General features: G+C 46.5%; 36 protein-coding genes and 8 pseudogenes (1 of these 44 running past the window's edge). 27 read left to right on the forward strand and 17 right to left on the reverse strand.

What is annotated here, in order from left to right; all coding sequences use genetic code 11:
• Window positions 1-234: 234 nt before the first annotated feature.
• Both DW830_RS07195 and DW830_RS07200 read right to left on the reverse strand, forming a co-directional pair.
• A complete protein-coding gene (locus DW830_RS07195) occupies window positions 235-1,227 on the reverse strand; it encodes a GNAT family N-acetyltransferase (protein WP_089544077.1) in 993 nt (330 codons plus the stop codon).
• Between the two features lie 81 nt (window positions 1,228-1,308).
• Window positions 1,309-2,136, reverse strand: a complete 828-nt coding sequence (locus tag DW830_RS07200; protein WP_119249407.1) for a glycerol acyltransferase — start codon at window positions 2,134-2,136, stop codon at window positions 1,309-1,311.
• Between the two features lie 373 nt (window positions 2,137-2,509).
• Here DW830_RS07200 and rsmH point away from each other — a divergent pair, with 373 nt between their 5' ends.
• The 12 genes and pseudogenes from rsmH to ftsZ all read left to right on the forward strand — a co-directional run bounded on the left by rsmH (window position 2,510) and on the right by ftsZ (window position 17,947).
• Complete coding sequence (gene rsmH, locus DW830_RS07205) at window positions 2,510-3,424, forward strand: 16S rRNA (cytosine(1402)-N(4))-methyltransferase RsmH (protein WP_089544079.1); 915 nt, start codon at window positions 2,510-2,512, stop codon at window positions 3,422-3,424.
• A gap of 47 nt (window positions 3,425-3,471) precedes the next feature.
• Entirely contained in the window at window positions 3,472-3,999 is a 528-nt protein-coding gene (locus DW830_RS07210; RefSeq protein WP_233544420.1) for an FtsL-like putative cell division protein, read from the forward strand.
• Window positions 3,996-6,152 (forward strand): penicillin-binding protein, encoded by a 2,157-nt coding sequence (locus DW830_RS07215; protein ID WP_119249408.1) that lies wholly within the window; start codon window positions 3,996-3,998, stop codon window positions 6,150-6,152. Before DW830_RS07210 ends, DW830_RS07215 begins: the two co-directional genes overlap by 4 nt.
• A gap of 37 nt (window positions 6,153-6,189) precedes the next feature.
• Window positions 6,190-7,650: a UDP-N-acetylmuramoyl-L-alanyl-D-glutamate--2,6-diaminopimelate ligase gene (locus DW830_RS07220; RefSeq protein ID WP_119249409.1), complete on the forward strand. Its 1,461-nt coding sequence runs from the start codon at window positions 6,190-6,192 to the stop codon at window positions 7,648-7,650.
• Between the two features lie 33 nt (window positions 7,651-7,683).
• Window positions 7,684-8,951: pseudogene (gene mraY / locus DW830_RS07225) on the forward strand (phospho-N-acetylmuramoyl-pentapeptide-transferase).
• A gap of 41 nt (window positions 8,952-8,992) precedes the next feature.
• Complete coding sequence (gene murD / locus DW830_RS07230; protein WP_119249410.1) at window positions 8,993-10,330, forward strand: UDP-N-acetylmuramoyl-L-alanine--D-glutamate ligase; 1,338 nt, start codon at window positions 8,993-8,995, stop codon at window positions 10,328-10,330.
• 57 nt (window positions 10,331-10,387) lie between these two features.
• Window positions 10,388-11,665 (forward strand): FtsW/RodA/SpoVE family cell cycle protein, encoded by a 1,278-nt coding sequence (locus tag DW830_RS07235; protein WP_119249411.1) that lies wholly within the window; start codon window positions 10,388-10,390, stop codon window positions 11,663-11,665.
• 103 nt (window positions 11,666-11,768) lie between these two features.
• Window positions 11,769-12,874: pseudogene (murG, locus tag DW830_RS07240) on the forward strand (undecaprenyldiphospho-muramoylpentapeptide beta-N-acetylglucosaminyltransferase).
• Window positions 12,874-14,250 (forward strand): UDP-N-acetylmuramate--L-alanine ligase, encoded by a 1,377-nt coding sequence (gene murC, locus DW830_RS07245; protein WP_119249412.1) that lies wholly within the window; start codon window positions 12,874-12,876, stop codon window positions 14,248-14,250. The pseudogene murG and the gene murC overlap by 1 nt, the downstream one beginning before the upstream one ends.
• 44 nt (window positions 14,251-14,294) lie before the next feature.
• Window positions 14,295-15,089: a cell division protein FtsQ gene (locus DW830_RS07250; RefSeq protein ID WP_119249413.1), complete on the forward strand. Its 795-nt coding sequence runs from the start codon at window positions 14,295-14,297 to the stop codon at window positions 15,087-15,089.
• A 39-nt stretch (window positions 15,090-15,128) separates the two neighbouring features.
• Window positions 15,129-16,583 carry a cell division protein FtsA gene (gene ftsA / locus DW830_RS07255; protein ID WP_119249414.1) on the forward strand — a complete coding sequence of 485 codons (1,455 nt, stop codon included), beginning with the start codon at window positions 15,129-15,131 and terminating at the stop codon, window positions 16,581-16,583.
• A gap of 27 nt (window positions 16,584-16,610) precedes the next feature.
• Window positions 16,611-17,947: pseudogene (ftsZ, locus tag DW830_RS07260) on the forward strand (cell division protein FtsZ).
• An 87-nt stretch (window positions 17,948-18,034) separates the two neighbouring features.
• Here the strand turns inward: ftsZ and recO are convergent.
• The gene (recO, locus tag DW830_RS07265) at window positions 18,035-18,760 is read right to left on the reverse strand and encodes a DNA repair protein RecO (RefSeq protein WP_119249442.1); all 726 of its coding nucleotides are present in this window, start codon (window positions 18,758-18,760) and stop codon (window positions 18,035-18,037) included.
• A gap of 232 nt (window positions 18,761-18,992) precedes the next feature.
• On the opposite strand from recO, the gene rpsT reads away from it, so the two are divergent.
• The 4 genes and pseudogenes from rpsT to DW830_RS07285 all read left to right on the forward strand — a co-directional run bounded on the left by rpsT (window position 18,993) and on the right by DW830_RS07285 (window position 24,933).
• Window positions 18,993-19,247: a 30S ribosomal protein S20 gene (gene rpsT / locus DW830_RS07270; protein ID WP_089544091.1), complete on the forward strand. Its 255-nt coding sequence runs from the start codon at window positions 18,993-18,995 to the stop codon at window positions 19,245-19,247.
• A 200-nt stretch (window positions 19,248-19,447) separates the two neighbouring features.
• Window positions 19,448-21,417: pseudogene (gyrB, locus tag DW830_RS07275) on the forward strand (DNA topoisomerase (ATP-hydrolyzing) subunit B).
• Window positions 21,418-21,533: 116 nt separating this feature from the next.
• Window positions 21,534-23,909 (forward strand): glycosyl hydrolase family 95 catalytic domain-containing protein, encoded by a 2,376-nt coding sequence (locus tag DW830_RS07280; RefSeq protein ID WP_119249415.1) that lies wholly within the window; start codon window positions 21,534-21,536, stop codon window positions 23,907-23,909.
• A gap of 100 nt (window positions 23,910-24,009) precedes the next feature.
• Window positions 24,010-24,933 (forward strand): hypothetical protein, encoded by a 924-nt coding sequence (locus DW830_RS07285; RefSeq protein WP_119249416.1) that lies wholly within the window; start codon window positions 24,010-24,012, stop codon window positions 24,931-24,933.
• Window position 24,934: 1 nt separating this feature from the next.
• On the opposite strand, the pseudogene DW830_RS07290 reads toward DW830_RS07285, so the two are convergent.
• The 3 genes and pseudogenes from DW830_RS07290 to gpmI all read right to left on the reverse strand — a co-directional run bounded on the left by DW830_RS07290 (window position 24,935) and on the right by gpmI (window position 27,930).
• Window positions 24,935-25,599 (reverse strand): annotated as a pseudogene (locus tag DW830_RS07290) (DUF3109 family protein).
• 91 nt (window positions 25,600-25,690) lie between these two features.
• A pseudogene (locus DW830_RS07295) lies at window positions 25,691-26,355 on the reverse strand (uracil-DNA glycosylase).
• A gap of 57 nt (window positions 26,356-26,412) precedes the next feature.
• A complete protein-coding gene (gene gpmI / locus DW830_RS07300; protein WP_118079656.1) occupies window positions 26,413-27,930 on the reverse strand; it encodes a 2,3-bisphosphoglycerate-independent phosphoglycerate mutase in 1,518 nt (505 codons plus the stop codon).
• Between the two features lie 225 nt (window positions 27,931-28,155).
• Here gpmI and DW830_RS07305 point away from each other — a divergent pair, with 225 nt between their 5' ends.
• From DW830_RS07305 to DW830_RS16900, 8 genes and pseudogenes are all read left to right on the forward strand, one after another.
• Entirely contained in the window at window positions 28,156-28,494 is a 339-nt protein-coding gene (locus DW830_RS07305) for a helix-turn-helix domain-containing protein (RefSeq protein WP_119249417.1), read from the forward strand.
• Window positions 28,491-29,639 (forward strand): type II toxin-antitoxin system HipA family toxin, encoded by a 1,149-nt coding sequence (locus tag DW830_RS07310; protein WP_119249418.1) that lies wholly within the window; start codon window positions 28,491-28,493, stop codon window positions 29,637-29,639. The genes DW830_RS07305 and DW830_RS07310 overlap by 4 nt, the downstream gene beginning before the upstream one ends.
• Before the next feature lie 14 nt (window positions 29,640-29,653).
• Complete coding sequence (locus DW830_RS07315; RefSeq protein ID WP_119249419.1) at window positions 29,654-31,282, forward strand: hypothetical protein; 1,629 nt, start codon at window positions 29,654-29,656, stop codon at window positions 31,280-31,282.
• A gap of 191 nt (window positions 31,283-31,473) precedes the next feature.
• Window positions 31,474-32,309, forward strand: a pseudogene (locus DW830_RS07320) (GLPGLI family protein).
• A gap of 58 nt (window positions 32,310-32,367) precedes the next feature.
• Window positions 32,368-33,489: a tetratricopeptide repeat protein gene (locus tag DW830_RS07330; RefSeq protein ID WP_119249422.1), complete on the forward strand. Its 1,122-nt coding sequence runs from the start codon at window positions 32,368-32,370 to the stop codon at window positions 33,487-33,489.
• Window positions 33,490-33,503: 14 nt separating this feature from the next.
• Window positions 33,504-34,910, forward strand: coding sequence for a hypothetical protein (locus DW830_RS07335; protein ID WP_119249423.1), 1,407 nt, complete (start codon window positions 33,504-33,506; stop codon window positions 34,908-34,910).
• Window positions 34,892-35,959 (forward strand): hypothetical protein, encoded by a 1,068-nt coding sequence (locus DW830_RS07340; protein WP_119249424.1) that lies wholly within the window; start codon window positions 34,892-34,894, stop codon window positions 35,957-35,959. The genes DW830_RS07335 and DW830_RS07340 overlap by 19 nt, the downstream gene beginning before the upstream one ends.
• On the forward strand, window positions 35,956-36,078 hold the full coding sequence (locus tag DW830_RS16900) for a hypothetical protein (protein WP_255415617.1): 123 nt from the start codon (window positions 35,956-35,958) through the stop codon (window positions 36,076-36,078). The genes DW830_RS07340 and DW830_RS16900 overlap by 4 nt, the downstream gene beginning before the upstream one ends.
• A 297-nt stretch (window positions 36,079-36,375) precedes the next feature.
• Here the strand turns inward: DW830_RS16900 and DW830_RS07345 are convergent, their stop codons facing one another.
• From DW830_RS07345 to DW830_RS07385, 9 genes and pseudogenes are all read right to left on the reverse strand, one after another.
• On the reverse strand, window positions 36,376-38,727 hold the full coding sequence (locus DW830_RS07345) for a beta-glucosidase (protein WP_119249443.1): 2,352 nt from the start codon (window positions 38,725-38,727) through the stop codon (window positions 36,376-36,378).
• A 296-nt stretch (window positions 38,728-39,023) separates the two neighbouring features.
• Window positions 39,024-39,794: a tRNA (guanosine(46)-N7)-methyltransferase TrmB gene (trmB, locus tag DW830_RS07350; protein WP_022121261.1), complete on the reverse strand. Its 771-nt coding sequence runs from the start codon at window positions 39,792-39,794 to the stop codon at window positions 39,024-39,026.
• A gap of 107 nt (window positions 39,795-39,901) precedes the next feature.
• Window positions 39,902-40,612 carry an ABC transporter ATP-binding protein gene (locus tag DW830_RS07355; RefSeq protein ID WP_119249425.1) on the reverse strand — a complete coding sequence of 237 codons (711 nt, stop codon included), beginning with the start codon at window positions 40,610-40,612 and terminating at the stop codon, window positions 39,902-39,904.
• 36 nt (window positions 40,613-40,648) lie between these two features.
• On the reverse strand, window positions 40,649-40,774 hold the full coding sequence (locus DW830_RS16905) for a hypothetical protein (protein ID WP_255415618.1): 126 nt from the start codon (window positions 40,772-40,774) through the stop codon (window positions 40,649-40,651).
• Window positions 40,756-42,048 carry a DUF5687 family protein gene (locus DW830_RS07360; RefSeq protein ID WP_147487233.1) on the reverse strand — a complete coding sequence of 431 codons (1,293 nt, stop codon included), beginning with the start codon at window positions 42,046-42,048 and terminating at the stop codon, window positions 40,756-40,758. The genes DW830_RS16905 and DW830_RS07360 overlap by 19 nt, the downstream gene beginning before the upstream one ends.
• A gap of 233 nt (window positions 42,049-42,281) precedes the next feature.
• Window positions 42,282-43,237: pseudogene (locus DW830_RS07370) on the reverse strand (glycoside hydrolase family 43 protein).
• 8 nt (window positions 43,238-43,245) lie between these two features.
• On the reverse strand, window positions 43,246-44,370 hold the full coding sequence (locus DW830_RS07375) for an endo-1,4-beta-xylanase (protein ID WP_119249429.1): 1,125 nt from the start codon (window positions 44,368-44,370) through the stop codon (window positions 43,246-43,248).
• A gap of 191 nt (window positions 44,371-44,561) precedes the next feature.
• Window positions 44,562-45,995: an MFS transporter gene (locus DW830_RS07380; protein ID WP_119249430.1), complete on the reverse strand. Its 1,434-nt coding sequence runs from the start codon at window positions 45,993-45,995 to the stop codon at window positions 44,562-44,564.
• Window positions 45,996-46,050: 55 nt separating this feature from the next.
• Entirely contained in the window at window positions 46,051-47,253 is a 1,203-nt protein-coding gene (locus DW830_RS07385; protein ID WP_199656082.1) for an SGNH/GDSL hydrolase family protein, read from the reverse strand.
• A 247-nt stretch (window positions 47,254-47,500) separates the two neighbouring features.
• Between DW830_RS07385 and DW830_RS07390 the strand changes: the two genes are divergently transcribed.
• The 3 genes from DW830_RS07390 (at window position 47,501) to DW830_RS07400 (ending at window position 55,104) form a co-directional block, all read left to right on the forward strand.
• A complete protein-coding gene (locus DW830_RS07390) occupies window positions 47,501-51,418 on the forward strand; it encodes a two-component regulator propeller domain-containing protein (RefSeq protein WP_119249431.1) in 3,918 nt (1,305 codons plus the stop codon).
• 83 nt (window positions 51,419-51,501) lie between these two features.
• Window positions 51,502-53,508: an alpha-glucuronidase gene (locus DW830_RS07395; RefSeq protein WP_119249432.1), complete on the forward strand. Its 2,007-nt coding sequence runs from the start codon at window positions 51,502-51,504 to the stop codon at window positions 53,506-53,508.
• Between the two features lie 141 nt (window positions 53,509-53,649).
• Window positions 53,650-55,104 (forward strand): AAA family ATPase, encoded by a 1,455-nt coding sequence (locus DW830_RS07400; RefSeq protein WP_119249433.1) that lies wholly within the window; start codon window positions 53,650-53,652, stop codon window positions 55,102-55,104.
• A 555-nt stretch (window positions 55,105-55,659) separates the two neighbouring features.
• Here DW830_RS07400 and DW830_RS07410 read toward each other — a convergent pair.
• Window positions 55,660-57,318: a C10 family peptidase gene (locus tag DW830_RS07410; protein WP_119249435.1), complete on the reverse strand. Its 1,659-nt coding sequence runs from the start codon at window positions 57,316-57,318 to the stop codon at window positions 55,660-55,662.
• Between the two features lie 62 nt (window positions 57,319-57,380).
• A protein-coding gene (locus DW830_RS07415) for a hypothetical protein (protein ID WP_119249436.1) crosses the window boundary here: on the reverse strand, window positions 57,381-57,671 show its final stretch. It continues 519 nt past the right edge of the window; the window shows 291 of its 810 coding nt (coding positions 520-810); the start codon falls outside the window, past its right edge; its stop codon occupies window positions 57,381-57,383.

The following is a 57,671-nucleotide window of genomic DNA, read 5'->3' on the forward strand; positions in this document are numbered from 1 at the left end:
CCTTCTCAAAACGTTCGTTTGCTGTCATAATTTGTTTGATTTTAAAATGATGGTGCAAAGGTACGAATAAATGAGAAGTCTACAATGGTATAAACGCGGAGCCGCTTACAAATAATATGGGTGAAGAGTGATGAAGAGAGGTGAAGAGTCAGTTCAACTCTTCACCCGCCTAATCATCTAATTTACAGTACCTTATACCATCCCGGTGAAGAGTGAAGAGTAAATTAGAAAATACTATTCTTTTTCCTTGTAGAAAATCTTGTTGGCACCGCTTGTAATCTTCAGCGCCTCAGGATGCTCCTCAATAAAGCTATTGATGTGGCGGATACGCTTCTCCTCCAGGATTTCATCCACGGCAATGAGAATGCCCGTCTCCTCTACATCGCCGAAGCCATAATTGATGGCTGTACCAAAGAGCTTCATGGTAGGACTGAGGTTCATGTAGGCATTCACCAGAGGAGGAATATTGAAACCGAGCTGGCGAATCTCATGATTCAGAATGCGATAGTCGGCACGGAAATCATCTTCCGTGAAGATAGCTGCCATCTCGCTCTCAGGAGTTTCCAACTTCAATGGCTTCATCGGAATCACCAGGTTCTCCTTGTCATCAAAATGCTTCTTGAGGAAGTAGAGAATCATATCGCGGCCACGACGGATGTAAGAAGGATACATCGTCATCTTGCCGAAGAAATACTTTACATCCGGGTAGAGCACGGTGAGGGCGCCCAATCCATCCCATAGATTGTCGAGAGCAAAGATACTCTTGGTATTCTTGCGCACATTCTGATACTCGAGAGAGACGAACGAACGGCCCAGCTCCACAGTATATGGCATGTATTCCTTCAGGAACTTGTCTGAAAAGTGGAACATGTGACTGGTAGCAAGCTTAGGCTGCCCCTTTTCATCAAGTTCCCAATCCTTGCCCAGGAGATAACGGTAGCCACCGATAATCTCGTTAGCATCTGGATTCCAGACAATAAGCTGCTTGTAGCAGTTGTCACCGAAGTCGAATTCGTCAAGGTCCATCGATTTACCCGTTCCACCACCTGCTTCGCGGAAAGCGATTTCACGAAGGCGACCAATTTCCTTCAATACATTTGGCGAATCATTAGCCGTAACGATATAGATTTCGTTATGACTCTTGTTGGTCATACGAAGCTGCTTCTCGGGAGTCAACTCGCTCTTCAGCAGTTCGCGGTCAATCGGTTGGATGATTTCTTCTTCCATAATTCTCTATATAATATCGATAATTATCTTGTTCTATTTCTCTTACTTTTTCTATGATTGCTCACTGTAAAAGGGTTCTCACTAGAGTTCGTAAACCCTGTCCTTCACATACTGTGCCCACTCTGTAGCCGACTTGCTGTGATCGAAAGTCTGCCAGGGAATCGGCTTGCCGATGGCGATGCGGAAATGCTTGCCCACATTCCTGTACATCTCATCCACGAGGAACATCATGGCAAGGTTGAAAGGCAGATGCTTGTCGCTGAACCTGGCGATGCGATAGAACCTTTCGGAGTTCTGACCACCGAAATGGATAGGCACCACATCACGCTGATATTCCACACTCTTGGAGATGAAAGTCTTCTTCCAAGGCAAATCGCGGATGCTGCCATCAGGCTGCTTGCGGCTGTTCAATCCCGCAGGGAACATCAGCATGTGGTTGTCACTCTGGAATCCAGCCTCTACCATGCGAGGGAAGTCACGACTCTGTCTGCCGGTCTTATTGATACCGATGCTCACCGGCTTCAAGCCCGGGAGATTGAGCAGCAGATCGTTTACCAGATAGCGGAACTTACCATTATAATGCGTTCCGATGATGGAGCCGAGGCACACGCCGTCCTGTCCACCCAGCGGATGATTAGACACGAAAGTATAGAGCTTGCCATCATTCTTATCCGGCAAATTCTCCAAGCCTACGATTTCTACATCCATCTTCAGATAGCGCACGCATTCTGTAAGCCACTCCGTACCGGAGAGGTTTCGGCTTTCCCACAAGAACTTGTTCACTTCGTCTTCGTGTATAATCTTTTTTAGCCAAGACACGAGGAATCCGGGAACAAATTTAGCTTTGCTCCCCATCTTGTTCTTCAGTATCTTTTCTATGTCTATCGTTTTCTCTATTGAACCACTCATTTTTAGTAAACCTAATAAGTACGTGCAAAGTTAGTTTTTCTTTTTTAAATATGAGTCATTTTTCCCGAAAAATTATCAATAAAGCTAAAAAATAGTGCATTTTTCCACCTTTTCGGGAGAAATTAAGACAAAAAACATCGTTTTTCGCGAATTACTAGATACCAGCGAATAAAGAGCGTAAAATGAAAAAAATCATTTTTTTGCGCCCGTTTCATAAAATTTGTGGGGAAACATGGAGCTATGTGAGGATTTTTATGTACCTTTGGAGCCGAATTCCTATTAAATAGGTACATACGCGCTGTATATAAGTACATGCACGTGAAAGAAACAAGTTAAAAATAAGTAACTTACAAAAGAAAAAGAATCAAGAAGAATGATTAAGACAGCAGAAACATATCACGTACCCGTGCTCCTCAAAGAGAGCGTTGACGGACTCAACATCCAGCCAGGCGGCATCTATGTAGATGTTACCTTCGGCGGTGGAGGGCATTCCAGGGAAATCATCTCCCGCCTGAGCGAGGGAGCACATCTCTACAGCTTCGACCAGGACGCTGATGCCGAGCGCAACGTGGTGGCAAATCCCAACTTCACCTTCGTATGCTCCAACTTCAGATACCTGAAGAACTGGATGAGATACTATGGCGTAGAGGGACTGGACGGACTACTCGCCGACCTCGGTGTATCGAGTCATCATTTCGACGATGAGACCCGCGGATTCTCCTTCCGCTTTGATTCTCCTCTCGACATGCGCATGAACAAGAGAGCCGGGAAGACTGCTGCCGACATCGTGAACGAATACGAGGAAGAGGCACTTGCCGACATCTTCTATCTCTACGGCGAACTGAAGAATTCCCGCCGTATCGCTTCTGCCCTGGTCAAGGCAAGAGCCGCAAGCCCTATCAAGACCACCAAGGACTTCATGGCTGCCGTGGAACCCCTCTTCAAGCGAGAGCGGGAGAAGAAGGAGATGGCCAAGCTCTTCCAGGCACTGCGCATAGAGGTGAATCATGAGATGGATGCCCTGAAAGAGATGCTCCGCTCTGCCACCGAACTGCTCAAGCCGGGAGGAAGACTCTCGGTGATTACCTATCACTCACTGGAAGACCGCATCGTGAAGAATATGATGAAGGCGGGCAATCCAGAGGGCAAGGTAGAGCAGGACTTCTTCGGAAGAATCGAGACTCCTTTCAAGCTCGTCAACAACAAGGTAATCATACCAGACGCCGATGAGCAGGAGAGAAACCCGAGAAGCCGCAGCGCCAAGTTGAGAATCGCAGAAAAGAAATAGAGTAAATGAGATTATCATGTAACTGCAATCATGTAATGCAATAGAAAATGAAACAAGATAAAGAAAAACCAGAAACAAGCAGCCCGGCTGAAGAGGAGAAGGCACAGGTTTCTGAGCCGGCAAAGACTCAGGAGAAAGCACCGGCTTCTGAAAAGGAGAAGGCGCAGCCGGAAGCTCCCAAACCGGCTCCGCAGGCTTCGCTCAAGGAAGTGATTGCCAAGCAGGCCATTGAGGAGGAAGAATCGGGATCTGCCAGCTTCACACTGCGCAAAATTCTGGGTGGTGACATCCTCACCGCACAAATCATCAGAAAGCAGATATGGCTGTTCATGCTCATCGTGTTTTTCATCATTATCTACATATCCAACCGATACAGCATCCAGAAGGACCTCATCGAATTGGATCAACTGCAAAAAGAGCTGCAAGACACGAAATACAAAGCACTGTCAACCAGCAGTCAGATAACAGAGAAGAGTCGTGAAAGCAATGTGCTCGACATGCTGAAGCACAGCAAGGACAGCACCCTGCACATCGCCACACAACCTCCTTACATCATAAACGTACCAGAAGAATGAGCAAGTTTGAGCATAAGAAAATAATGCCGCGCTACAGTGCCATCGCCATTATCATGACCCTGATTGCCACCGCCATCGTAGGAAAAGCACTCTACATCATGACGGCTAAGCACGACTACTGGATGAAGGTTGCCGAGCGACAGAAGAGAGACTCCGTGACCGTGAAGCCTAACCGAGGCAACATCCTGAGCTGCGCAGGGCAGCTGATGGCGAGTTCACTGCCTGAATTCAAGGTATTCATGGACTTCAAGGCGCTGACCGCAGCCGGCAACGACTCGCTTTGGGATGCCAAGCAGGATTCCATCTGCCAGGGTCTCCACAAGATATTCCCAGAGAAAACAGCAGAGGAATTCAAGCGTCATCTCATAGAGGGACGCGGCAAGAAGAGCCGCCACTGGGCGGTATATGGAAGCCGTATCGACTATAACACCTTTACCGAGGTGAAGGCACTGCCAGTCTTCCGCCTCACTCCCTACAAGAGCGGATTCCACTGGGAGGAATACAATGCCCGCACCCGTACCTACGGTTCGCTGGCAGGAAGAACCATCGGAGCCATGTTTGGTGCCAAGGATACCGCCAGATTCGGACTGGAGCTGAGCTATGACTCCATCCTGCGCGGAACCAACGGTATCGTGCATCGCCGCAAGGTGCGCAACAAGTTCCTCGACATCACCGACACCCCTCCTATCGACGGTGCCGACATCGTTACCACCATCGATGTGAGTATGCAGGATCTTGCCGAGCGCTCACTCATTGAAGAGTTGAAGGAAATCAATGCCAACGTGGGTGTAGCCATCGTGATGGATGTGCCTACCGGCGACATCAAGGCCATCGTAAACATGGAAAAATGCTTCGATGGCGAATACAGAGAGATTCATAACCATGCCGTGAGCGACCTTCTGGAGCCTGGCTCGGTATTCAAGCCAGCCTCGCTGCTCGTAGCGCTCGATGATGGCGTGGTAGATACTACCTATCACGTGGAAACGGGATGTGGTGTCTGGCAGATGTACGGACGAGACATGAAGGACCATAACTGGCGAAAGGGCGGATATGGAATGCTGACCTTCGCAAAGACACTGTGGTACAGTTCAAACATCGGTGTGAGCCGAATCATCGACGACCACTACCGCAACTGTCCGGAGAAATTCGTACAGGGGATCTATCGCACCGGTCTGCACGACGACCTGAAGATTCCGCTGGTGGGAGCTACTCCTGCCCGAATCCGAATGCCACACAGAAACAGCCACGGACAGTATGACAACTGGGCAAAGACCAGCTTGCCATGGATGAGTATCGGATACGAGACGCAGATACCACCAATCTCTACCCTCACCTTCTACAACACCATCGCCAACAACGGTAAGATGATGCGTCCTAGATTCGTGAGCAAGGTGGTGAAGAACGGAGAAACCATCATGGAGTTCCCGCCAGAGGTGATGCGCCCACAGATAGCCAAGCCGCAATCCATCAAGAAGATGCAGACCATCCTGGAACAGGTGGTTAGCCTGGGACTGGGCAAAAAAGCCGGTTCGCCTAACTTCAAGGTTGCCGGAAAGACCGGTACGGCTCAGGTTTCCAAGGGAGCCGGCGGTTACAAGAGCGGCATTACCAACTATCTGGTGAGCTTCGCCGGCTACTTCCCTGCCGACAATCCGCGCTACAGCTGTATCGTCTGCATTCAGAAATCAGGTTTGCCAGCTTCCGGCGGAAGCATGAGTGGTAAGGTATTCCACGATATTGCCGAAGGCATCATGGCACAGAGTCTGAAACTCGACGTGAAGGACGCCAAGGATTCAGCCTCCATCTTCGTTCCGGACGTGAAGAACGGAAACGTGCTGGCTGCCGACTACGTACTCACCCACCTGGGCATCAAGACCAACACCAACTGGAGTGGAAGCTACGTCAACGGTAATCCTATCTGGGGCAAGGCAGAACGCATAGGAAGCAGAAGCATCAAGCTCATCAAGGAGAAGCAATACGGCAAAGGCACCGTGCCGGATATTACAGGCATGGGAGCCAGAGACGCTATCTTCTGCATGGAAAGCAGAGGAATCAGAACCAGGATTCATGGCAGAGGCAAGGTAATCAAGCAGAGTCTCATGCCGGGAACACCGGTCAAGAAGGGTTCCATCTGTATCATCGAATTGAACTAATATATATAATAAGGTGTAAATACATAAAAATATAAATATGAAGTTACAAGAATTACTCAAAAACATCGAGCCGATTCAGATTATCGGCGATGCTGATGTAGAGGTTTCGGGCGTAAACATCGACTCCCGAAAGATTAAGGAAGGTCACTTGTTCGTTGCTATCAAGGGCACTCAGGTTGACGGCCACCAGTTTATTCCAAAGGCATTGACCCTGGGCGCAAAGTCGGTTTTGTGCGAGGATATGCCTGAGGAGAAAATCGAAGGCGTAACTTACATTCAGGTAGCATCTACCGAAGATGCTGTAGGTAAAGTGGCTACACTCTTCTATGGCGACCCATCCAAGAAGCTGAAGTTGGTTGGCGTGACTGGCACCAATGGCAAGACCACCATCGCCACCTTATTATATAATATGTTCCGCAAGTTCGGACATAAGTGCGGTCTGCTCTCCACCGTCTGCAATTACATTGAGGGCGAGGCGATTCCTGCCGACCACACTACCCCAGACCCTATCGAGCTGAACATGCTGCTGGGCAAGATGGTAGAGGCAGGATGCGAATACGCCTTCATGGAGTGCTCTTCTCACGCCATTGCCCAGAAGCGTATCGGCGGTTTGGAGTTCGCCGGCGGACTGTTCACCAATCTCACCCGCGACCATCTCGACTATCACAAGACATTCGAGAACTACCGCAACGCCAAGAAGGCATTCTTCGACGGTCTGCCTAAGACAGCCTTTGCCATCACCAATGCCGACGACAAGAACGGCATGATCATGGTACAGAACACCAAGGCTACCGTGAAGACCTACTCTAGCCGCTCTATGGCAGACTTCAAGGCTAGAATCCTGGAGTGTCACTTCGGCGGCATGTATCTGGAGATAGATGGCAGAGAGGTAGGCGTACAGTTTATCGGAAAATTCAATGTAAGCAATCTGCTTGCCGTATATGGTGCAGCCGTCATGCTCGGCAAGAAGCCTGAGGATGTACTCGTAGTGATGAGTACCCTTCACAGCGTAAACGGGCGACTGGAGCCAGTCCAGTCGCCAGAAGGCTATACAGCCATCGTTGACTATGCACATACACCAGATGCATTGGAGAACGTACTGAATGCCATCCACGAGGTTCTCGACGGCAAGGGCGGCGAAGTGATTACCGTCTGCGGTGCCGGTGGAAACCGAGACAAGGGCAAGCGCCCGTTGATGGCACAAGAGGCAGTCAAGCAGAGCGATAAGGTTATCATCACCAGCGACAATCCTCGCTTCGAAGAGCCACAGGACATCATCAACGACATGCTGGCTGGTCTCAACGCCCAGCAGATGAAGAAGGTGATCAGCATCGTTGACCGCAAGGAAGCAATCCGCACAGCCTGCATGCTGGCCAAGAAGGGCGATGTAATCCTCGTTGCCGGAAAGGGACATGAAGACTACCAGGAGATCAAGGGCGTGAAGCATCACTTCGACGACAAGGAAGTGCTTCGCGAAATCTTCGGTATCAACAAGTAGTATTATCATCTAATAGAAAAAAGAAGAAGAAAAATGTTATACTATCTTTTTAGATTTCTGGAGCAGTGGGGTATCTCAGGTTCCCACATGTGGGGTTACATCTCATTCCGTGCCCTGCTCGCACTGATTTTATCACTCGTCATCTCTGCATGGTTTGGCGAGAAGTTCATCAAGTACCTCAAGAGCAAGCAGATTACCGAGACCCAGCGCGATGCCAGCATCGACCCATTCGGCGTAAAGAAAATCGGTGTCCCATCCATGGGTGGCGTCATCATCATCCTGGCCATCCTCGTACCTGTATTGCTGCTCGGCAGATTGCGCAACATCTATCTGATTCTGATGATCATCACTACCGTATGGCTCGGTTTCCTCGGAGGAATGGATGACTTCATCAAGATTTTCAAGCGCGACAAAGAGGGACTGAAGGGCAAATATAAAATCATAGGACAGGTTGGTATCGGCCTCATCGTAGGTCTGGTGCTCTGGCTTCTCCAGACGTGAAGATGAACGAGAACCTCGCCATCGAACGCCAGGGACAGGAGACAGTGGTAAAGCATCGTGCAGAGGCGCGAAAGTCGCTGAAAACCACCATACCTTTCATCAAGGGGCATAATCTCGACTACTCCAGCATCACCAGTTTCTGTGGTGAGCACAAGGTAGCTGCAGGCTGGATTCTCTTTGTAATCATGACCATCTTCGTGGTTACCGCCGTTTCCAACGGTGCCAATCTCAACGATGGAATGGATGGAATGTGTGCCGGAAACTCCGCCATCATAGGTGTGGCATTAGGCATCCTTGCGTATGTGTCATCGCACATCGAGTTTGCCGCCTACCTCAACATCATGTACATTCCTGGCTCCGAGGAGCTGGTGGTATTCTTCTGTGCCTTTATCGGAGCCCTCATCGGCTTTCTCTGGTACAACGCCTACCCTGCACAGGTGTTCATGGGCGATACCGGTTCGCTCACCATCGGCGGTATCATCGCCGTGGGCGCCATCATCATCCACAAGGAGCTGATGCTGCCTATCCTCTGCGGAATCTTCTTCGTAGAGAGCCTCAGCGTGATGATGCAGGTATATTATTACAAGCTGGGTAAGCGCAGAGGCATCAAGCAGCGCATCTTCAAGCGCACGCCTATCCACGACAACTTCCGTACACAGGACAGCCAGCTGGATCCAGACTGCAAGTATCTGTGGAAGAAGCCTCGCAACTGCTACCACGAATCAAAGATTACCATCCGTTTCTGGATCGTGACCATCATCCTGGCAGCACTCACCATCATCACATTGAAGATAAGATAAAACAAAGGCTCTTATCAGCCTGACAAGATAAAGATACAACAATGAGCAAAATTGTAATTTTAGGAGCTGGCGAAAGTGGCGCAGGTGCTGCCGTGCTGGCGAAAAAAGAGGGATTCGAGGTATTTGTCTCTGACATGTCTAAGATCAAGGACAACTACAAGAAGCTGATGGACGACCACGGCATTGAGTGGGAAGAGGGACATCATACCGAAGAGAAAATCTTAGACGCTGATGAAGTCATCAAGAGCCCGGGCATTCCTAAGGAAGCCCCTATGGTTCAGAAACTGATGGCAAAGGGTACTCCTATCATCAGCGAAATAGAATTTGCCGGCAGATATACAGATGCCAAGATGATCTGCATCACAGGTAGCAATGGCAAGACCACAACTACTTCGCTGATCTATCACATCATCAAGTCGGCTGGATACGATGTAGGACTGGCCGGCAATATCGGCAAGAGTCTGGCGCTGCAGGTGGCAGAAACTCCTCACAAGTACTACGTCATCGAGCTGAGCAGTTTCCAGCTTGACAACATGTACGAATTCCGTGCCAACGTGGCAATCCTGCTCAACATCACCCCCGACCATCTGGACCGCTATGAGTTTAAGATGCAGAACTATACCAATGCTAAGATGCGCATCACACAGAACCAGACTGAGGAAGACAGCTTCATCTTCTGGAACGATGATCCTATCGTGAAGAAGGAACTGGAGAAGTATGACCTCAAGTCACACCTCTGCCCATTCTCAGAATTCAACGAGGAAGGATGCGTGGGCTACATCGAGGACGGCAAGTACAAGCTCAACTTCCCATCAACCTTCGAGATGCCACAGGCAGACATGAGCCTGCGCGGCAAGCACAACATCTACAATAGCCTGGCAGCAGGACTCGCCTGCAACATCGTCGGCATCGACCACGAGACCCTGCACAAGGGCCTCAGCGACTTCCCTGGCGTAGAGCACCGACTGGAGAAGGTGGGTAAATTCAAGGGAGTTTACTACGTAAACGACTCAAAGGCTACCAATGTGGATGCTTGCTGGTACGCTCTGGAGAGCATGACAACCCCTACCATCCTCATCATCGGTGGTAAGGACAAGGGCAACGATTACAACCAGATCAAGGACCTGGTAAAGGAGAAGTGTGCAGGTATCGTATATCTCGGAGCCGACAACCAGAAGCTGCACGACAACTTCGACGCCCTGGACATTCCTGTTCGCGACACTCACAGCATGAAAGACTGCGTGGCTGCCTGCCAGGAGCTGGCCAAGCCAGGCGACACCGTATTGCTGAGCCCATGCTGCGCCAGCTTCGACCTCTTCAAGAACATGGAGGATCGCGGCGAGCAGTTCAAGGCACTGGCAAGAGCCATCGGTGAATAACTTTTCATTTGGCAAGAACTTAAGTGATAATAATTTTAGAGATAGGACAGTTAAGAAATGAACAATAAGACCATAGGCAACATATTCAAGGGAGACAAGGTCATCTGGATGGTCTTCTTCTTTCTCTGTATGATAAGCATCATAGAGGTGTATTCCGCCTCTAGCTCCTTGTCGTACAAGAGTGGTAACTATATGGCGCCGGTAATACGCCATATAGGCCTCCTTTTTCTAGGCTTAGGCACCATGATATGTATGCTCAAGGTTAAGTGCAAGTACTTCAAGATCGTCACTCCTTTTGTGATATTTCCATCTCTGGGCTTACTTATCTGGGTTTTGATAGCGGGACAATCCACCAATGGCGCATCCCGCTGGGTTAACCTGGTGGGCATCCAGTTTCAGCCTTCGGAAATAGCCAAGGGAGCGGTGGTGCTGGTAGTGGCACAGATTCTCAGTGCGATGCAGACGCTGAATGGTGCAGAACGGAGAGCCTTCAAGTATGTCTTGACGGCCTGCTGCCCGTTTATCTTTCTCATCGGACTTGAGAACTTATCCACTGCCATGCTTCTGTGCATCACCATCTTATGCATGATGATCATCGGAAGAGTACCTATGAGCCAGATAGGCAAACTCGTGGGCAGCGTCTTGATATTTATCTGCGTTGTCTTCGCCGGCGTCATGATCGTGGGTGAAGACAAGGAAAACGGAGGAAACAAGCCGGAAAATACGCTCACAGAGAACATCAACGAGAAGGAAGAAGCACCAGGTATGGCAGAGAAGATGTTCCACCGAGCAGATACCTGGAAAGCACGTATCGACAAGTTTATCAATTCCAAGCCAGTGGCTCCGGAAGACGTGGACCTGGATAAGGATGCGCAGGTGGCCCATGCCAACATCGCCATCGCCTCATCGAATATCGTGGGAAAGGGACCGGGAAACTCCGTAGAACGAGATTTCCTATCCCAGGCTTTCTCCGACTTCATCTACGCCATCATCATCGAGGAAATGGGACTGTGGGGTGCCTTCTTTGTGGCATTCCTCTACATCATTCTGCTCTTCAGAGCCGGACGAATCGCCAACCGGTGTGAGAACACATTCCCAGCATTCCTGTGCATGGGACTTGCCATCATGCTGGTTATCCAGGCACTGTTCAACATGGCTGTAGCTGTAGGCTTGGCACCGGTTACTGGTCAGCCACTTCCGCTCATCAGCCGAGGTGGAACCTCAACCATCATCAACTGTCTCTACCTGGGCATCATCTTAAGCATCAGTAGAACCGCAAAAAAGAAAGATTTGCCTCAAAACGAAGCAAATTTTGACAAATTTGCTGCTGCATAACAAAAGAGTATCATAAATAAGGTAAAAAATGCCATTAAATGGATTTTTTTGCTTACCTTTGCGTGAAAATTGTTGACCCTCGGGTCGTAAACAAGAATGGATTATGAATAATGAACTGAGAATTATCATAAGTGGAGGCGGTACAGGCGGTCATATATTCCCTGCCGTATCCATCGCAAACGCCATCAAGGCAAAGCGCCCTGATGCCAAAATATTGTTTGTTGGAGCACTCGGCAGAATGGAAATGCAGCGTGTTCCTGCAGCGGGTTATGAAATCAAAGGATTGCCTATCTGCGGTTTCGACAGAAAGCATCTGCTCAAGAACATCGCTGTTCTCTTCAAGATCTGGAAGAGCCAGCACATGGCCAAGAGCATCATCAAGAATTTCAAGCCAATGGCTGCTGTAGGTGTGGGCGGATACGCCAGCGGTCCTACACTCAACGTTTGCGCTAGCAAAGGTATTCCATGCCTCATCCAGGAACAGAACTCATACGCAGGTGTGACCAACAAGCTCCTGGCAAAGAAGGCTGAAAAGATATGCGTGGCTTACGAAGGAATGGAACGTTTCTTCCCAGCCGACAAAATCATCATGACGGGAAACCCAGTACGACAGAACGTATTGGAGACTACCCTCACCAAGGAAGAGGCACGAAAGCAGTTCGGTCTCGACCCTGACAAGAAAACCATCCTGCTCGTGGGCGGAAGCTCGGTGCAAGAACCATCAACGAGAGCGTGCTTCAGCACCTCGACCTCGTGAAGGAAAGCGGCGTGCAGTTTATCTGGCAGACAGGTAAGTACTACAACGCAGCCATCATGGAGCAACTCAAGGGCAAGGAACTGCCAAAGCTCAAGGTTACCGACTTCATCAGCGACATGGGCGCAGCCTACAAGGCTGCCGACCTCGTGATCAGCCGTGCCGGAGCCAGCAGTATCAGTGAGTTCTGCCTCATCGGAAAGCCTGTCATCCTCGTCCCAAGCCCTAACGTGGCAGAAGACCATCAGACCAAGAATGCCATGGCACTGGTAAACAAGGATGCAGCCATCTACGTGAAAGATGCTGATGCGCCAAACGAATTGCTCCAGAAAGCCATCAACACTGTCAAGAACGAGGATAAGCTCAACTCACTCTGTGAGAACATCAAGAAATTAGGATTAAAAAACTCAGCCGACGTCATCGCCGACGAAGTAATCAAATTAGCAACAAGATAATGGAAATTAAGGATATTAAAGCAGTTTATTTTGTAGGTGCAGGCGGCATCGGTATGAGCGCCATCGCCAGATACTTCCTCAGCAAGAAGTTGGTTGTAGCCGGATACGACAAGACTCCTTCCAATCTCACTCACGAGTTGGAGAAAGAAGGAATGCTCATCCACTACGAAGAGAATGTAGATCTCATCCCTGAGGCTTGCAAGGATGCCAAGAACACGCTGGTTGTCTATACACCAGCCATCCCTGCTGAGCACAAGGAGCTGGTTTACTTCCGCGAGAATGGATTCACCATCGAGAAGCGTGCACAGGTTCTGGGTACCCTGACCCGCACCCACAAGGGACTGTGCGTGGCAGGTACACACGGCAAGACTTCTACTTCTACCATGTGTGCCCACATTATGCACCAGAGCCATCTCGACTGCAATGCCTTCCTCGGAGGAATCTCCAAGAACTATGGCACCAACTACATTCTCTCAGACAAGAGCGACTTCGTAGTCATCGAAGCAGATGAGTTTGACCGCAGTTTCCACTGGTTGCGCCCATGGATGAGCGTCATTACATCTACAGATCCTGATCACCTCGACATCTACGGTACCAAGGAGGCTTATCTCGAAAGCTTCCGTCACTATACAGAATTGATCCAGCCGGGCGGTGCGCTCATCATCCACAAAGACCTGGAGATGAAGCAGCACGTTCAGGACGGTGTCAAGATATACGAATACAGCCAGGAGGAAGGCGACTTCCACGCTGAGAACATCAAGATAGAGAATGGCGGAATCACATTCGACTTCATCTCTCCTATCGAAAACGTTACAGGCGTAGAACTCGGACAGCCAGTGCCAATCAACATCACAAATGGTGTGGCAGCAATGGCAATGGCGCAGCTGAATGGTTGTACCGCCGATGAGCTTCGCAACGGAATGAAGACATACGGAGGCGTGGATCGCCGCTTCGACTTCAAGATCAAGAACGACAAGCTCGTATTCCTTTCCGACTACGCTCATCACCCAAAAGAGATTTACCAGAGTGCAAAGAGTATTCGTGAGCTTTACAAAGATCGCAAGATTACAGCCATCTTCCAGCCTCACCTCTACACCCGCACCCGTGACTTCTACAAGGACTTTGCCAACAGCCTGAGCCTCCTCGATGAAGTCATCCTCTGCGATATCTATCCTGCTCGCGAGCAGCCTATCCCAGGAGTTACCTCCAAGCTCATCTACGACAACCTGAAACCAGGCGTAGAGAAGAGCATGATTCACAAGGAAGACGTACTCGACCTGGTGAAGAACCGTGACTTCGACGTACTCGTCATTTTGGGAGCTGGCGATCTGGACAACTACGTTCCAGAGATCACAAAGATTCTAGAATCAAAATAAGCCCCCGGAGATAGGGGCTTATGCAAACAAGAAGAAAGTAATCAATGCATATCAATTGGCAGAAAACCCTACTCATCACCCTGGATGTTGCACTGGCAACCTATCTGGGATTCGCTTTCACCAAGTTTAACAAACCTGATGAAAAGGGAATGCTATGCACCAAGGTGAATATCAACATTGAGGATGAGATGACCAACGGCTTTCTGAATGCAAAGGAAATCAAGAAGAGACTGGAGATAAAAAAGCTCTATCCCCTGGAGAAACCGCTGAACGGCGTGAACGCCAGGAAGATAGAGGAAACCTTAAAGACCAGTCCCTTCGTGAAGACCGCAGAATGCTACAAGACGCAAGACGGACTGGTGGATATCTACCTCACCCAGCGTATGCCAATTGTGAGAATCAAGAGCATCAACAACGAGGACTACTATATAGATGATCATTATCAGGTAATGCCCAATACCAACTATACGAGCGATATCATCATCGCCACAGGCAACATCAACAAATGGTTTGCCCAGAAATACATATCGCTGGTAAGCAAGACCCTGATGAAGAACAATCTTTGGAGAAATCAGATAGAGCAGATCAACGTACTGCCCGACAGGGGCATTGAACTGGTGCCACGAGTAGGAAACCACATTATATATATAGGTAACCTGCCGGAAAGCAATATTATCAGCAAAAGAGAGCAAGATGTAGAAGACTTCATCAACAGGAAGATGGACCGTCTGGAAAAGTTCTACAAATATGGTCTCTCTCAAGCTGGCTGGAACAAATACTCATACATCAACATCGAGTTTGACAACCAGATTATTTGCACAAAGCATCATAACAGCTAATTTTATAATTGAAACAGAAAAAGATAATATATAAAGACTATGCCAAAGGAATTTATTGTAGCTATCGAGCTTGGCTCATCTAAGATGACAGGTATAGCTGGTCAGAAGAATTTAGACGGCAGCATCACCGTGCTGGCTACCGTCGAGGAAAACTCGTCTTCTTGTATCAGAAAGGGTGTTATCTATAACATCGACAAAACATGCCAGTGCCTCACTAGCATCATCAAGAAGTTGAAGAACTTCCTCAAACAAGATATTACCCAGGTTTATGTGGGTGTAGGAGGCAGATCTATCAGAAGCCTCAAGAACGTCATCGTGAAAGATCTGCCAGGCGCATCTATCATCTCGCAGGATATGATTAATGAGCTGATGGACATCAACCGCAACATGACTTATCCAGATCAAGAAATTCTTGACGCTGCAACACAGGAATACAAGATAGACAACCAGTACCAGATTGACCCTGTAGGCATACAGTGCAGCCATCTGGAGGGTATCTTCCTGAATATCCTTTGGCGCAAGAACTTCTATAACAATATCAATACCTGCTTCGAGAATGCAAATATCTCGATTGCAGAGATGTATCTCGCACCATTGGCTATGGCAGACAGTGTACTGACCGACTCTGAGAAGAGAGCCGGATGTATGCTCGTTGACTTGGGTGCTGATACCACTACCGTATCCGTTTACTACAAGGGTATCCTGCGCCATCTCTCTGTCATCCCATTGGGTGGAAACAACATCACCAAGGACTTGACTTGCCTCCAGCTCGAGGAAGCTGATGCTGAAAAAATGAAGCTGAAATATGCAAAGGCTTACACCGATATCAGCAATATCGACCCAACACTCAACTACTCAGTTGACAAGGACAGAACCATAGAGAGCAAGAAGTTTATCGAGATTGTAGAGGCTCGCATAGAGGAAATCGTAGAAAATGCCTGGTTCCAAGTACCTGTAGAATTCTCTGACAAGCTGATGGGAGGTATCATCCTCACCGGTGGTGGAAGCAATATGCCAGAAATCGAAAAGGTATTCAAGACCCATACCCATATCGACAAGGTACGCATTGCGAAGTTTGTTACCCAGACTGTCAACTCAAAGGATCCTAAGATCACCAATCATACAGGTATGATGAATACCGTATTGGGACTCCTGGCTAAGGGAGACATGAACTGCGCAGGCAGCGAATTCAACAACGATCTCTTCGACAACCTCGACAACCGTCCTACAACAGGAACAGGTACAGAGACCCACAAGACTCCTCGCAACCCGAACGAGACTGTAGGCACCGGCGTGGTATTGACTGCAGCAGAAAAGCAGAAGGCAGAAGAAGAGGCTCGCCGCAAGAGAGAACAGGAAGAGGAAGAGGCAAGACTCCTGGCAGAAAAGGAAGCCGAGGAAGAAGCAAAACGCAGAAAAGAGAACAGCCTCGTTCACAAGTTTATGAGAGGATTCAAGAAATTTGTGAAGGATACCATCTCTGAGGAAGAATAATATAATCATATTTTAGAATAGACTATTATGCTAGATAACACAAATACTCCACATATTCTGGACTTTGGAGAGCCAGAAAAGGAAAACAGCATCATCAAGGTGATTGGTGTAGGTGGTGGCGGTGGTAACGCTGTCAACCACATGTACCGTGAAGGCATCCACGACGTAAGCTTCGTATTGTGTAACACTGATAATCAGGCACTCAACGATTCTCCTGTACCAGTACATCTGCAGTTGGGTAAGGAAGGTCTGGGAGCCGGCAACAAGCCTGCCAAGGCTCGCCAGGCTGCCGAGGAAACCCTGGAAGAGATCAAGCATATGCTGAACGACGGCACCAAGATGGCTTTCATCACTGCCGGAATGGGTGGTGGTACAGGAACCGGTGCTGCGCCTGTCATCGCAAGAGTGAGCAAGGAACTCGGAATCCTTACCGTTGGTATCGTAACCATTCCTTTCCGCTTCGAAGGTCCTAAGAAGATTGACCAGGCACTGGATGGTGTAGAAGAAATGTCTAAGCACGTAGATGCCCTGCTGGTTATCAATAACGAGCGTCTCCGCCAGATTTATCCAGACCTCGCAGTACTCGATGCCTTCGGAAAGGCAGACGACACCTTGAGCGTTGCAGCAAAGAGTATCGCTGAGATCATCACCGTTCACGGACTCATCAACCTCGACTTCAACGACGTGAAGACCGTATTAAAGGATGGTGCGTTGCCATCATGAGTACAGGCTACGGTGAGGGTGAAGGTCGTGTCAAGAAGGCGATTGAGGATGCATTGAACTCACCATTGCTCAACGACAACGATGTATTCAACTCCAAGAAGATCTTGCTGAGCATTGCTTTCGCCAGCGAGAAGAAGGACAATCCTGGTTTGACCATGGATGAGATGAACGATGTAAACGACTTCATGGAGAAGTTCGGAGACGACTTCGAGTTGAAGTGGGGACTCGCCATCGACCCAGAGTTGGGCAGCCGTGTCAAGGTTACCGTATTGGCAACAGGTTTCGGTCTCGAAGACGTAGAGGGAATGAACCGCCATATGAAGAAGCATACTGAAGAGGAAGCTCGCCGTATCGCAGAAGAGGAAGAGACAAGAGCTGAGCGTCAGAACAGACGCGAGCGCTACTATGGCTCAGACGGCAACTCTACCCAGTATAAGCGTCATCCACACATCTTCCTGTTCCGTCCAGAGGATCTCGACAATGAGGATGTAATCCTTCAGGTAGAGAATACACCAACCTTCAAGCGTACCCGTCAGACTCTCGAAGACATCCGCAATCTGGCTTCTGGCAATTCAGAAACAGAAGAGTCTAAGAAGAAAGACGATAACGACACAGTACAGGGAGTCATCAGCTTCGCCTAAACTAGCAGGCAAAGCTGTAGTTCAAAAGGAGACCATTCATCTGGAGAACAAATCCAGAAGAAAACCGTTCATCTAGAGAACCGTTCCTTAAGCGAACAACTCCTGTAGAACAGAAAAGCTTTTCAGTTCCGGGAATCCCGGAACATGAATCCTATAATATTGCAATATCACCTCTACACAGCGGTTTCGATCCAATCGGGACATTGTGTAGAGGTGCATTGTTTCATAGCTCAGGCGAAGCAGCCCCAACATACGCAAAGAATCCTCTTTATTTAAATAATGTACGTGTGTAGGCACGAAGGATACAAAGCGGCCTTCCTCCAAATCGAAGAAATCGCCATGCACACCACTCTCAAGGTTAGGCGAAAATCCGAGAAAGAAGGTTAGCCGCACCATAAAGACTATATGGAAATTGGCATAACTACCCTGTGCCTGGTCGAGCCACGTCACACTCTCCACGATGAAGGAAAACAATGGAACATTCACCTGCTCGTTCCTGGTGGCCTGCCCCAAAAGCTCTGCCAGAAACATAGACATCGCTAACTTGTAAGGCGAAAAAGGAAGATCTCCAAAAGGCAAAGCAATGGATACATCCTTCAACCGTTGCAGATTCGCCTTCGGACGATGATCGAACTCCAGGTTGAGAATCATCAGGGGCTGAAACAGCTGACGCTTCATCTTCGCCTTAGAAGACTTAGGAATTTTGACCATAAAAGAGACTCTGCCCAACTTTTCGGTGAAGAAATCCACGATAAGTTGTGCATCCCCATACTTAATGGTTTGCAGTACGATAGCTCTAGTTTTTACTTCCATTTTGTCTATAATTATAAAAAACAGGGCAAAATTACAAAAAAACAAGCATTTAGCGAAAATTTTCACGGAAAAATTTGCAAGATTCAAATAAAAGTAGTAACTTTGCACCCGCAAATAAGCAATGGTCCCTTCGTCTATCGGTTAGGACGAGAGATTTTCATTCTCTAAAGAGCAGTTCGACTCTGCTAGGGACTACAAACATTAATAAAGAATATAAAAATAAAACATAGAGATGGCAAATCACAAATCATCAGTAAAGAGAATCCGTCAGGACAAGAAGAAGGCTTTGCATAACAAGTACTATGCAAAGACTATGCGCAATGCCGTTCGCAAGTTGCGCAATATGACTGACAAGGAGGAGGCTGCAAAGCTCTATCCTACAGTACAGAAGCTTTTGGACAAGTTGGCTAAGATCAACGTTATTCACGAGAACAAGGCTGCAAACTTGAAGTCTGGTCTTACACAGCACATCGCTAAGTTGGCCTAACTTCCAAGTTAAAGCAAAAGAGATAAATAAGGCTGCTATCCTTCATAAAGGGGTTGCAGCCTTACTCTTTTTATACCCCTTCGACCTTCAACACATCACCACCTTACTTTTTTCTCCTTTTTCGCTAATTTTCACAAAGAAAACTAGCTGTTTCTCAGCTTTTTTTTGTATCTTTGCACGGAAATAAGACAATTCTAAAAATGGCAGAAAATCAAAACACCGCAAATAATTACTCAGCGAGCAACATCCAGGTTCTTGAAGGCTTGGAAGCTGTTCGCAAACGTCCGGCAATGTACATTGGAGACATTTCCGAAAAGGGTCTTCACCACTTGGTAAACGAGACCGTTGATAACTCTATCGACGAGGCGATGGCTGGTTACTGTACCGACATCGAGGTTACCATCAATGAGGACAACTCTATCACTGTAGAAGACAATGGCCGTGGTATTCCTGTGGATATGCACGAGAAGCTTCATAAATCAGCCCTCGAAGTCGTAATGACCGTGCTCCATGCCGGTGGTAAGTTTGACAAGGGTTCCTACAAGGTATCTGGTGGTTTGCACGGTGTGGGTGTAAGTTGTGTAAACGCACTTTCTACCCATATGTTGTCACAGGTGTTCCGTGGCGGCAAAATCTACCAGCAGGAATATGAGAAGGGTAAGCCTCTCTATCCTGTCAAGGTGGTAGGCGAGACCAACAAGCGCGGTACACGCCAGCAGTTCTGGCCAGACCCAACCATCTTCACCCACACAGTCTATAAGTGGGACATCATCGCTAACCGTATGCGCGAGTTGGCATTCCTCAACGCAGGTATCAAGATTACCTTGAAAGATCTGCGCCCAGACGAGGAAGGCAAGACCAAGGAGCAGGTATTCCATGCCAAGGACGGCTTGAAGGAATTCGTCCGCTACGTGGATCGCCATCGCACTCACCTCTTCGACGACGTTATCTATCTGAAGACAGAGAAGCAGGGTATTCCTATTGAGATTGCCGTGATGTACAACACAGACTATTCAGAAAATATCCACTCATACGTCAACAACATCAACACCATCGAGGGTGGTACTCACCTGACAGGTTTCCGTATGGCGTTGACCCGTACCCTGAGGCTTATGCTGAAGCCGACCCAACCATCTCTAAGCAGATAGAGAAGGCAAAGGTAGAGATTGCACCAGAAGACTTCCGTGAGGGTCTCACAGCCGTTATCTCTATCAAGGTAGCCGAGCCTCAGTTTGAGGGACAGACCAAGACCAAGCTGGGCAACAGCGAGGTTCAGGGTGCCGTTCAGCAGGCAGTAAACGAAGCTTTGGCTGATTACCTGGAGGAGCATCCTGATGAAGCTAAGCGTATCTGCGAGAAAGTGGTATTGGCTGCAACTGCACGTATCGCTGCCCGCAAGGCACGTGAAAGCGTACAGCGCAAGAACTTCATGACAGGTGGCGGTCTGCCTGGTAAGCTTGCAGACTGTTCGATGAAGGATCCTAAGGAATGCGAGATCTTCCTTGTCGAGGGTGATTCCGCTGGTGGCTCAGCCAAGCAGGGTCGCGACCGTTTCCGTCAGGCTATCCTCCCATTACGCGGTAAGATTCTGAACGTAGAAAAGGTTCAGTGGCATAAGGTATTCGAGGCAGAGTCTGTCATGAACATCATCCAGAGTATCGGAGTTCGCTTCGGTGTAGATGGTGAAGACAGCAAGGAGGCTAACACTGACAAGCTGCGTTACGACAAGATTATCATCATGACCGATGCCGACGTCGATGGTTCCCACATCGACACATTGATTATGACATTGTTCTATCGCTTCATGCCAAAGGTTATTGAGGAAGGCCACTTGTACATCGCTACCCCGCCTCTCTACAAGTGTACTTACCGCAGCAAGGTGAGCGAATATTGCTATACAGAGCAGCAGCGCCAGGCTTTCATCGACAAGTATGGCGACGGAACCGAAGATAAGAATATCCACACCCAGCGATACAAAGGTTTGGGTGAGATGAACCCAGAGCAGCTTTGGGAAACCACTATGGACCCAGCAACACGCTTGCTCAAGCAGGTTACCATCGAGAATGCAGCTCAGGCTGACGAGATTTTCTCTATGCTGATGGGCGACGATGTGGAACCACGCCGAGAGTTCATCGAGCAGAACGCAACATACGCCAATATCGACGCATAAAGCGAGCACCATATATTGGGGGCAGACTCTGCAGGAGTCTTTCCCCTTTTTAGGTTGCCGCCTTCAAAAAGCGACACCCCAGCATCATGTTTTTTACAACTAACAAAACTAAATTTATGAAGCATCTGCTTTTTACGTTTGCGCTAGCTGCCTCAACGTTCTTGAACTGCCAGGCGGCAACAGTTAGTAAAACTCCCCTACCCAACAAGTTGTGGTACAACAAGCCTGCATACGCCTTCGAAGAGTCACTGCCACTGGGCAATGGCAAACTGGGTGCGCTGGTTTACGGCGGAGCCAACAATGATTCCATCCAGCTCAATGACATCACCCTATGGACGGGCGTTCCTGTAAACCCTGACGAAGGTGGCGAAGCCTACAAGTGGATTCCCAAAATCAGAGAAGCCCTGTTTAAGGAAGATTACAAGACTGTCGATTCCCTGCAGCACTATGTGCAAGGCCACAACTCGGAGTTCTACCAACCGCTGGGCATGATCAATATCATAGACTGCAACCTGGGAGAATTTACTGATTACTATCGTGAGTTAAGTCTCGACAAATCCCTTGCTACAGTACAATTCAAGCGCAATGGCATCCAGTACACCAAGGAGTATTTTGCTTCACATCCTGACAAGATGATCGCCATCAAGTTGAGTGCCTCTCAAAAGAGAGCCATCAACAGCGACATATCCCTGACCTCCCTCATTCCTCATCAGGTGAAAGCATCCAGAGGACAAATCACCATGACAGGTCATGTTCTGGGAGATGAAGCCAACAGTACGCATTACTGTGCGATGCTTCAGGTAAAGAACACCGACGGACAGGTATGGGCTGACGATTCAGTGCTCCATCTAAAAGATGTAAGCGAGGCTATCATCTATCTTGTCAACGAGACAAGCTACAATGGCTTCGACAAACACCCGGTGAAAGAAGGGGCTCCATATATCGAAAGAGTATCTGATGATGCCTGGCATCTTGCCAACTTCACCTATGATGAATTCAAGCAGCGTCATATCGCTGATTACAGGAAACTCTTTGACAGAGTAAGCCTGAACCTGAAAGGTGCCAAGTTTGATGCTTCCCGCCCTACCGACCAGCAGTTGTTCGCCTATAGCGACAACCACGAGAGCAACCCTTATCTGGAACAGCTCTACTTCCAATATGGCAGATACCTGCTCATCAGCAGTAGCCGCACCAAGGGAGTACCAGCCAATCTGCAGGGACTCTGGGCACCAGCCCTCCGCTCTCCATGGCGTGGCAACTATACCATCAACATCAATCTGGAAGAAAATTACTGGCCGGCAGAAGTTGCCAATCTTTCCGAGCTGGTTGCTCCTGTAGATGGATTGGTAGAAGGCTTGTCGGTAACAGGTCGCCACAATGCCCAGCACTTCTACGGCATCGATAAGGGATGGTGTGCCGGACATAATACCGATGCGTGGGCGATGAGCAACCCTGTGGGAACCGGAAACGAGAGCCCACAATGGAGCAATTGGGCAATGGGTGGAGCCTGGCTTGTAGAAACCCTCTGGGATCACTACGACTATACCCGTGATACGGAATATCTCCGCAATACAGCCTATCCTTTGATGAAGGGCGCTGCCGATTTCCTGCTGGAGTGGCTTATTCCGAATCCACACAATCCAAACGAACTGATTACAGCCCCTTGCACATCGCCAGAGGCAGACTATATCACCGATAAGGGATACCGTGGCAGCAGTTTCTATGGTGGAACCGCCGACCTTGCCATCATCCGTGAGCTCTTCAAGAACACTATCAAGGGAGCGAAAGCCCTGGATATCGACAGCGATTACCAGCAGCAGTTGCAAGCTGCTCTCAATCGCCTGCGTCCTTACCACATTGGAAAGCGAGGCAACCTGATGGAGTGGTATCACGATTGGGATGACCAGGATTGGCATCACCGCCATCAGTCTCACCTGCTCGGTCTCTATCCTTTCCACCAGATTTCGGTAGCAAAGACACCCGAGCTTGCAGCAGCCGCAACCAAGACTTTGGAAATCAAGGGCGACAATTCTACTGGTTGGAGCACAGGCTGGAGAATCAACCTTTGGGCTCGTCTGCATCGTGCCGACAAGGCTTACCAAATATACCGCAAATTGCTCACCTACGTAAGCCCTGAAGTTTACAAGGACAGCAAGCATCACAGTGGCGGTACCTATCCCAACCTCTTCGACGCCCATCCACCATTTCAGATAGACGGCAACTTCGGAGGAACTGCAGGTGTTTGCGAGATGCTGATGCAATGCGATGGTGAAACGATGAATTTGCTCCCTGCTCTTCCACAGGAATGGCAGGCAGGAGAGATAAGAGGTCTAAAGGCCCGTGGTAACTATGGCGTATCACTCGCATGGAACAAAGGCAAATTGACTCAGGCAACCATCACCAGCAAGAACGAGGGTAATCTGACCATTCTCTACAATGGCAAACAGAAAGTTCTCACCTTCAAGTCTGGAGAAACAAAGACCATCAGATAAAAGATCCATATCGATCTTATCTATATCTATAGAGTAAAAGACTATAGTTATCTATTAGAGTAAAAGACAAAACATTAAAGAAAAGGACAAAAGTAATCCAATGAGATACATAACAACTCTCATCATTTCTATACTTTGGGTACTGAGCTCCCATGCACAGGAGTTCGGTACCCACTGGATATCCTATCCCCTGCCCAACGATTCTTCTGAGGTATGGTTCCGCCAAAGTTATATCATGGACGAGCGCCCCACCCAGGCCTTTATGAATATAGCAAGCACTGGCAACTACAAACTCTATATCAATGAGAGAAACGTAACGGGAAGCCTGAAATTCGATGGTATCAAGGACAGCATTCTTCTGAACCGAACCATCGACGTAACCCGCTTCCTCAAAAATGGCGAAAATGTGATTGCAGTATGGTACGCCCCACAAGGCAAGCCTAGCTACGGCAAGCAACTCTCGCTGGAATTCTACGGATGGCAGCGGGACAGCATTCCTTTCTATCAGAAAGCAGACGGTAAATGGCTCTGTCGACAACTCAAGGAATGCAGCAATGGAGAAGGCGAACGCTTCCATGCCCACACCAATACGCAGGCTTGGAAATCTGAGGAATATCACCCTTACGGATGGATTCACCCTACCGGTTGCGTCATCACAGACGAATATAGACAGGATTCTGCCTATGTTATGAATTATAAAGCCTTCGGCGACAAGAAGGTTATCAAGGACGAGAACAAGCTCTACAAGATATTGAAACCAGCCTGTACATACAGAGACTCCACCGGTTACAACATCGACTTTGGCAGACCTTTCTATGGCACCATCCGCCTTACGCTGCGAGGAGCCGGCAAAGGAACCAGATTAAAGATCAATGATTTCCTGTACATCTGCAACGGAGAACTGGATGAGCAGGCATTCTGCCGATTTAAATTCAGCAAGCAAAAGATATACACTCTTACCTGGAAAGGAAGATTCAAGGAAAGTGATATCGTGGATATTGAAGGATTAGAGATTTCGGAATAAGCTACCAAGCTTTTCGAAATCTCTTTTTTTTATTAATCTTCCAAGTCGCAAGTAACTGCTCTGCCACTTCGCAAAGCTCATCATACCATCCTTACCGAACTTCTCAATCAGCGGACCTTCCAGGAACTTATAAACCGGAAGATTCAACTCTTCACCCTTCTTGATGGCATCCTTGCAGATGCGCCATTTGTTATAGTTGATGCCATACACTTCGTTACCGAAATCCTTGGCACGGATCGGATACAAGGCACAGGAGATAGGCTTCTTGAACTTCGACTTGCCTTCGCGATAAGCACGCTCCAAGGCACAAAGACAGCAATTCGGAATGGTATGTCCATCGCCCAAGTCTTTCAAGTCCTGATAGCAGGTAAACACACAATCCTTACCATTCACGATACTCGTTACCAAATCGCCTTCGATATCCGTATAAGCCACGCCCTGCTTGTCGATGATAGCCTGAGCAGAAGCCGAGAGATCATCCCAAACCACATCGAGCGCATCCTCTATCGCCATGATTTCATCCAGGGTAACAGGAGCACCCGCATCGCCTTCGATGCAGCATTCACCCTTGCAGGCATCAAGGTCGCAACAGAATTTTTCGGTGATGATATCAGGTGAAACCAATACGTTGCCCACCTGCAGAATACGCAGTTCGTCTTTCTTCATAATGTTTTTGAGATGAATAAATTTCTTTGAGTGTATAATAAAAATAATGATAGCTACCCATGAGTGGATAGCTATATATTAATAGGTGTACCTACCATTGGATAGGCGAAATACCATTCTGCTGCAGATACGCATTGCAGCGGGAGAAATGATGATTGCCAAACCATCCGCCACGGTTGGCAGATAATGGCGAAGGATGCACACTTTCCAATATCAGGTGCTTGCTCGTGTCGATGAGTTTCGCCTTGCTTCGGGCATAACCGCCCCAGAGGATAAACACCAGATGTTCCTTATCCTGCTGAGCGCCTGGATAGCTGCATCAGTGAATTGCTCCCAGCCTTTGCGCTGATGGCTCGCTGCCTGATGGGCACGAACAGTAAGCGTGGCATTGAGAAGCAGTACTCCCTGTTTAGCCCAGCGGGTTAAATCGCCCGTGGCTGGCATCGGAGTGCCGAGATCCATCTGGATTTCCTTGAAAATGTTGATGAGTGATGGGGGGAAAGCAATACCAGTAGGCACAGAGAAACTCAATCCCATCGCCTGACCAGGCTCATGATAGGGATCCTGTCCGATAATCACTACCTTTACATCATCAAAAGGACAGAGATTGAAGGCATTGAAAATCAAACGGCCCGGAGGATAACAAGGCGTACGCAGGTATTCCTCTTTTACGAAGTTTGTGAGGTCAACAAAATACTGCTTGTTGAACTCATCACCTATATGCTGTCTCCAACTTTCTTCTATCTTTACGTCCATAATATTTTAAGTTAAAGAAGTCAAGGCTCCAAAAAGCCTTGACTTCCGAAATTATTATTAGTCAATAATCAAGTTCTCACCTGTCATATCAGCTGGCTGCTCCAAGCCCATGATGTGGAGGATAGAAGGAGCAACATCTGCCAAACGGCCATCCTTCACGGTAGCTGAGTTGTTGTCAGTTACATAGATGAATGGAACTGGGTTCAAAGAGTGAGCGGTGTTTGGTGTACCGTCCTCGTTGATAGCGTGGTCTGCATTACCGTGGTCAGCGATGATGATAGCCTCATAATCGTTAGCCTTGGCAGCCTCGATAACGTCCTTTACGCAGTTGTCAACAGCGTGAACAGCCTTAGCGATAGCGTTGTAGATACCAGTGTGACCTACCATATCACCATTAGCGAAGTTAACTACGATGAAGTCGTACTCCTGAGTGTTGATAGCACCAACCAACTTATCCTTTACCTCGTAAGCGCTCATCTCTGGCTTCAGGTCGTATGTAGCTACCTTTGGAGAAGGAACCAGGATACGGTCCTCGCCCTCGTATGGAGTCTCACGACCACCATTGAAGAAGAATGTTACGTGAGCATACTTCTCTGTCTCTGCAGTGTGGAGCTGCTTCTTGCCCTGTGCGCTCAAGTACTCGCCGAGAGTGTTCATTACGTTCTCCTTAGGGAAGAGGATGTGAACGCCCTGGAAGCTTGCATCGTATGGAGTCATGCAGTAGTACTGCAAGTCCTTGATGGTGTGCATGCCTTCCTCTGGCATATCCTGCTGAGTCAATACCTGTGTCAACTCCTTGGCACGGTCGTTACGGTAGTTGATGAAGATAACAACATCACCCTCCTGGATAGTACCGTCAACCTTAGAGTTATTGATTGGCTTGATGAACTCGTCAGTTACGTCCTCATCATAGCTCTCCTGCATTGCCTTCACCATATCGTCAGCCTGCTTACCCTTACCCTCAACGAGCAAGTCGTATGCTTCCTTTACACGGTTCCAGCGCTTGTCACGGTCCATAGCATAGAAACGACCTACGATGCTTGCGATGTGTGCACCGTTCTTGTCGCAGCAAGCCTGAACCTCCTCAATGAAGCCCTTACCGCTCTTAGGGTCTGTATCACGGCCATCCATGAAGCAGTGAACGTATGTCTCCTTCAAACCATATTCCTTACCGATCTCAATCAACTTGAAGAGGTGATCCAAAGAAGAGTGAACACCACCGGTAGAAGTCAAGCCCATCAAATGGAGTTTCTTACCAGTCTTCTGAGCATAGCTGTAAGCGTTGATGATTTCCTGATTCTTCAAGATATCACCGCTCTCGCAAGCCTTGTTAATCTTAACGAGGTCCTGATATACCACACGACCAGCACCGATGTTGAGGTGACCTACCTCAGAGTTACCCATCTGACCGTTAGGAAGACCTACGTCCTCGCCACAAGTCTGGAGAGTAGAATGTGCTGAAACTGCTGTCAAATAATCGAGATAAGGAGTTGGAGTTTTGAAGATAACATCACCCTTATCATGCTTACCGATTCCCCATCCGTCGAGAATCATTAAAAGAGCTTTTTTTGCCATAATTACATAAAATAATTTAAATTCGAATTTCTGCCTGCAAAGTTACAACAAAATAGGTGAAGGACAAAATAAATTAAGATAAAAAAACTCCCTTCTTTCAACAAAAAAAATATATGGAGACAAGGTTATAAGGGATTTTGACTTTTTAGTTCATTTTTATTTGGAACATAACATTATTTTTTGTATCTTTGCAACTGATAATATCTTATTATTATCCCAACGATTATGCAAGAAACGAATAATATATTAGCAATATTAGATAACTACCTCCACGACAATCCTGATGAGATTGCAAAGGAGATGGCAAAAGACTTCAGAAAACGAAGAATAGAGAAGAATCTGACACGTGAGCAAGTGGCAGACAAGTCTGGCGTTGCCGTCAGCAACATCACCAGATTCGAACAAAAGGGCCTCATCTCCCTCAAAAATCTGATAGGTATCGCCATAGCTTTGGAATACACCTCAGAAATCAAGAACGTCTTCTCGCAACCCAAGTACTCCACCATGGAGGAGTTGCAACAGATAAAAAGAAACGCTAACAAGAAAAAGGCTTACAGACAATGAAACATATAGAATCTTTAGCCGTGAAATATCACCAGGAGAAAGTCGGCACACTGTCATTGAGTGCCGATGGAAAGGTATGCACATTCGAATATGACAATCAGTGGTTGGCATCTGGCTTTAGTATATCTCCGCTGGAATTGCCACTGAAGCCTGGTCTTTTCATTGCCAAAGCCACCCCTTTCAACGGGAACTTTGGCATCTTCGAAGACAGTCTACCCGATGGATATGGTAGATACCTATTGCATAAAGCCTTGCTAAAAGAGGGTATCAACGACTTTGAGCTATCTGCTCTCGACCGACTGAGCATCGTGGGCAATGGAGGTATGGGCGCATTGACCTACGAACCTATAACTTCTATCCAGACTGGACACGAGATTGATGACTTTGACCTTTTACAAGCCAAAGCCTTGGAAGTATTGAAGGAGCAACAGGATAATGACGCAGGATTATTATTATATAATAGTGGTAATAGTGGCGGTTGTCGCCCAAAAGCCATTTTCACAAATGAGGATGGTCATTGGTTGGTCAAGTTTCGCCATACCTATGACCCACAAGATATGGGAAAGCAAGAGTATCATTATAATGAGATAGCCAAGCAATGTGGTATCCAAGTACCCGACTTCAAACTGGTAAACGACAAGTATTTTGCCTGCCGTCGCTTCGACATTTCTCCAACAGGCGAACGCATTCACGTAGCCACAGCTGGAGCCTTGCTCAACGTTTCCCTTTCCAACCCCATTCTCGATTATCTCAACCTTTTGGCGCTTACAGGTTATCTTACTCAGAGCCAAGAGGATGTGGAAGAGATGTTCCGCCGCATGGTTTTTAATTATATAATGGACAACAAGGACGACCACTGCAAGAACTTCTCTTTTTTGGTTCAGAAAGAGAGCGATGGCAAATGGCACTGGCATTTAGCTCCTGCCTACGACCTCACCCATTGCACCGAGGGATATAATGGTGAACACGCAACATCTGTAAATGGAACTGGGCATCCGACCGTAGAGGATATGATAGCCGTTGGCGTAAAGAATAAAATGAAGGAAAAGAGATGCCGCGAAATCTACGAAGAGATATCATTACAGGTTAAGTCTGGTGAGAATATATTGGACTTTTGCAAAAGATTTCTGAAACAACAAATGTAAATGACGATAACAATATGATTTATACAAGCAAGAAAATCATCATATTTCTGTTCACTATCATGCAGCTAACCATTCTCGCCAGTTGCATGGACTCAGGATATCGCCTATCCTTCCCTGAGATAGACGATCTTGCCGACGAATACCCAGCACAAGCCAAGGTATTCCTCTCTCGTGCTGACAGCAACGACAACAAAGGCTACTATAAGCTCTTAACAGCCAAGATAGAGTATCAACTCAATGGTTACATCTATAAAGAAAACGACATAGACGATGCCATCAACATCTTCGTGAACGAAAAGGATGAGCCCCTTCTTGCACGTTCCTTATATTATAAGGGAGCCTCGATACTCAACAACTATCGAGATACCGCAAAAGCCATCAAATGGTTCTCACAGGCCATCGCCTACGATTGCAACATGAGAGAAAAGGAGAAGCTGGATATGTACGACATATTGTGTCGCATTACCCACCAAAACATTTACACCGTAGAGTTAGAAGACGAGGCTCGCCAAACCTACAATATCCGCTACCGTGCCTGGGCACTACTCTATCGTAGCATCAACAACCAAGATCAGGAACTTGCCGACCAAGCTTTCGAAGTTGCCAATCAAATCAAAGAGAACAAGGACAGCACCTTGGGACCCATGTACTATCATTACTTCCAAGCCTTGATGGACAGGGGCAATGTGCCTGATTCCATCTTGATAAGCTATGCAAAGAAAGCGCAAGACAATTTCGGGGTAAAATACGACAACAACATTGATTTCTATCGCTTGCTCACAAGAAACAGCAAGGAAACCCATGCCTTCGCCATGCAGCATATCAAAGAAGAATATAACATAAATCAAGAATACATGCAGCCATGGGGATCCTATTCCTTTGCTTTAGGATACAAGTATTATCTCCCCTTATATTTTCTCTCCCTACAAAAAGGAGATACACTCATGGCAAACCGTATTGCCCACGAATTACGACAAGAAGCGCCTTTGCTTGCCAAAGACCAAAACTCAGAAAAGGAAAATCAAGTAAAACTGATGTACGAGGGTGGTAACACCCGTTATCGCTATGAAAAGGTTAAGACCTATATATTTGTAGGAATCATCATCGTGCTCATCATTCTCCTGACGATGACTTACCTCTCCATTTCCAGAATCCGAAAGGCTCACCAAACTATTAAAAACTTGCATGAGTCACTGCACCAGTTAAAAGATGTGGAGAACTCTTCGTTATCGGAGCAATGCGAACGATTAAACCACGAAATAACCACCCAGCTTCGCAAACTGAAACGCCGTGACAAGGACATCGAAGAATACAAGACTCAAATTACCGAGCTCACAGACATCAGCCAAGGCTTGGTGTATTATTCGATGACGATACAAAATCAAAACATCAGCCAGATAGGTAAACAAGGCATCCGACAACTTCTCGCCAGCTTCAAGGTGATAGACGAGAAGTATAGCGAACGATTGGAAAACTACGACTTGAATCCATCGCAAAGCCTCTTCTGCATCCTCTACCATATCGGTAAGAGCGATGAGGAAGTAATGCAAATATTGCAATACTCTCTCTCGAATATCAGGGTAAGAAAGTCGAGAATCAAGAGTGACACTGGAGCAGAGTCGTTCGACGACATCATCAGATAAGCTCTCCCATAATTTTTTCGCTATGCTCCATTAAGTTTTCGAAGCATTACAAAAAGCTTATATTTTAAGTTTTTTCTTATCGTAACTCACTCGTTATCAACACATCTATACTAACTGATATGTAATTCCGATTTGGCTATCTCTATCATTTGTTGTACCTTTGCATCCGAAATTCTAAACATCAAACGACTATGAGAAGAATAATATTATTATTAGCAGCCATACTCACAGTATGCAGCTTGAATGCTCAGAAAGGCAACAAAAATGAGAAAGTGGTCAATATTGACAAGGTAAACTATCGCATCACCTACAATGGGAAGATGGTACCAGATACCACAACAGTTCCCTACAACTATTGGGAGAGCGAAATGCGACTTGACATCGGTAGCAAGACTACTCATTTCTATGATAGAACCAAGCAAATATCCGATTCTATCATGGATGAACAAGCTAAGACGGGGCAATATGACATGAGTAAAATTCCTAGAGGTGGCAGAATCCATTGGGAATTCTACAAGAACTATCCATCAAAGGGGCAAACCACTTTACTGGATAAAGTCCTTGGTAACTATTACCAATGTACAGAACAATTAGAGGTGCCAAACTGGCAGCTTATCCCAGATAGCACAACTACCATCATTGGCTATAAATGCCTGTTGGCAAAAGCACTCTTCAAAGGCAGAACCTGGTATGCCTGGTACTCAGAAGACATACCTATAAGCGAGGACCTTGGAAAATTTCCGGACTGCCTGGTCTTGTTCTACTTGCTTACGACCAGAACAAACAATACATATTCAATGCTATCGGTATGAGCACAATGAATGGGACCGAAAGCATAACTTTCACGGAAAAGGCAAGAGAGAAAGTAACACAGAAAGAGTTAAGAGAGGCTAAGCATAAATTTGATGGCGCAGAAGCTCTCAAAGCAACAGCGAGAAAAACTGGATTTACGTTTAAGAAATTACCCGAAGGTGCCATCAAGGCTCTAAACCGAAGCAACAAGGGCAACCCTATCGAACTGGAGTAACTCCAGCTCGATTAACTGATCGTATTCTACATCATAACAACAAACGAACAATATAAGCATGAAAAGATATTTATTCATCATCTGTTTGGTATTCCTTGGAATCATCGGAATATCAGCCCAAAAAGAGCAGACTCCCATCCAACACTTGATACTGCAGGGCGACAGTTGCATGAACGAGCATGACTCGTACCATGCCATCACCTATTACCAGCAATATATCAATGAGCATCCACACGATTTGAATGTTCTCAGAAAGCTCGCTTCTTGCTATCGTCTTCGTGGCGACAACAAGAAGTGCATCTCTTGCATGGATAGCATTCCTAACGACAGTCTCAACCATGAAGACTTGCGCATGATGTTCTATTCCTATCTTAATCTTGGTGATAAAAAAAAGGTAGAATTATATGGCATGACTATCTATCGCAAATACCCATACGACGGGGAGGTATTTGCCACCCTACTTCAGCAATGGAACAACCATGGGAAGCCAGAAATGGTTTCAGCTTTCGCCTTGTCGTATGTAGAAAAACGTGACTCCACGAATATACTCATCAACAAGGAGCTTGCCTATTCACTCTATTTACAGCTTAGATACGAGCAAGCCATCCCTAGATACAAGAAGCTTATAGCCGATGGATTCGACAATTTTGAGTCTAACCTCGTCATAGGATTGTGCTATTATAACTTGGAAAAGTACCGAGAAGCCTATACCTATCTGAACAAGGCGGCAGAGATAAAGAAAGACAACCCAAATATGAACTGTCTCTTCTACTTGGGCATAACTTGCAAAAAGATTTCCGAACAAACTAAGAATATCGTGGAAAAGGAAACCCTGGCAAGACACGCCATCATCAACCTAGAACGGTCTATAACCGTGGCTTACCCTCGCAGTCGTGGACTATATGTAAACCAGCAACTTGCTGAGCTTTATTACAATAAATCGGAATACGAGAATGCAGGTCATGCCTTCGCCCAGTGCATCGAATATGATGACGAGGACGATCCTCACAACTATTATAATGCTGCGCAAATGTATATCGGAGCCAAGATGAAGCCACAGGCAAAACTCTATCTCCAGATGTTCTTGGCAAAAGCTGATAAGTTGAAGGATGAAAAGGAAAAAGCTAAACTTACAGCGAAAGTAAAGGAGCAACTAAAAGGTTTGCAAACAGATAAATAGAAAAAGGCAGAATTATGAAGAAAATAATTATCAGTTTTATCGCTTTCTTTCTCTTGTTCTGCATCCCAATGGCGATGCAGAGCAAGAGAAATACTCCTATCTTACTCGAAGACGACAACACTGCTACCGGGATTCATGGTTATGTAGAAGATTCATTGACCCATAACCGTCTAGCCAACGTCTCCATCACGCTGCTCCGCAATGGAAAGCCCTTGAAGTTTACAAGAACAAAGGAGGACGGAACCTTCGTGCTCCCCATCACCGAAAAGCAAGCCAACGATAAACTGCAGGCCACGTTTATGGGGTATAAAAAGACAAAAACATCGATTTCATCGGGAAAAGAAACCATCATCAGTATGGCTTCAACAGCTTTTGTCTTGAAGGAAGTACAAGTAAAAGGCTCTCGCATCACGGGTCGAGACACCATATCTTTCGATCTCACCCGCTTTGCCAACGAACGAGATAACTCCCTGAAAGATGTACTGAAAAAGCTGCCAGGCGTGGATATAGAGAAGAATGGTCGTATCAACTACAATGGTAAGCCCATCAATCGATTCACTGTGGAAGGTCTCGACCTGACCGGTGGCAAATATAACCAGCTGGAAGAAAACATCAAGGCGAAAGACGTGAAAAAAGCCGAAGTCATCGAGCATGACCAACCTATCAAGGCGCTCCAGAACAAGACCTTTACAGATAATGTAGCGATGAACATCGCCCTGAAAGATAGTGCCCGCGACAAACTGATGCCCACCCTCAAGCCTTACATGCTCGTAGGGCATCCGTCCCACGTAGGCGGAAGCATCAATATCATGCAAATTGGCAAGAAGAAACAGATGATGTATGATGCAGAATACGACAGAACAGGCAAAAATCTCGGCTATGCACTTAACCAACTTGCATCTTACAGCAATCGTCTGGCTCCTGCCTCCCTTCCATCATGGATATCAGTACCATCGCTTGACGCTCCTATCGACGAAGAACGCCTGCGCTTCAACACCTCACAAAAATACTCCATCAACCATATCAAGAAGAATAAGGACGATGCAGAGACTCGCATAGAAGCCAACTATCTTCGTACGGTAACCCGACAAGAGCGAGAGAACATGAGTATCTACGACCTCGGCGGCGAAGCTCCCACAGTTACCACTGAGCACAACCACAAGACGATGATCAGCGATGCCTTCAATCTGCAATGGGAGAACAAGGTAAACAAGGCTGAGCATTATGGCAACGAGAGCATCAGCCTCAGCGCTGCACAAAGCGACGGTTTGTCAAACATCAACGACACGCTTACCCAACGTGTCCGCATCCCAAAGCTCGACCTCTCGGCAAGTATCTACCGCCTTCTCGTCTTCAAGAAAAGTCAACTCTCTTGGCGTAGCACTGCGACTATCACCATGGTGTGGCGGACCTCTACTTAAACGACGAGCGCAATCGCATCCGCACCAACCTTTGGCATACAGCCCACGCCTTACAGTGGATGAAGAATCGCTTCCACTGGACACAGGAATATAGAATGAGTATCGACCTCAATAACATCTATGCGAAATATCAGAAAAGAAGCGATGAAATCGGCAAAAACAACGGATTCACCGAAAACAGTCACGATGAAATCGGCAAAAACAGTCTTAACATCACAGGGAAGTTCACCCCTTACTGGCAATACAAGACCGAGACGTTCCGTATGTCGTTCTCTCCCGATTTCATCTGGGAACGCTTCACCTATCCACAGAAAACTCTACTTACCATATCACCCTACCTTTACTTATATAAGAAATTGGATTTCCGTAGAGAGTTGACTATCTACACAGGATACAGTACAGGAACAGGCAATGCCACCAACTACGCCATAAAGCAATATCGCAAAAGTTATCGCTCTTGGTACACTTCGAGCGACATCATTCCGATAACTCGCTCTCTTTATGGCAAGTTGAGTTACGACTACAAGCGCCCTATCAAGGAAATCTTCTTCAGCGCATCGGTCAATGCCAGCAAAAACTGGATGAACACGGCATCCGACCTACGCATCGTGGATGGCAAATACTATACCTCATTATATAAGCAGGACAGCAAGAACAACAACATCGGAGGTTCGCTCTATATCTCCAAGGGTTTCTACGACCTTCATCTGAAGACCCGCCTGGAGGGCAGTTACAACTACAGCAAGGGTGAGCAATACAGCAGCGGCAAAGCCATCAGCTACACCGCCGACAACTATACTATGAAGCCTAGCATCGACTTCTCGCCGTCCTGGTGTGCCTTTAGCTATGAAGGAGAATTCTCTTTTTACAACTCGAAACGTCAAAAAATGGCGAAGTCATCGTTATTTAATTGGCGCCAAAGCGTATCTGCCACCGCTACCATCAGCCATGTGGACCTCTCCTTCTCGCTCGTACATTATCACAATGAGCTGCAAGAGGGCAACCACCTAAACACCCTTCTTGGCGATGCTCGGCAGTATGGAGAATGAAAAAGCTCCGCCTTTCTGGAGAGCTTCGAAACCTTTTCAACAAGAAGAACTATATGGAAACCATCTATAGCGGCATCAGTACATTGACCGACAGCTATCATCTTCGCCCTCGCGACTGATGATTTCCGCCCAGTATTCCTTTTAAACAAGAACTCCCATCTCAGAAAAGAGACGGGAGTTCTTTGCTTTTGAGGATAGGAAAATAGGTGCCGCGAAATTTATAAAGAAATAACTTTACAGACCAAATGAGGTGAAAAATATCTCTTAAGGAAAGATTTTATTTCCCTTAAGGAAAAATATATTTTCCCTTAAGGAAAAAAATAAATATCCTTAAGGGAAAATTTTCAATCTCTTCTTCCCCCATTTTCCGGGAGTTTCTTCTAGATAATCTCTTTCTAGAATATTATTTACACAGGCTACTTCTGCTTCAGATAGTTCAACTGAACATTAGGAGCACAGGCATTGCTTGTCTTCTCGGTATATTCTGCCACCTTCAATGTGGCTGTACCCTTGATGTTCTCCACATCGCTACCCACCTTGAAGAGATAGTTACCTGCATCTACCTTCCACTGGCTGTTAGCCTCATCGAAGCTGGCGAGATCGCGCTTTTCGAGGGTCATCTTCAAAGTCTGGCTCTCACCTGGATTCAGCAACTTGGTCTTGCCGAAGGTCTTGAGCTCCTTGGCTGGCTTCTCGTAAGCGCCCTTTGGAGCGGTAACATAAACCTCAGCAACTTCCTTGCCGGCAACCTTACCGGTATTCTTGATAGTTACGCTAACTTCGATATTGTTGCCTTTAGCCTTGACTGATGGCTTGCCAAACTCGAAGGTAGTATAGCTCAAACCATAACCGAAAGGATAAGCCACATTCTTCTTGAAGGTGTCGAAGTAGCGGTAACCTACATAGATATCCTCCTCGTGGTTGCTATAGTCGTAACCCTTGATGTTACCCTTGCTCCAATCCTGCAGATTCTTGTAGGTGTACATATCGTAATCCTTGGCGAAGTTGGCAGTAGATGGATGATCGGTAGCAGCAATAGGCCAGGTCATGGTCAACTTACCCGATGGATTCACCTTACCGGTCAGGATATCAGCTACAGAGTTACCGCCCTCGATACCTGGCTGCCAAGCTACAAGAATAGCATCTACACGGTCTCTCCAGCTGGCTGTCTCCATCACAGAACCAGAGTTGATGATCACAATCACCTTCTTGCCCTTGGCATGGAAAGCATCAGATACACGGAAAATCATATCCTGCTCTATCTGACTGAGGTTGAACTCACCATTGATCTGGCGATCCATACCCTCACCTGCCTGACGGCCGATGGTGATGATGGCAGCGTCTGCCTTTGGCTCCTCGCCAGCTACACAGCGTTCAGTAATCTCGATTTCATCGAGCTTTGGCTGACCCTGATCCAGGAACCACATCATCGGATTCTTGTCTGCCTTCAACTTAGCCTTGGCATACTTCACATAATTCTGATAGATTTCCGTAAGCTGAGGAGTAGTTGCCACGCCAATGTTCTTCAAACCGGTAACCATATCAACAGAATAGCCTACATTAACGGCTCCACTACCAAGACCACCCGACATAAAGTCGTAAGAGTTGACACCGAAGAGTGCCACGGTCTTCAAGCCCTGGATAGGAAGAGCTGCATCATTCTTCAGGAGCACCATACCCTCAGTAGAACTCTGACGGGTGATAGCTGCATGAGCCTTCAAGTCTGGCTCTCCACTATATTTATATCCCTTGAATCGAGGAGTCTTCACAATATATTCGAGCATACGACGAACATTGCGGTCCACATCCTTGATATCCAGCTTGCCATTCTTTACGGCATCAACAATATCCTGTACCTGTGCAGGATAACCCGGCATCATCAAGTCGTTGCCAGCCTCAACTTCCTGTTCCAGAGGAAGGTCGGCACGCTTACCAATCCAGTCGGTCTCTACAATTCCCTTGTATCCCCAGTCGTTGCGGAGAATATCTGTAAGAAGGCCCTTGTTGCCCTGGGCATACACACCATTAATCTTATTATAGGCAGACATGATGGTCCAAGGATTGCTCTTGCGAACCATCATCTCGAAACCCTTCAGATACAATTCACGGAGAGCACGCTGGCTCAATCGCTCATCCACCTTGGTACGGTCAGTTTCCTGAGAGTTTACGGCAAAGTGCTTGGCACTCACACCAACGCCCTGGCTCTGCACACCCTGTACAAAGGCGGTTCCGATAAGACCTGTTACGATTGGATCTTCTGAATAATACTCAAAGTTACGGCCGCAGAGCGGATTGCGATGCAGGTTCATACCCGGTCCGAGCACAACATCACAGCCATACTCCAGGGTTTCGTTACCGATAGCCTCACCCACCTTACGCACCAGGTCGGTGTTCCAGGTAGAAGCCAAACAGGTTCCGATAGGGAAACCGGTAGCAAAATAGCTACGGCTGTCACCTTGGCGATGAGCATCGATATGAACACCGGCAGGACCATCACACTGTACGGTAGTAGGAATACCGAGACGAGGGATGGCTACAGTAGTACCCGCAGCACCCGGCACGAACTTCTTCTGATGTCCGAGCATAGCGCCACTGCCCACGAATCCATCGTTACCACCGCCCACCAGCATCTGGGCTTTTTCTTCCAAGGTCATCGCCTTGATTACTTCATCGATGTTGTTGGCATTCAATTTTGGTGCAGATTGCGCCATCATTGCAGTTGCCATTGCTCCTGCCGCAACGGTAAGAGCCAATTTCTTGTAGTTCATCATTTTGTCGTTTATTTAGTTAGTTATTACTTTTCTGTTCTTTTAGTCGTTTCATCAGGCTTGTGCAGCCCTAAAGGTTACTGCATTTCTTCAAAAACTTGCTGCAAATTTAATAAAATAAGGTGGAAACACCAAGCATTTCCACCTTTTTTTCTTGAATTCAACAAGATTATTCCCGGATTTAACAAAAGATATAGTAAGAACATAACATACTATACATACCCCTAACCTAAGGCTAGTCCTGATATTTAATCTGGAAGTAATCGAGCAGACGCTTTTATATATATTGCGATAACTTACTTCGCTGTATCCTTTGAGCTTCGCTTATCACGGCGATAACTGCGATAATCATCCAGCGGAATCTCAATATCAGGTTCCACCAGCTCACCCTCACGTGGCAAGGCGAACTTCTGATACTTGATGTTCAAGCCACGCTCTATCCACATACTCTCATAATAGGTCTGGATAGAGAGAATCTTACGGGTTTCCTCATCGATACCCTCCTGATGATAGAGGTCCTCGGTGCGGAAGAGCACAGGCAGATGGTTGCCATCCACCATATAAGTAGTATAGGTGAAGAGGAAGTTGGAGTCCGTCTTCAGATGAATGATACCGCCATCCACGAGGAAGTGGCGATAACGGTTCATGAAGTATGTAGATGTAAGACGCTTGCGAGGGTTCTTCATCTGCGGGTCAGAGAAGGTGAGCCAGATTTCCTGCACCTCATCCTCGGCAAAGAAGCGGTCGATAATCTCGATGTTGGTACGGAGAAAAGCCACGTTTTTCTGTCCTTCCTCTATCGCCTTCTTGGCACCGGTCCACATACGTGCACCCTTGATATCCACACCGATGAAGTTCATCTCTGGATAGAGCTTGGCAAGTTCCACGGTATATTCACCCTTGCCGCATCCCAACTCCAGAACGATAGGATTATCATTGTGGAAATACATCTCACGCCACTTGCCCTTCATATCGAAAGGCACGTCATCTACAACACTATATGGATACTGGAACACGTTCTCGAAACGCTCCATATCCGCAAACTTAGCTAATTTTCCTTTGCTCATTGATTCTTTTTTCTTCGTTTGGGTACAAAGGTAATCATTTACCGATAATTATACAAATCGTATAATAGAAATTGTATAATATTAACGTAAAAAGAATCGCCAGAAAGCTATTCCGCCTGAATACCGAAGTACTCGTTGAGTTCGGCGATGGCAGCGCCATCAGCATTAGGAAGATCCTTCACCAGCTTGCCTTTCTCCAGCAGGAGGATGCGAGAGGAGATGTCGGCAACGAAGTTGAGGTTATGGCTGGAGATGATGACCGTGGTGCCCTGCTCCTTGCAGATGCGCAGAATCATGTGAGCGATAGTCATCTGGGAAGATGGGTCGAGATAGTTGAATGGCTCATCCAGGAGAAGAACCTTCGGATTGATGATCATCGCTCCAATGATGCCTATCTTCTGTCGGTTGCCCTGAGAGAAATCACGGAGATACTTCTTGGTTCCCATGATTTCATCGTGCATAAAGCCCTCAAACTGAGCCAATCGCTCCTGCAAGGTCTTATCGTCGATGTTATAAACATCAGCAATGAAATCGAAGTATTCCTCAGGAGTGAGGAAGTCGATGAGGAATCTGCCGTCGATGTAACTGCCGGTATATTCCTTCCAGGTTTCACTCTCGTTCACCTTCTGCCCATTGCTTTCCACGAAACCATCATCTGCCTGAATCAGGTCGAGAATCAAGCGGAGCAAGGTAGTCTTGCCCGCACCATTATTACCTACGAGTCCTATCAGCTCGCCCTTTGCAACACCCAAATTATCAATATCGAGTACGGTATTGCCATTATATATCTTCTTGAGATTCTGAATCTTGATATCCATTATTCTAATGTTTAATGTGTAGTGTTTAATGTTTACTTAGCTTTCCATGAACTTCTCCATGCGCTTATACTTGTTCTTCTCGAAGATGGCAGCAATCTTGGCGATGAACCATTTATGGATGGCGATGCTGAAGACTGCCAGCGCTACACAGGTAATAACCATGCCGTCTCGCCAAAGAAATGATAGATGGCAGCGACGCCAGCCAACGGGAAGAGGAAGGCGATGGCATAAAGATTGATCTTCAGATTCGCTCCCTGCATGCTGAACATGGAAGTCTGGAATATCTCCAGACGGGAAGAGAAGAGTGCCGTAGGCAGATTAAAGAGATTGATGAACACCGCCAGACAGAAACCGCTGATGAGCACCTGGATTCCGATTCCTGCCTGCAGGAAAAGGAACGGAAGGGTGAGCAGCAAAGCAACTGCACTCACCACCATATAATAATAGAAGCAATTCTGCAGCATCTGTTTAACCTTGACAGGTTTGGTCATCAAACCATGGAAGAAGTTTGCCTCAATACCAAAGGTCCATTGCGACAACACCACCGATGGCAGCAGGATGGCACCCACTACATAGAGAGTAGTCATAGCCACCTTATCCCCTATCTCCTGTCCCGGCTCTAAAGGCATCAGGGCGAAGAGATAGGCATCGAAAAGGAAGATGGCGGTAATCATAATCACCATCGTACGGACACGCTTTGCTCTCAACGTACCGATATATTGCAGACTGAAGAGGTTGACATGGCTGAATCCACGGAACTTGGAAACCTTCTGCTTCTGCTCATTATAAATCTTTTCGTGATAGAGATAAGCGGTAAGTCCAGTGAATACCGCTCCTGCAAGGAAGAAGAGACCTATCCATCCCATATATACCGGGAAGAAAGAAGCCACAAACATATATCCTATCAGCACGGCAAACATTCCCATCCATCCCAATATCAAAGGCCATTTCAGAATCCACTCCGTAGCCTTGCGATAACAGGTGATATAGATGCCGTTGATGAAAGAGAACTCCAGGAACAGGAAGAAACTGGCTACAGCCTCACTTGCCGGCAGGAGATAGATGAACACCGGAAGCGTAAGCACCGGAAGCACATAGTTCCAAAAGCTCACGAGATTGGTAGTGAGCAGGAACCTGTTCCAGATTTTCTCTGGCACAGGGCGCGACTTCACATAATCATCCATTGCCGTAATATCCCGCTTCATCACCATCTTCATGATGATGTCAGGAATCAGCATGCCGATTACGATGCCTGCACCCAATAATGCCGGCATTTCTTCTCCCTCCAGTTCTCCTCCACTCTCGGTGAAGCCTTGGTAGAAGCCCACACCCACCATCACATACAAGAAGATGATGTAGCACGCCACGAAGGCATCTCTCTTGTGGAAATTACGGCGCTGTTGCAGCCACCATAACCTTAACAGTAATTTCAACATAATTCTTTAGTTTCATTGGTTTACGGGTACAAAGATAAACAAAAAACCCAGAAAACAATAACAAAAAGAAAGAAATAACATAAAAATAACATGAAATAAAAAGAAAAGCAGCAAGAAAACCACGATAAAAACGAAAAGCAGCATCTTCCTCTCGAAGATGCTGCCCGTTTCTAACTAACATTAAACTTATGTATCAACTATTCATCAAAACTATTAAAACCTAAAAAGCTAAACTATTTCACCGGCAAAATGTTACCCTCCTCATCATAGAAGAGAGGAGCCACCTTTACACTGCGAAGCCAGGTAGTATCATTAGATGGCACGCAGTCGTGATGGAACAGATACCACTGTCCCTTGTACTCACAGATGCTATGATGGGTTGTCCAACCTACCACCGGCTCCAGGATGACGCCCTTGTAAGTGAACGGACCATAAGGATTATCACCTACTGCATAACAGAGATAATGAGTATCACCGGTAGAGTAGCTGAAGTAATACTTGCCCTTGTACTTATGCATCCAGCTAGCCTCGAAGAAGCGATGTGGATCATCGGCAGGCAATACCTTACCCTCCTCGTCAACAATGACAACAGGCTTTGGCATCTCAGCAAACTGCTGTACATCATCTGTCATCAGGGCTACACGGGATGGCAACGGATTCTCCTTTCCCTCTGGGAGATGCTCATCCTTCAAAGCCTTGTTGTCCTTGTACCACTGAAGCTGACCGCCCCAGATACCACCGAAGTAGCAGTAAATTTTTCCATCATCATCCTTGAACACGCAAGGGTCAATGCTGTATGACTTGCGAATAGGATCGGCATTCGGAACGAAAGGACCTTCCGGCTTATCAGCCACAGCCACGCCGAGATGGAACACCCCATTATAATCCTTGGCAGAGAAGATGAGATAGTATTTGCCATCCTTCTCCACTACATCATTGTCCCACATCTGCTTCTCAGCCCATGGCACATCCTTCACATCGAGAATCACACCATGATCGGTTACCTCACCTTCCATCACATCGTCCATGGAGAGAACATGATAGTCTTTCATCTGGAAGTGACCGCCATCATCATCGAAGCATTCGCCACTGTCCCAGTCATGAGATGGGTAAACATACAGGCGACCGTTAAACACATTGGCAGATGGATCTGCCATATATCCTTAGGGAACAAATATCTTGCTTTCATTGCTGTTATTATTTAAAGAGTTTTACGATTTCCTTAACCACTGGCTTCACCTCGTTGTTGCGGTCGATGAGCAGCGGATAGTTGGTTCTGCCTGGAATAGGCCAGCCGTTTAACCAAGAGTGACCATCGTTGACGCCCCAGAAAGTAACACGACTGATTACATCCTTGTGGCGCTCGATAATCTTGAAGAGATCGAGATAACGCTGGTTGAAGAGTTTCTGCGCCTTCTTGTCAAGCCCGTTCACGTATGGATTGTACTTCTTCTGAAGTTCAAACTTCTGGCTGATTTCCGCTCCACCGAATCCTTGCGGATTAGGAAGCATGTTCATATCCAACTCTGTCATCATCACCTTCACGCCCTCAGCAGCAAAAGCCTCGATGCTCTTCTCATACTCAGCATAGTCAGGATAATCAAAACCATTGTGGCTCTGCATACCTACTGCATCTATGCGGAGGCCCTTTGCCTTCAGGTCGCGAACGAGTTTGCAGATAGCCTCACGCTTAGCAGGCTTCGAAGTAGAATAATCATTATAGTAAAGCTCTACGTTAGGGTCAGCCTCATGCGCAAAGCGGAAAGCCAGTTCGATGAACTCCGGACCGATAATCTTATAATACAGAGACTTGCGGTAAGAGCCATCATCCTCAAAAGCCTCGTTCACTACGTCCCATCCCTTTACTCTACCTTTATAATGAGTAACCACATTCATGATGTGATTATACATTCTGCCGATGAGCACTTCACGGCTTACCAGATTACCCTTATCATCGGTAAACATCCACTTAGGTGGCTGAGAGTGCCATACCAGACAATGACCTATCAAGGTCTTGCCGTTCTTCTCAGCCCAGTCAGCCAATTTATCGCCATCGGTGAAATCAAAGCGATTCACCTCCGGATGATTTTCCTCGCCCTTCATACAGTTCTCGGCAACCACCTGGTTAAACTGCTTCTTCACTACTTCCTCACCTGCCGGGTCTTGCCCGTCTGTCAGAGAAGTATTAACGGCTGCACCAATCAGGAAATATTTGCCCATGGTTTCCTGGAATGTTGGGATTGTCGTATTATTATTGCCTTTCTGGGCAAAAGCTGCAGAAGCAAGCATCAAGCCCAAGGCAAAAGTTGAAATTTTCTTCATTGTACATTTATTATTTATTCAAGTTTCGCAAGTTCAGAAGTTAAAGAAGTTAAGGAGTTATCGCTCCCTACGGTCGCTGAGGAGTTAAGACAATAGTCTTTTTGGCGCAGTTTTTAAGCAGCGAGACATACGTCTTAACTCCTTAACTTCCTTAACTCCTTTAACTTCCTAATATGCTAAAATTCAGTATCTTATTTTTCTTCCTGATGACGAGCTTCAATCTTCTTATTGATGTCGTCGATGACCTCATCGGTCAACTCATACTTAGAGATGATATACATGGCCAAACACAGCAGGAGGGCAGGAATCACACATACCAGCCAGCGGATGCCCTCCTGTGCCAGAGGAGTCTGCTGCTCCAGATCGTTCATGAAGTAAGCACCTGCTGCATTACCAACAGACATCATGGCGAAGGCGGTGATAAAGAAGAGTGCCACGATACGGAGAGGACGGTTGTGGAAGAATTCTGTCCACAGGTCGCTCACCTTCACGTTCTTGGTTTCCTTCTCGTCCATTACCACACGCTCCTTGGTCTGGGTAAAGCAGAATACCAGAAGGGCGAAACCTACCAGAGCAAAAATCAGCATGGCAACAAACCAGGCATTACTGTCGGTAGGAAGCGAGTTGCTCTCTTGAGCTGCCGCAGCCTGATAACCGGTCCATGCAAGAACGGCACCAGGGACAACTCCACCCAAAGCCATACCTGCCTTATAGAAGATACCGGTCAAGGCATTGACGATACCGGCAATGCGCTTGCCACTGGTATATTCTGCAAAAGAGATAACCTCAGGAATCAATGCCCACATATATCCAGTAGCCACGATAACACCTGTTGACTTGATGAACTGTGCAATATAAACCAACGTGATATGATCCTTTACAGGTCCCATCTTGCTGATGAAATAAAGCATCGCCATACCCACGATAGCCACAGTAAGGAAGATATAGAACATATTCTTCTTGCCTACCTTTTTCTTGATGGCAGGCACCAGCGGCATGAAGATGAAGGATGGCAGAGAGCCCAAACCCATAAAGAGTGCCATTTCGATAGGGAGATCCTTGGCTGCTGCGAGCATGGCCACCAGGATTGGAACACCTGCCGATACACAGAGTCCACCCACATTTGCCATGAACATACGTACAGAGGTAAGAATGGTTATCTCGTCTGTATCGCGAGTCAGCGAAGAGTTCAAGGCTCCGTAAGGCACATTAATCAATGTATAGAGCATTGACAAACCCACGTATGTAACATAGGCATAGATGAGCTTGACGGTTTCTGTCTGTCCCTCCATACCATTCCAGAAGCAGAGGATGGCAAGCACGGTGAGCGGCAAACCCGCCAATACGAGATATGAACGATACTTACCCCAACGTGGATTATGCTTATCTACATAAGTTCCCACCAGTGGGTCCCAAAGCACATCGACCAGGCGAACCACCAGGAACATGGTGGCTGCCACACCCGGATTGAGCCCGTAGATGTCGGTGTAGAAGAACAACAGATACATACAGATGGTCTGGTAGATGAGGTTTTGTGCCAAGTCTCCAGATCCGAATCCGATGCGTTGTAGCCAATTCAGTTTGTAGAATCCCTTAGATTCCTGTGTTACAGTTGTCTGTTCCATATTTTATCCAGTCATTAAGTTTACACCTTATTATATATAGGTGCATTTATAACATTTACTTCAATTTCTCTGCGGCAAACTTGCCCATTGCCTCATATCCCTTCGGATTGAGATGCAGCCAGTCATCAGAATACTCAGCCTTAAGACGCTGAGGATCTTTTGGGTCGCGGGTCAATTCATCGAAATCGATGACCCCGTCGAACGCACCGCTCTTTCTAATCCATTCGTTCACGGTCTGGCGCATAGCCTCATGCCAGAAAGAATACCATCCGTTGCCCTTGGTTGGGGTGATGGTTCCGCCATATACCTTGATGCCTTTTGCCTTGGCTTTTGCTATCAGCACCTTGTAGCAGGCTATCAGGGTATCTGTTACATGTTCATAATTTCCTCCGCAGCAACCGATATCGTTGGTTCCTTCGAAGATGATGAGTTTATCCACACCAGTCTGTCCCAGAATGTCACGGTCGAAACGCTTCATGGCAGGTTCGCTCAATCCGCCTTCCACTACGCAGTTGCCACCGATACCAAGATTCAATACACCGTATGGCTTCTCTGCATTCAGGGCATCCGAGAGGAAATCGGTCCATCGGTTCTGATGGTTAGTGGTACTTCCACGGCCATCAGTGATAGAGTTTCCGAGGATAGCCACCACAGGAGTAGCCTTATCGGTCTTCACATCAATGGCTGAAAGATTATACCAGTGATCCACCTCCTCGCCATCATCAAAACTCTTATCCATCGGTTTAGGAGTACGATGCAAACCGTTTACTATATAAGATGTGGTACGTGAACCACGATGGGATGTTGCATTCACTGGAGTCTGCTTGCCATAGTCGATGGTAATCGTGAGGCGCTGTCCACTCTTCAAGGCATACTTCAAATCATCTGAGAAGATAGCCTTGCCAGGAGCAATGGTTACATTCTTCTTGCCATTAAACTTGAGATACTTCACGGTCTTACCATTCACAAACCAGTTGCTGTCCTTATCGGTATCTGCAATATACACCGATTTGATTTCTACCGGTTCCTTACTCTGCTCGTTGCTGAGCTTCACTCTGAGTTCCTCTCCACCAAAGGATACATGAACCACCTGTCGGCAAGAACGGTTGCTCAAGCTTTCCTTAGGCATATCCCCTTTACCAGTCCATTCCACGGCTGTCGCCCAAGAACCCTTCCACACTTTCTGTGCGAAAGCCAGGCTATTACTTCCTGCCAGCAAGAGAGCCAACGATAAAATCTTTATTGTTTGTTTAGTCATTGTTATTACATTTTTGTTAGTTACAATTCGCTATTCACGTTGCAAATGTACAAAAAACTATTGAAAGCTCTTTTATATATAGTTACCAGAACATTTCTATTTGTTTCAGGGACAAAAGAAAAAACATAAAAGATAAAGAAACAAAAGGAAACGAAACATATTATCGCATTTTTATTTGTTGCTTTCGCAGTTTTTTACTACTTTTGCAGCAACAATAACTAATAGGACTAGCAAACGACTAAGAAATATGAAGTATATAAAAAAATGCCTTGCAGCACTTATTGCATGCCTTGCCTCGCTCATGCTATGGGCTGATGGTGGCGAATTATTCACATCAGGCAAACTGTCCAGTTCGCTCATCAACTGTGTCGTACAAGATAAGTACGGATACATTTGGGTAGGTACGGAATATGGACTGAATAAGTTTGATGGTTATAGATTCACCAATTATCTGCACGACGAGAAGGATACGACATCCATCACGGACAACATCATTTCAGATCTCCTTGTTGACAAGAAAGGAGACCTGTGGATAGGTAGTGCCAAAGGACTGATGCGCTATAATTATGAAACAAACGACTTCTCCCGTCTCAATTTTCCTGATGGCAGAAAGCCACGTATCTACTCTATCGTAGAAAGTCATCGTGGAGATATTCTGCTGGGAACAGCCGGCTACGGACTTTATTCCGTAAAGAAAGCAGTTTCTACCCGACCATCTGACAAACAGTTCCTGATTAAGCAGGAAAGACAATACGCAGAGCGCGACTCTGACGTATTCTTTACCCATATCTATGAAGACCAGCACCACTACCTATGGCAGAGTAGTCACCTCTCCACCTTTACCCGATTCATCGAAAACAAGGGAAAGGTGAGCCGCAAAGACTTCAAATCGCCATACGGAGCACCAGTGGCTTTCATTCAGCATCGCCCACAAACCCTGCTCATTGTATGTATGTATGGCATCATCTATTATGACTATAAGACGGGCAGAATAGCAGATGCAGGCTACAACTTTGGCACCTACGCCAATAACGTAACCATCAATAATGCAACCTTCGACCATGAGGGAAACCTCTATATCAGTACCTCTGAGCATGGAGCATTGCAGATCAGGAAAGGCAGCAACCGGGTGGAGCAACTGGAAAGTAGCAACAGTAACTTCGATCTATCCACCGCCTTCGTCAATGACGTCATCGAAGACAAGGACAACAACCTCTGGATAGGATGCTATAAAAAGGGACTCTATCTCATCAACCAGCGCCAACAGGCATTCAACTCATGGAGTTTCTCGGCACAAAACTATATAATAGGTAGTAGTGTATCCTCTATTGCACCAGGCGATAGAGGAGAAACATGGTGTACCGTACAAAACAGTGGCGTATTCTGCTTTGATGCATCAGGCAAGATCATTGCTCATCCTCAATCACCTGCCGGAACCTGTATCATCTACAAAGACAAACGTGGCAGCTATTGGATCAGCAATGGCAGTGCTCTCTATAGCTATAATCCATATACAGGAACTTATCAGCAGAAGATCAGCTTTACAAGCGCCGGCATCTACTGTATGACCGACGACAACCGGGGAAACCTCTACATTTCGGTCTATAGTAAGGGACTATATATATATAATGTGGAAACCGGTAACGTAAAGATTCTCAATATGAGTACCCGAGGCAAAAAAGGTTATCTCTGCAACGACTGGGTTCGCAGTATGACTCTAGACCACACCGGACATCTATGGATTGGTACTGCCAACGGTGTATCCTGCCTCAATACCAGAACTCTCAGTTTCAAGGATTTCGGATGGCATAACATCCTGAAAGACAAACAGATCAACGGCATTTGCGAAGGAAAGAACGGAGAAATTATGATGGGTACAGAGAAAGGACTCTATCTCTTCGACAGAAAAAAGAACAAAGTGGCTGAATTTCCTCATGCAGACCCACTAATAGGCAAACAGACTTGCGGTATAGTAAGAGACCGCAAGGGTGACTATTGGGTTAGTACTACCATGGGAATCTGGCAGTATGATCAAAACGCTAAACGATTCATCGGTCATATCAAAGGCAACGGACTCACCACACGTGAGTATGTTTTAGGTTCCATGATGCATACATCCGATGATATGATAGCCTTCGGTACAAGCGATGGCATCACCACTTTCTATCCTAATGTGGTAAGAGCCAACAAGATGGAGATGGGTAACGTTTATCTTACCAACTTCATCATAGCCGGAAAGGCATCCAACTGTCTCAGCGACAACTTCAAGATACCATACTCAGAAAACTCATTCACATTGGAGTTCTCACTGCTCAACTATAAGAACACTGACAATATCAGTTTCCAATATCGCATCAATGGCGGCAACTGGAGCAGCACCAATGAGGGAGCCAATGCTGTATCCTTCAACAAGTTGAAGCCTGGCAATTACAAGCTGGAAGTAAGAGCCACCAGCAATGGTCAATATTCGAAGAAGCCAACTGTCATCAACATCAAGGTGTGTGACCCTTGGTATGCATCACCAGAGGCCTACCTTCTCTATTTCCTGGCTATCGCGAGCGCTGTTCTTTACGTATTCTATACTTACGAACGCCGTCGCAAAGCAGACTTAGAGGAAACCAAGATGCAGTTCCTCATCAATGCCACCCACGACATCCGTTCACCGCTGACACTGATTATGGGACCTCTCAACAAGTTGAAGAATAGAATAGAAGACCCAGAAAGCAAACAGGATATCGACACGATAGACCGCAATGCCAAGCGACTTCTGCTTCTGGTTAACCAGATTCTTGACGAGCGCAAGATAGACAAGAACCAGATGCACCTGCATTGCCAGGAAACCAACCTCAAGGAGTTCCTGCGTGGCATCATATCGCTCTACAACTTCAATGCCCAGGAGCGCAACATCACCCTGAGCCTGAAGGAAGACGAGAGTCTGAAGGAGGAAGGTAACCTGCAAGTATGGATAGACCGCATCAACTTTGACAAGGTTATTTCCAACCTTCTCTCCAACGCCATGAAATATACTTCAGACGGTGGCGACATTACGCTTATCATAGGAAAGAACAAAGAGAATGCCATCATCAAGGTAGAAGATACAGGTATCGGACTGAAGGAAGAAAAGACCGACCGTCTCTTTGAGCGCTTCTATCAAGGCAATAACAACAGCGACATTCATATCGAGGGAACCGGAATTGGTCTGAACCTCTGCAGAGCCCTCGTCAAGATGCATGGAGGAACTATCAGAGCCTATAATCGCACTGACGGAATCAAGGGTTCTTGCTTCGAGGTAAACATTCCATTGGGAAAGGAACACCTCAAACTAGAGGAGATTCTACAGGAGGACGGTACAAAAACTGCCGAATCCACCGGTAAAAGAACGCAAGCCAACCGCAATTTCAATATCCTGATAGTAGATGACGATGCAGAGATTGCACATTATATCAAGGCCGAACTGAGCGGCTGGTACCGATTTGAACATGCCAGCAACGGCAAGGAAGGTCTCAAGATGTTGCTCACCGGCAAATATGATCTCGTGATAAGCGATGTGATGATGCCGGAAATGGATGGTGTTACCATGCTCAAGAAGATTAAAGGTAACTCTAACGTAAGCGATATTCCGGTCATCCTGCTCACCTCCAAGAGCGAGGTAGAGAATCGACTGGAGGGATTGCGCAAAGGTGCCGATGCCTTCCTGGCTAAACCTTTCAATATGGAAGAGCTTCATATTCTCATAGACAATCTGGTTGACAATGTCCGACGCATCCGTGGCAAATACAGCGGTGCGCAGGGACAGAAGGCTAAGATTGAGCAGATACAGGTAAAGGGAAATAATGATGCTCTCATGGAGAGAGTGATGAAATATATGAACGAGCACCTCGCCGACCCTGACCTCAACGTTGAGAAACTGACAGAAGATGTAGGCATCAGTCGTGCCCAACTGCACCGTAAGCTGAAAGAAATAGCAGGTGTCTCTGCCGGTGAATTCATCCGTAACTTACGATTAGAGCAGGCTGCACGTCTTATCGAAGAAGGACAGATTAATATCACACAAGTAGCTTATTCTGTGGGATTTAACAACCAGACCCACTTCTCTACAGTGTTCAAGAAACACTATGGCATGTCACCAAGTGAATATGCTGAAACAAAGAGAAATGAGAAATAAACAACAAATAAAAGAAAATAAGGTTTTTTTTCGTATCTTTGCAGCAGAAACAATAATAATACAAACTAACGATCTGCAAAGATATGAAGAAATACCTTATTTTATTATTTACGGTACTTACATCACTCCATGTTTCTGCACAGAGTGATGGCTCACAGTTATGGCTAGGAAAGCAGTATGCCAACTCATGCCAAGTCATCTCACAGTTGCCCGATGATGCAACAGCCAAGATTGCCAAGCAGGAGTTGGAAAACAACTGGCGCGGCAAGAATGTTGAGCTAAAGATAGACAAGACGCTGAATCTTGGCGAGGGTTATCACCTCTATGCCCGTCCTGCACAGCAGGGCGACAACATTCAGTATGAAGCAACTATCACCGCCAGCAATCCTATCGGTTTGCTCTATGGTGCCTACGAGCTGATTCGACTTCAGAACACCGATGCCTACAACACAGGTAGCGGCAATCAACAGAACTTCAGTAAAGCTATAGATGAAACCGAGAAGTCACAAGTGGGTCTCCGCATCCTCAACCATTGGGATAATCTCGATGGCAGCATCGAACGTGGCTATGCCGGAAAGAGTATCTTCAAATGGGAAGAAATCAAACTCGGCAAAAACGGCAAGGGTGGCAGCATCAGCAAGAGTCTTCACAACCGTCTCATCACCTATGCCCGTGCCAACGCATCGCTCGGTATCAACGGAAGCGTACTGAACAATGTAAATGCATCGCCAAAGATGATGACGGCGGAATATATTAATAAGGTGAAGGTCATCGCCAACATCCTGCGTCCTTACGGCATCAGAGTGTATCTCAGCATTAACTTTGCTTCGCCTATGGCATTGGGCTATACCAAGACTGCAGACCCATTGGATAAAAAGGTACAACAGTGGTGGCAGAAGAAGGCAAAGGAGATTTATGCTGCCATTCCAGACTTTGGCGGATTCCTGGTAAAAGCTAATTCTGAAGGACAACCTGGTCCTGGCGATTACCACCGCACTCATGCCGAGGGAGCCAACATGCTTGCCGATGCCGTCAAACCATACGGTGGCATTATCATGTGGAGAAGCTTTGTATATGGTGCTAACCATAAGGGAGAAGACCGTGTAAAGCAAGCTGTCAGCGAATTCAAAGGTATGGATGGAAAGTTCCGTGACAATGTAATCCTCCAGTCAAAGAACGGTCCGCTCGACTTCCAGCCTCGTGAACCATACGCTCCTATCTTCGACAACATCAGACAGACACCTCAGATAGCAGAGCTTCAGATTACCCAGGAATATCTCGGACAGTCTAAACACCTCACCTATCTCGCCCCGATGTGGAAGGAATTCTTCGGATTCGTCAATCCAAGCAAACTGGTTGGAATCTCAGGTGTAGCCAATATCGGTGATGATGCCAACTGGTGTGGTCATCCTTTCTCACAGGCAAACTGGTATGCCTTCGGCCGCCTGGCATGGAATCCTTCGCTTACAGCCGAAGAGATTGCTCATGAATGGCTCGTACAGACCTATGAGAACCAGGACGAGAAGTTCACCAAACCTGTAGAGATGATGATGATGACTTCCCGTGAGGCTTGCGTCAACTATATGATGCCATTGGGCTTACATCATATCTTCAAGTTCGATCACCACTATGGTCCGGAACCAGATGGTTTCATCGCAAGTTATCCTCTGGAATGGTGCCCGGTTTATTATCACAAGGCAGATGCCAAGGGGATCGGTTTCGACCGCTCATCCAAAGGTACAGATGCCGTAGGTCAGTATCCGGAGCCATATCGCAGTCTGTATGACAACATCGAGACTTGCCCAGAAGAATATCTCCTATGGTTCCATCATGTAGCTTGGAATTACAAAATGAAATCAGGAAGCACCCTCTGGCAGGAACTCTGCATGAAGTACAACATGGGTGTAGCGATGGTTGAAGTATATCGCGACTTCTGGCACACCTCAGCCAAACAGTATATGAAGGGGCATGAACAGGAATGGCAACATACCGATTCATTACTCAATGTACAGTTGGAAAACGCCAAGGAATGGCGCAATACCTGCCTCAAGTATTTCCAGAACTATGTATCTTCTACAGTAGATAAGTAATAGTAGAACCCGCAGGAAAGTAATGACAAAGTGTCGTAATCTCAGATTTTTTATGAGATTGCGACACTTTTCTCGCTAAAAAGTTGTCGTAATCTCATTTTTTTTGTAACTTTGCGACAGTTTTAAGCAAAAAAGACTGATATGAAAGAGAACATCATCGGAAGAGAACAAGAGATATCCAAGCTGGAGAACTACATCTCTAGTCGTAAATCGGAGTTTATTGCCATATACGGCAGACGACGTGTAGGTAAAACATTTCTCATCAAGGAAATGTTTGAGAGACGTTTTACCTTCCGAGTTACAGGCAAAGACAATGTCTCTACCAAGGAACAACTCACCAATTTTGGCTTTGCCCTCCTTGAGCAAATGAATGTGGATACAATGCCTAAAGACTGGGAAGAAGCCTTCAGATTATTACAAAAGGCTATAGAAAATATGCCGGAAGGCGCGAAAGTCATCTTCTTCGATGAACTTCCATGGTTTGACACTCGTTCCTCTCACTTCATCAGTGTCTTGGAGCACTTCTGGAACGACTGGGCTTTCTATCGCAACGACATCAAGTTGATAACCTGCGGAAGTGCCACTACCTGGATGATAGACAATGTCATCAACTCTCATGGCGGTCTCCACAATCGTGTTACGCACAATATCCTTCTCTCACCTTTCTGCCTGAGAGAAGTAGGAGACTATTTCAAGGCACAGGGATTCAATTATGAGCGACCAGAAATCATCGAATGCTTCATGGCTGTAGGTGGAATTGCCTATTATCTCTCCCTCTTCGAAAGCGACAAGAGCGTGGCACAAAATATCCAGCAACTATGCTTTACACGTGGTGGCGAACTGACAGAAGAATTCGACCGTCTCTTCAAATCTTTATTCAAGAAAGCAGACAATTACCAAGCAATCGTAACGGCACTGAAAGATAAGGGCAAAGGCATGACGAGACAAGAACTCTTGGATGCTACGCATCTTCCCAACAACGGTAGGTTTACGAGCATGCTAAAGGAACTGGAGCAGTGCGACTTCATCCGCAGTTACAATCCTTTTGGAAAGACCAAAAAGGAATGTATGTATCAACTGATAGACCCATTCACATTGTTCTACTTCAAATTCATGCACAACAAAGGTACATTCTTTGACGACTACTGGATCAAGATGCAATCAACCAGCGAGTATGCCTCATGGTGTGGCCATGCCTTCGAGATAACTTGCCTTCATCACATCAACAATATTGTAAAAGCCCTTGGCATAGATGGTTGCATCAACATCCCATGCGCTTGGTCGTATCGCCCTACCAGCAAGACATTGGCAGACGAGGATGCCGATGAGGATTTGAAACAAGGTGCCCAGATAGACTTATTGATAGACCGCTCCGACAAGTCCATTTCCATCTGCGAGATGAAATACTGTCAGGGAGAATATGAAATCAACAAGGCATACGATGCCCATCTCATGCACCGCCTTAACATATTCAAGAAAGTGACCAAGACTAACAAGACCCTCATCCCTACCTTCATCACTCCATACGGACTATATAATAATATGTATGCAAGAAAAATAACAAGACAAGTAACAGGGGATGACTTGTTTGCATAACATAAGGTACAAAAAGTTGTACGACAACAAGGTATTCCCACTAGGCTCGACAGAGAAGTTACTTTCTAGCACCCAGAATGATACTTTCTCCAACCCGAGAAGATACGCTTTTCTTCTGAAAGATGCAAGGAATTATTGGAAAATGTTTGAGAGTGAGGGAGATAAAAAGAAAAAGGTGTATCCTCTTTAGCCTTCGATGATGAAAGGCTAGGGGATACACCTTATTAGTATAATAAATCTAAAAATTTTTGGTTAGAACTCTACTTTCGCATATCTTTGCACTTAAAAAAAGTGGCACATGTGCCAGAAATTTTAAGTAGGGGCATCTATTCGAGCCCACACGCATTTGCAGGTGATCCTTTTTTTGCAAAGATACGCTTTTCTTCTGAAAGAAGCAAGGAATTATTGGAAAATGTTTGAGGGTGAAGGAGATAAAAAGAAAAAGGTGTATCCACACTTGCCCGATGTATGGGGCAAGAAGGATACACCTTATTATATATGTATTGTATGACGTATCTCTTGAAAAGACCTATGTATCATTTTTCTTATAAAGACCTATTGCATCACTTTCTTTCCATCCTTGATGACGATACCGTGATAGCTGGAGTCAACCTGCTGACCATTGATGTTGAAAGTCTTGGCAGAACGATACTTGGCTGGAATAGCATGTATAGGAGTAATGCCGGTAGTTGTCCACGAATCATCGGCAATGCCCTCGCCTACAGAAGCCAGTTTGCCATCAGCTATGGTAAGCATATAACTGTTGGCAGTTCCCTCTGGAGTACGAATCAGACGCCAGTCAGTATCCTTGTCACACTTAGAGGCTACATACACTCTGTAATCACCATCCTTCAAGGTAGAAGGCAATTTCAGCACACCTCCAACTTTCACAGCATCACTACCGCTATTCACATAATAATAGGTAATCGCCTTATCTACATGAGCAGATTGAATTACATTCTTTACACCATCAGAAGATTCCAGAATCACAGCGATATCACCAGTGATGTTATCACCTGTCTGATTATAGATCTTAGCCGGCTGCACATTCAGCAAGGAAGCCACCTTGCTGGCTTTCAATCCTTCATCAGCATAAAAACGGGATTCATATTGAAGACAGGAAGCAGGCGAAATACCTATCAGCATATCCTGACCTTCGCTGAACTGAAATCCTGTAGGATTCAGGAGAGCAATGTCGAAGTATCCATTTCCGCCTTTTGGTCCCCATCCCCAGTTGATGTGAACCATGCCCTGCTTGTCATATCCATCAAGCACGAAGGCATGACCGCCATTTCTTTCATCATCACCCGTATAATAGATAGGACGGTTCTGATTCAATTCCGTATAGATATACTTCATCCATTCGGCAGCCGAATAGAAAGAACGATTCAGCCAGTTGATATTCTCATTATAGCAGAAATAATTGATTAAGCCATAACGCGCTTCCCTTGACATGGCACCAGAACCAGACTCAGTATATTGCATATCTACGGAAACACCTACAGCAGCCATCAGGGTTGCCACAGCATTTCCCTGCACTTCTGTATAATCTTTCTTACTTTCATAGTCTTCCAACATATTCTCCCAGTCGAAAGTGGTGTTTGCGAAATCACAACTCAGCAATCTACCATCTCCCACGGCTGGGGTAAAGCTATACTGATGGCTGCCCTTTCCCTTAATAGGATACTTGTGATAATACATAATTTGCGATAAAGCCGTAGCCACGCATCCCGAAGGATAAGCCTTGCCTTTAGAAGTTGTAGGACAAAGATTATTGAATGGTTTGTCCTGCGCCCAGAGCGTCTTGCAGAGAGGTTCTACCGCCTCCTTGAAATCGCCCGAAGGAATCACCAAAGCTCTTGTTACGGCAGAGCCTTTCTGCAAATCAGCCTTCATGGATTCAGATGCAGCACGAAGATACCATGCCAGAGAACTATTGGCAGAAGCATCGAAAGGAGAGTCTGCATAACCAATCACGGCATCGAAAGCATCATCATTGCTTACCACTACAAAGCGGCTATCATCTCCCAATACTGTATAGGTATCTGAAGCCTGCAAGAGTCTGAGCGTCAGTTCTGCCTTTCCACGAGTCTGTGACTGCATAGTCAATACCGAAGAAGCAATGGCTTGCTTCTCATCCATCGTTCTCTCTCTGGCCTCAACACCACAGAGAAAGAGAGACGCTACTAAAGCTAAAGTAAAATATCTTTTCATAGGCAAAAAAATGAAAAAAGCCAGATGGGTACTGTCCCATCCGGCTTTCTTGTTATATTATTTTAAAGAGCTGGCTTCTCGTTAAATACAAAGACATCGTCTTTTGTTCCAAAAGAACCTGTATTAGGTATGAAATGGAACATAGCCATAGATACCACGCCAGTTTCAGGATCATAAGTACCAGCAACACCAGAACCAGAGCCATCAGCAACAGCATCACCTTCGGCATTACCCATTACATAAACTGCGCCATAAGAAGGATGATTCCAAGCTGGCTGTGGAGCTACGATTACATTATTGTCCTTATCGATAGAGAATACAATATCATACTCATATCCATTCTCTGGATCAGC

The organism is Prevotella sp. AM34-19LB (assembly GCF_003468525.1).
In the GTDB taxonomy this organism is placed as follows: domain Bacteria; phylum Bacteroidota; class Bacteroidia; order Bacteroidales; family Bacteroidaceae; genus Prevotella.

Excerpts from the sequence above, each read along its gene's own strand:
- trmB (WP_022121261.1), bottom strand. The coding sequence starts at position 39,794 with ATGAGCAAAGGAAAATTAGCTAAGTTTGCGGATATGGAGCGTTTCGAG.
- DW830_RS16905 (WP_255415618.1), bottom strand. The coding sequence starts at position 40,774 with ATGGTTATTACCTGTGTAGCGCTGGCAGTCTTCAGCATCGCCATCCAT.
- DW830_RS07315 (WP_119249419.1), top strand. The coding sequence starts at position 29,654 with ATGATTTATACAAGCAAGAAAATCATCATATTTCTGTTCACTATCATG.
- DW830_RS07330 (WP_119249422.1), top strand. The coding sequence starts at position 32,368 with ATGAAAAGATATTTATTCATCATCTGTTTGGTATTCCTTGGAATCATC.
- rsmH (WP_089544079.1), top strand. The coding sequence starts at position 2,510 with ATGATTAAGACAGCAGAAACATATCACGTACCCGTGCTCCTCAAAGAG.
- DW830_RS07215 (WP_119249408.1), top strand. The coding sequence starts at position 3,996 with ATGAGCAAGTTTGAGCATAAGAAAATAATGCCGCGCTACAGTGCCATC.
- gpmI (WP_118079656.1), bottom strand. The coding sequence starts at position 27,930 with ATGGCAAAAAAAGCTCTTTTAATGATTCTCGACGGATGGGGAATCGGT.
- DW830_RS07345 (WP_119249443.1), bottom strand. The coding sequence starts at position 38,727 with ATGAACTACAAGAAATTGGCTCTTACCGTTGCGGCAGGAGCAATGGCA.
- DW830_RS07310 (WP_119249418.1), top strand. The coding sequence starts at position 28,491 with ATGAAACATATAGAATCTTTAGCCGTGAAATATCACCAGGAGAAAGTC.
- DW830_RS07210 (WP_233544420.1), top strand. The coding sequence starts at position 3,472 with ATGAAACAAGATAAAGAAAAACCAGAAACAAGCAGCCCGGCTGAAGAG.
- DW830_RS07280 (WP_119249415.1), top strand. The coding sequence starts at position 21,534 with ATGAAGCATCTGCTTTTTACGTTTGCGCTAGCTGCCTCAACGTTCTTG.
- DW830_RS07410 (WP_119249435.1), bottom strand. The coding sequence starts at position 57,318 with ATGAAAAGATATTTTACTTTAGCTTTAGTAGCGTCTCTCTTTCTCTGT.
- DW830_RS07220 (WP_119249409.1), top strand. The coding sequence starts at position 6,190 with ATGAAGTTACAAGAATTACTCAAAAACATCGAGCCGATTCAGATTATC.
- DW830_RS07305 (WP_119249417.1), top strand. The coding sequence starts at position 28,156 with ATGCAAGAAACGAATAATATATTAGCAATATTAGATAACTACCTCCAC.
- DW830_RS07335 (WP_119249423.1), top strand. The coding sequence starts at position 33,504 with ATGAAGAAAATAATTATCAGTTTTATCGCTTTCTTTCTCTTGTTCTGC.
- DW830_RS07360 (WP_147487233.1), bottom strand. The coding sequence starts at position 42,048 with ATGTTGAAATTACTGTTAAGGTTATGGTGGCTGCAACAGCGCCGTAAT.
- murC (WP_119249412.1), top strand. The coding sequence starts at position 12,874 with ATGGAAATTAAGGATATTAAAGCAGTTTATTTTGTAGGTGCAGGCGGC.
- DW830_RS07385 (WP_199656082.1), bottom strand. The coding sequence starts at position 47,253 with ATGACTAAACAAACAATAAAGATTTTATCGTTGGCTCTCTTGCTGGCA.
- DW830_RS07395 (WP_119249432.1), top strand. The coding sequence starts at position 51,502 with ATGAAGAAATACCTTATTTTATTATTTACGGTACTTACATCACTCCAT.
- DW830_RS07235 (WP_119249411.1), top strand. The coding sequence starts at position 10,388 with ATGAACAATAAGACCATAGGCAACATATTCAAGGGAGACAAGGTCATC.
- ftsA (WP_119249414.1), top strand. The coding sequence starts at position 15,129 with ATGCCAAAGGAATTTATTGTAGCTATCGAGCTTGGCTCATCTAAGATG.
- DW830_RS07195 (WP_089544077.1), bottom strand. The coding sequence starts at position 1,227 with ATGGAAGAAGAAATCATCCAACCGATTGACCGCGAACTGCTGAAGAGC.
- murD (WP_119249410.1), top strand. The coding sequence starts at position 8,993 with ATGAGCAAAATTGTAATTTTAGGAGCTGGCGAAAGTGGCGCAGGTGCT.
- DW830_RS07380 (WP_119249430.1), bottom strand. The coding sequence starts at position 45,995 with ATGGAACAGACAACTGTAACACAGGAATCTAAGGGATTCTACAAACTG.
- DW830_RS07390 (WP_119249431.1), top strand. The coding sequence starts at position 47,501 with ATGAAGTATATAAAAAAATGCCTTGCAGCACTTATTGCATGCCTTGCC.
- DW830_RS07285 (WP_119249416.1), top strand. The coding sequence starts at position 24,010 with ATGAGATACATAACAACTCTCATCATTTCTATACTTTGGGTACTGAGC.
- recO (WP_119249442.1), bottom strand. The coding sequence starts at position 18,760 with ATGGAAGTAAAAACTAGAGCTATCGTACTGCAAACCATTAAGTATGGG.
- DW830_RS07375 (WP_119249429.1), bottom strand. The coding sequence starts at position 44,370 with ATGAAGAAAATTTCAACTTTTGCCTTGGGCTTGATGCTTGCTTCTGCA.
- rpsT (WP_089544091.1), top strand. The coding sequence starts at position 18,993 with ATGGCAAATCACAAATCATCAGTAAAGAGAATCCGTCAGGACAAGAAG.
- DW830_RS07355 (WP_119249425.1), bottom strand. The coding sequence starts at position 40,612 with ATGGATATCAAGATTCAGAATCTCAAGAAGATATATAATGGCAATACC.
- DW830_RS07400 (WP_119249433.1), top strand. The coding sequence starts at position 53,650 with ATGAAAGAGAACATCATCGGAAGAGAACAAGAGATATCCAAGCTGGAG.
- DW830_RS07250 (WP_119249413.1), top strand. The coding sequence starts at position 14,295 with ATGCATATCAATTGGCAGAAAACCCTACTCATCACCCTGGATGTTGCA.
- DW830_RS07200 (WP_119249407.1), bottom strand. The coding sequence starts at position 2,136 with ATGAGTGGTTCAATAGAGAAAACGATAGACATAGAAAAGATACTGAAG.
- DW830_RS16900 (WP_255415617.1), top strand. The coding sequence starts at position 35,956 with ATGAAAAAGCTCCGCCTTTCTGGAGAGCTTCGAAACCTTTTCAACAAG.